Raw genomic sequence first — 57,671 nt, 5'->3', positions numbered from 1 at the left:
ACAGATTGCAGAAAAATATCAATTAAGAGAAAAGGAATTAAGCCGTCTGGCATCGGCCTGGCACACCGATCTTGACCTGGGGAGACCAATTGAAGTAATGACTGATATGTCGAAAAGCAGAAAACTAGGTTTTACTATTTTTCAAGATACAGAGGAATCGTTTTTTGATCTGTTTAAAAAACTAAGTGCTGCACACTTAATCCCTTAAACTTTAACAGGCATGCTGCCGAAATTTTTGAGGACTGATTGGCATATGTAAAATTAACAAAAAAGGGCTTTCACCAAAGAAAGCCCTTGCTATATTCACTACAATTCTACACCGTAGTAAATTTCAATCTCCCGGTAAACCGATGCCTGGGCACGATCTATCGCTTCACTTGCCGAGTAGCCATACTTAAGGTACACATCAAGGTACACGTTAAATAATTGAACCCAGTAACCGGGGCCCCTCCTGTCCTGAACTCCGATTGTGTTACCAATAACCTGACCAGGTTCTATTTCTGAACCGAACGTATTTGCTACTGGTTTCTCCGAAACAGAATTCAGGGTTTTACTTTGAGCGCTGACTGAATTTGATGAAAATGTGGCTAACGATAAGGCCACAGTGCCTGCAAAAATTAATTTTTTAATTGTTTTCATGGGATGTATTATTTTATTTCACACTACTAAGATATATTTTTTTAAGTCTTTTTTCAAAAAAATATTTTTTTAGTCCCGCCGCTTTAAAAACAGCAATTTGCAATAGTCCGTTGTTGAAAGTTAAAATCATCAGTCAGATAGATGGATCTAACTCTACTCTCCACATAAATGGAGAAAATGTTAATACCAGTAGATAAATAAGCCAAACAAACCGTTTTGTTATGGGCTTGTTGTTATCTTTGCAAACAATTTCAGTACAGCTGTTATTGTAGTGAGGTTAAGGCAATCTAAAAGTTAATCCTACCTTTATTATCTTAAAGAAAAAACATTAAACTAATTAAATCACATATCTTATAATGTCTGACGAAAAAATAATCTTTTCAATGGCAGGTGTAAATAAAATTTACCCGCCACAAAAACAGGTTTTAAAAAATATTTACCTTTCTTTCTTTTACGGGGCCAAAATCGGGGTAATCGGTTTAAACGGTTCTGGTAAATCGTCCCTTTTAAAAATTATTGCCGGTTTAGACAAGTCTTATCAGGGCGAGGTGGTTTTCTCACCGGGTTACTCTGTTGGTTATCTGGCACAGGAACCGATTCTGGATCCTGAAAAAACCGTCCGTGAAGTAGTTGAAGAAGGTGTAGCCGAAGTAACTGCTATTTTAAAAGAATACGAAGAAGTGAATGAGGCTTTTGGTCTAGAAGAAAACTACTCTGATCCGGATGCCATGGATAAACTGATGGCCAGACAAGGCGAACTTCAGGATAAAATTGATGCATTAGGAGCCTGGGAAATCGATTCGAAATTAGAAAGAGCAATGGATGCCTTGCGTTGTCCTGATCCTGAAACCAAAATCGGAGTATTATCTGGTGGTGAGCGCCGCCGTGTGGCCATGTGCCGCTTATTGCTGCAACACCCTGATGTATTATTATTGGATGAGCCTACCAACCACCTTGATGCAGAAAGTATCGATTGGTTAGAACAATTCTTACAGAACTATGAAGGTACCGTAATTGCCGTTACCCACGACAGGTATTTCTTAGATAATGTTGCCGGATGGATTTTAGAGTTAGACCGCGGCGAAGGTATTCCATGGAAAGGAAATTACAGCAGCTGGTTAGATCAGAAAGCAAAACGCTTATCTCAGGAAGAGAAAACAGAAAACAAACGCCAGAAAACTTTAGAGCGTGAGTTGGAATGGGTACGCATGGCACCAAAAGCACGTCACGCAAAATCTAAGGCACGTTTGGCTAACTATGATAAACTGGCCTCAGAGGATGGCAGAGAAAGAGAAGATAAATTAGAACTTTTTATTCCTGCAGGTCCGCGTTTGGGTAATGTAGTCATCGAAGCCACAAACGTAACCAAGGCTTATGGTGATAAAGTATTATTCGATAATTTAAACTTCTCATTGCCTCCCGCAGGTATTGTGGGTATCATCGGTCCAAACGGTGCGGGAAAAACTACTTTGTTCCGTTTAATTACCGGACAGGAAGAAGCTGATGCCGGTACTTTCCGCGTAGGAGAAACGGTAGAACTGGGTTATGTAGATCAGATGCACAATGATCTGGATGCCGATAAAACGGTGTACGAAAATATTACCGATGGTTTAGATAATATCCAACTGGGTACTAAAGCGGTTAACGGACGTGCTTATGTATCGAAATTCAACTTCAATGGCGGCGATCAGCAGAAAAAAGTAGGCATTTTATCTGGTGGTGAACGTAATCGTGTACACCTGGCCATCACTTTGAAAAAAGGAGCAAACGTATTGCTACTGGATGAGCCTACCAACGATATAGACGTAAATACGTTACGAGCACTGGAAGAAGCTTTAGAAAACTTTGGCGGTTGCGCCGTGGTAATCAGTCACGATAGGTGGTTTTTAGATAGAATTTGTACGCATATCCTCGCTTTCGAAGGCAACTCTGAAGTTTATTTCTTCGAGGGTAACTACTCAGATTACGAAGAAAACCGTAAGAAACGTTTGGGTGATGTTACGCCGAAACGCATCAGGTACAAAAAACTAGATTAATACTAAGTCCCGATAAAAATCGGGACTTTTTTGTTTGAGAGCGCAATTGAAATGTTTTAAAACAATTCGGGATTGGAAAAAGATAACTTCAAAAGTAAGAGGCTATCTTAATTTAATTTTCTTTCAAAAATGTCACGTTGAGCTTGTAGAAACGCTTACGATAAATCTAAGTAGGCCCTTCGACAGGCTCAGGATGACAAATTTTTCTCATAATCTATGCAGGCTGAAAAGGCACAGGTCTTTGATTTTCTTTCGCTTTGCGTTTCCCCCTGAAAAAGAAATACAGGTTGATAAATAGCATAATCCCTAAGTAAATGGCAAAACCACCTATTTTAGAACTTAGCGCTTCAACTAAACTGCGGTAATCGTTTGCGCCAATCGTAATCTTCATAATCAACAGTGCGAAACCGATATTGAGCAGGTAAAAGCCTGTTTCGAAAAGTTTGTTAGTCGCATTCGCGATTTCTTCCCTCCCTTTAAAAATATCAAGCATATAGATTTTACTGTTTTTGAACAGCGTTTTTGAAACATAAAAAGTCAGAAAAAAAGCAATTGGTAAATAAACTGCATAGCCGATTAAAATTTTTGTCGTTTCCATGATGAAAAGTTTAAGGTGTTATTTTATTAATTTATGTATGGTATTGGTAAGCAAATAGATATTTAAATAATGAAGAACAGACAGGATACATACAATGGTGGCCACTTTTACCGCCATTACTTCTACCAACTGTTGCGAAGAACGGATCGTCTCCCAGCCTACCAATGTCATGGCACAATAGCCAATGTTTACCAGGTAGTAAGAGACTAACAGTGATTTGTTAATCTGCTGACAAAGGTCCAAATGATCGGGAATGAGTTCGGCTACAAAGATATTTCCGTTGCGGTAGCAGATCTTCCCTACCACTACGATAATGAACACGATAACCGTTATAAAGATGCCATATCCGAGTATATTATAATCCATAACCTACCACTTAAATTATTTAACTTTCAGTAAAAATTGAAAATAAAGATTAAAAAAATATGCCATTTTTACGGCGTTTTTAATCTTTTGTATGTTTCATTTCTCCCTCACGATGTAAAAGTAAATTAAATTTATTAAACTTTCAAATATTATTGAAAATTCATAAAAATAAATAAATTACAGGAAGTAGTTGGTCGCCAAGCTCATTTTTACTACCGTTATTTCGAGCGTAGTGCAACGAAGCGGGGAAATCCAGTGTAGATCTCTCCATTCCACTGCGTTCCAGTCGAGATGACGACCTATTAAATTAGAAGTAACTCTTGCGACTTGTCATCCTGAATGTAATGAAGGATCTTATTTACCATTGGCTTCTATTTTATTAAAAGATTCTTCACTCTGTTCTCTCACAATCCCGTCATTCGAGCGTAGTGCAACGAAACGGGGAAATCTAGTGTAGATCTCTCCATTCCACTGCGTTCCAGTCGAGATGACGACTTATTAAATTAGAAGTAACTCTTGCGACTTGTCATCCTGAATGTAATGAAGGATCTTATTTACCATTGACTTCTATTTTATTAAAAGATTCTTTACTCTGTTCTATCACAATCCCGTCATTTCGAGCGTAGTGCAACGAAGCCTGGAAATCTAGTGTAGATCTCTCCATTCCACTGCGTTCCAGTCGAGATGACGACTTATTAAATTAGAAGTAACTCTTGCGACTTGTCATCCTGAATGTAATGAATGATCTTATTTACCATTGGCTTCTATTTTATTAAAAGATTCTTCACTCTGTTCTCTCACAATCCCGTCATTTCGAGCTTAGTACAACGAAGCCGGGAAATCTAGTATAGATCTCTCCATTCCACTGCATTCCAGTCAAGATGACGATGCTTTGTTGTATTTTGTTAATGATAGCAGAGTCGAAAGGCCGTTAAACTGGTTTTTAATTTAAAGATTCTTCACTGCGTTCAGAATGACAATCAGTTTAATTTACAGGAATTAAGTTTCTGCATCGTGCTGACCAATCGAATTTATGACTAATGAACCAATGAATTTCCAGCCACAGATTCACGGAAAACACGGAATTTAATTTATCAAAAGATTCTTCACTGCGTTCAGAATGACAGCAAAGGAAAATTTAGTTTCTGTTTACAGTGGTTAAATTCCTGCATCAAGCTAACCAATAAACTACTGACTAGTGAACTAATGACTAATCAACCAATAAACTTAACTTAGTGCCTGTTTTTCAGCGCTTTTTTGATCGCCGCATCCGTTACACCTTCCATAATCTTATAGCCGGCAAGGTTGGGGTGTACACCATCAACCGTTAATTCAGGTCGTTGCCCCTTGCGTTCATCAACCAATGGGGTCCAATAATCCAGAAGGGTATAGTTTTTTTCTTTTGCGTAAGCAGCAATCATTTCGTTCAGGGAAACAATAATTTCAGCAGGTTCAATGCTTTTGTTCCATGGATATTGGTAAACAGGTAAATACTTACAAAGTATTACTTTAATGTGGTGTAAGCGAGCCAGTTCTGCCATCGATTTGATGTTGTTCAGAATTTTTTCGTTGGTTACATGCCCGGTATTGCCCGAAATATCATTGCTACCCGCTAAAATAATGACCACTTTTGGTTTAAGGTTAATTACATCCTGCCTGAAACGGATCAGCAACTGTGGCGAAATCTGTCCGCTTATGCCCCTGTCCACATAAGAATTATTGTTAAAATATTCAGGATCTTTTTGCTTCCAGAATTCGAAAATCGAGCTTCCCAAAAATATTACGCGTTTTTCTTTTCGGTTTGTTGGCGGCAAAAGTTCATTCTCTTTCTGGTATTTGGTAAGGGCTGCCCAGTCATCGGCAAAGTTTTCTTTCTTTGGCTTATTATTTAGTGAATCTGTTTTCTGATCCTGTGCAAATAAATTATTGGCAGAAATCAGCAAAAGAAAAAATAGAAATTTACTTTTCATGGGATATTTAACAGGTAAATGAGCGAAACGCTAAACTAAATAATTTGGGCTTAATTATTTTATTCGTCGCCATTAAAGTTACCATTCGTTTTACTTTTTCTATTTCCAAACTGGCTTAAATTATAGCTCAGGGTAGCTTGCACAAAGCGGCTGATAAACCTCGTTCTGTTTTCAGAAATTGAGTTATTGCTGATACTCGTGCTAAAAAGTGCGCCCTGATTAAATAAATCGTTGGCCTGAACAGAGAAAAGCAGTTTGTTCCCCTTAAGAAAAGAGGTATTTAATCCCATATTCACCAGCAAGGGATTTCCGGCATATAAACTATAACCAAAATTTAAACTTTTAGAGGCCGAGGCATTTACCCGAAAACGTTTGCCTGGAATCCAGCTGGCACTTCCGGTTAAAGCCAAAACCTGCACATTTTTAATGTTCTGGTTCATTACAGAATAGGTATTGGAGCTGAAACTGTATGATGCACTGGTATTAAAAGAATATTTTTTCTCATTCAGGTTAAACCTGAAGGCATTTGAAACGTTAATACCGCTACTCCTGTTCAATACATTATCGGTATAAAAAACATTGTGGCTGTAAGCGATATTACCATTTACAGATAACGACAGTTTATTATCAAGCATCCTTTTATTAAACGAATAATTTCCACCTACGTTATAAATACCATTTACATTTTCGTAAGTGGTTTGCTGTTTTAAACTGTTCAACGTATCTCTGAGAAAAACCGTATTGCTTACCACACTGTTAATGGCAAAAGTACCCGATAAACCAGCCATAATACTTAATCCGGATTTTAACCCAAATCTGTTATAACTCAGATCGGCGGTGTGGCTCGATGTTGCTTTCAGATCGGGGTTACCAATAATCAGGTTTTGCACATCATTATTGTTCCTAACTGGCTGCAGCTTGTTAAAATCGGGTGAGTTGGTGTAACCATTGTATCCAAAGCTTAAATTTCCATTGTCTTTAATCTGATAGCTTAAATTAGCCGATGGCGAAAAGTTTAATTGATAATTTTTAAGTTCCTGTCCGGTATTCTGATATTTACCGGTGATGATGCTGGGTGAAAAATTAAGCCCAAAATTATAACTGATCCGGTTACTGTTGGTGTTATAACCAATACTGATGTTCTGGTTAATAAAATTGGAAACATAATCCTGCCCAAGCGAATCGACTACAAAACGGTTCCCAAACGGGTTGGTAACGGTGGTGGTTTGCAGGTTCTGGCTCCTGCTTACCGAAAAACGGTAAGATAAATTGATAAAACTGTAGCCGGTACTGTCGTTTGCTTTTTTCAAAGAATTTGAAAACTGGATGTTCCCGCCAAAATTAGCGCTTGAAGTATTATTTTCTACCAAACGATTTAAGAGCGAATCTTTAACCAGTATATTGGTGGTTTCGTTGTAATAGCGGATAATATCATTAATGGTACTATTGGTATTTCCGCCGCTGGTTCCAAAATTAAAACCCATGGAAAGTGAGCGCTTGTTATTGGCCAGCCTCCGCGACCAGTTGATACTGCCATTAAGGTTTGGATTGCTGTTACGCGAACCTGAATTAGAGCTCAAATCCTGTTTAATATATCCGGTTTTATTGGAGGTAGAAAAAGCATCATTCCGGGTATCGGCCAAAGAGCCGGCCAACGAAGCATTGAAATAATTCTTTTTGGTAGCCCCGTTTAAACCAAGGTTAATGTTATTATTCAGAGATTTTGAATTACTGGCACTCTCCCTTAAATCATAAATGGTACCCTGTGGATTAAAGGTTTCGAGGTAATTGCTCTGAATGGATTTGTTGGTACCATTACTAAAATTATAACTCCCGTTTACGCTAAATTCTTTCGAAATTTTATCCCTGATGTTACCGCTTAAACCTCCGTTATTCATTTGGTTAAACTCATTATTGGTAATACCATAACGACCTCCAAAACCGATCTGCTTTGTTTTTTTCCAGATATTTCCACTAACACCCAAATTATGCGCATTATTGGTAGCCGAATTTAGGTTCATTCCACCAAAAACGCCTTTATCCATGCCCGGTTTAGTAACCAGATTCAGCATTTTTTGTGGTGTACCCGTTTTTATCCCTGTAAAATTAGCTTCATCGCCATAATCGTCTATTACCTGAAGTTTGGCAATAATATCTGCCGGCAACTGCCTGATGTAATCTTCTACGTTACTGGTAAAAAAATCTTCACCATTAACCCGCAGCTTTGTCATTTTTTTGCCCATTGCTGTTACAGCACCTTTTTCATCAACCTCGATGCCCTGCAATTGCTTTAACAGGTCTTCTACCTTATCATTTTCCCTAATGGTATAGGCCCCGGCATTGTACTCGATGGTATCTTTTTTGATTTTAATTGGATCTACTTTTACTTTCACCTCTACATCTTCCAATTTGATGCTTTCAGATTTGAGCATAATCGGATCCAGCTCAACGCCTTTTTTCGAAGGTTCGATTTCGTAAACAGAGGCATAAGGTTGATAACCCAATGCTGTAATGCTAAGGTAGAATTTGTTGTGGTTTACTTTCAGGAATGTAAAATTGCCTTTCGAATCAGCATTTGAACGAAGGGTATCTTTATCGGTAATCAATCGGATACTTACGCCCTCAACGGGCTTTTTTAAAGAATCGATTACTTTGCCGCTTATTTTAAACTGAGACTGAGCGAGAGCGTTAAAGGAGAAAGTGATCAGTATAAAAAATAATAAAAAGCATAAATTATTGCTTTTTCTCATCCCTCGGACCTCTTTTATAAATTACCAGACCATTTAAGAAATTACGGAGGATCTGATCGCCGCAAGGTTTAAAATTCTCATGATCTTCATTCCTGAAAATGTCGCCCAGTTCTGCCTTGGTTACCTTAAAGCCCACCAAATCACAAATGGTAATAATATCTTCTGTTTTTAATGATAAGGCTACTCTTAGTTTTTTTAATATATCGTTGTTGCTCATGCTTATTTAAGTGATTGAATGACAGAATGATTGAGTGAGTGAATGACAGAGTGAATGAGTGAATGAGTGAATGTTGTAAAGTTTAATTGTTAAAGGTTTTAAGGTTGCAAAGCGCAGATTCAACTCCCAACTCCAAACGCTCAACTCCAAACTCTTCTTTAACTTGCTATTTCTAATTTAAGTTTTTTCCCTTTAATTTTTTCGCCGCTTAAATCTTTTAACAATTTTTCTACTTTGCCTCTTTTAATGGCCACATAACTGGTGGTATCTTTAACTTCAATCAATCCGAGATCTTCTTTTGCCAGGTTACCTTTTTGCAAAAATAAACCCACAATATCAATCTTGTTAATTTTATCTTTTTTGCCATGGGCCAGGTATAAAGTTACCCAATCGCTAGCCTCAGGCAGTTTATATTTGTCTGATAAAACTTCTTCTTCAATATCTTCCGGCAAATATTTATAATTCTCTTCTGTAGTTAAAATGGCATAAGCCGTTCCTTTGGCGTGCATCCGTGCGGTACGGCCATTACGGTGAATATAGGCATCTTCGGTATAAGGTAACTGATAATGCACAATATGCTCTACCTCAGGAATATCCAAACCACGGGCGGCAAGATCGGTTGTAATTAAAATCCTGTGACTACCGTTCCTAAATTTTAACAAAGCCTTTTCGCGGTCGAACTGTTCCATGCCGCCATGAAAAACATCATGCCCTAAACCATTTTCAAAAAGAAGATCGCTAATGCGGTCGACGGTTTCCCTGTGGTTACAGAAAACCAATGTATTTTTATCGCCGATTTTACTTAGCAGCCTGAAAAGATAATCAAGCTTTTCATCTGCAGGAGCCGTTATTTTTTTTAGTTTTAAATCTGGCTTAGCCTTAATATTTTTTGAAAAATCGACTTCAACCGGATTATTGATTTTCACAAATGCAGGAATCTCTTCCATTTTGGTTGCCGAAGTAAGAATGCGTTGTTTTAGCGAAAGCAATGAACCGATGATATAAGACATATCACTTTCAAAACCAAACTCTAACGACTTATCAAATTCATCTAAAACCAATGTTTCAATAAAAGATTCATCAAAATTCTGATGTTCCAAATGATAGGCGATTCTACCCGGTGTACCAATCAGCACAGCAGGCGGATGAGCAAGGTTATTTTTTTCTATCCTTACGGCATGACCGCCATAACAGCAATTTACCTTAAAAGAAGTACCCATTTGTTTAAAAACCTGCTCAATTTGCAGGGCAAGCTCTCTGGAAGGCACCAAAACCAAAGCCTGAACACCCTTAACCCCATTTTTTAAATTGGAAAGTAAAGGCAATAAAAAGGCCAACGTTTTCCCCGAACCCGTTGGCGCAATCAATATTAAATCTTTACCGGTTTTAGCTGCTTGTAAAGAAGCTTCCTGCATTTCGTTAAGTGCAGAAATATTTAATTTTTTTAAGGCATTTTCTATCATTCCGCCATAAAGGTAATCATTTCTCTCTATGGCAAAAACCAGGCTCTGCGTTAAGGTCTGAAAAACCTGTTTCTAAGTTTGCGTATTGTAGAAAAATTTAATGTCTTATCTAACAGCATCAGCATATTGCCGCGTTTAGACATAGAAGATTGCACTTTTTCATTAACGGCATCAACTGATGATAAAATCCTGTCAGCCAGTTCATCCGCAAATTTATTGGCTCTGCTATTTTGTAATAATTGAAGTTCTTGAATTAATTCTGCTCTCATAATTAAGAATTTTTAATGAATGTACTAATATTTAACGACCCGATAAATGATTTGTTTCAATAATTTATAAACTGATCCGAACTATTATCACTAACTTGTTGATAACTAACTTTTTGTTAGCAAATAAACAACCTGCACTTAACACATATTTAATTTATAGCGCTTATTTTTATAAAAACCTGATTACCATTTATTAACCTCAAAAACACATAATGTATGACGTGGAAAAAATTTAGTGGTGAAATTATTCAGTCTTCCATCCTCGAAGAAGTAGAAAAAGCAATTATCAGAGAAAGTGAAAAGGGATTTAAACTTAAAGTTTGTATCGGTACCGACTCGCAGGTTAAAGGAGCGATAACCGATTTTGCAACAGTAATCGTATTATTAAGAGAGCATCATGGTGGTTTTATGTACATCCACCAGGAAAAAAGCACGCAACAGGTAAGCATTAAGGAAAGAATGTTGATGGAAGTACAAAAATCGATTGAAACTGCTTATTCTATCTGCGATTTGCTTGATATTTATGATGTTGCGCTCGAGGTACATGCCGATATCAACACCAACCCGTCATTTAAATCGAACAAAGCACTGAACGACGCCATGGGATATATTTTAAGCATGGGTTTTATTTTTAAGGCAAAACCGGAAGCATTTGCAAGCTCAACCTGTGCGGATAAGATGGTGCATTAGGATGGAAGATGTGGGATGGAAAAGGGATGACGGGATTAGTCCGGAAATAAGGGGGTCGGAGGTCCGAAGCTTAGTGCCGTAATTGCCAAGCGTAGTGAAACGCAGTCGAGAAATCTGTGAATTAGGTTGATAATCGATGTGCTTGATAGATCGTTTTAGGTCAGTTTTGTTCTACACAATAGAATCCGTCATTGCGAGGCACGAAGCAATCCTAATGCTTTCGTTATATTTTAATGTTTGTTGGCATAGTCATAGTTGTAAGATTGCTTCGTAGGCTGAAAAAGCCTTCAGCAATGACGAATAAAATTTACTCTTTATCTTTGTGAACTTTGTGGTGAAAAACAAGAATTCCAATTTTTCTCAACAAAAACTTCATCTTTGCTGTTATCTTTTTAAAACAAGAGCTTGAAAACATACAGATTAGAGTTTACCCAAAAACTCCCGATTGATTTAGATACCGCATGGGATTTTTTTTCTTCGCCCTTAAACCTGGCAGAAATTACCCCAAAAGATATGACTTTTGATGTGACTTCGCCAAATATGGCCAATACCAAAATGTATCCCGGTTTAATTATTACTTATAAAGTTTCTCCCCTTTTTGGCATTAAGTTAGGTTGGGTAACCGAAATAACCCATGTTAAGGATCAAGAGTATTTTATAGACGAACAGCGCTTTGGCCCTTTTGCTTTTTGGCACCATCAGCACCATTTCGAGAAAATAGACGGAGGTGTTTTAATGCACGATACCTTACATTACAGCATTGGCTGGGGACCAATTGGCCCAATTGCAAACGCCCTGATCGTTAAAAATAAGATCAATGAAATTTTTAAATTCCGGTATCAGAAAGTTGAAGAATTATTTGGCAAGTTTAAATGAGTTGGTTACCATTTTTTAGTAGAAATGGTTTCTGTCTTTTTTTTAGCTTTCTCTACCCTATTGGTTGCTAAATACTTTTTAAAGTCTTCCCCAAATTTGTCGATCTTATTATAGGCACTGTTGACAACATCTTTCCAGGCACCAGCATTAAGTTTACCCGGATTTCGTTCTAAAGGAGTACCAATCCTGGTTGTGGCAACAAAATTGCCATAACGGTCGCGCTGGTATGGAATGTATAAAAAGTCGGTTAGCCAAAACCTGTATTTTCCATTACGGGCTTCGAACACAAAATTGTAGCTGATTTCTCCGCTTGGGTGCCCGGCAACCAAAATGGTTTTATCAATCACCATGGTTCCTTTAGCCAAAATAGAAGTATCGGTAATACTTTCTGCCTTCATCGATTTTTTATAAACCACATTAACAAAAGATTTAGCCCTTTGCAATAAAGTATCTTTACTTAACAATTGAGAATCGACAACTTTATAATAAATAAATTTACCGTTATCATCTTTAGAAAACTGTTTTTGTTGTGCCGAAAGATCAATGGAAAATGCAACTAAAAGAAAAAGAATAATGTATTTCATCAGAATGGATTAATGTACTTGCCAAATATTTAAAGATACTAAAAAGCCGTTCCGATTTTACACCGGAACGGCTTAATATTTGAAAATTTCTTCCTTAAAAAGCGTAAACAGCGGCTAAAGAAAACTGACCGGCGTTTGGTGCTATCGCACCGCTTTTGTTAAAGAAAGGTTTATCACTGTTATGATCTAACCTTACCTCAGGGATAAAAGTTAAGCCACCCGATTTCACATTTGCAGTAAGCGTAACCGCTGTAGTTGAAGTGGCGGCGGTAGTGCCATAAGCTTTGGCTTTAAAATACTCTCCCCTTAAACCAATGGTAACCGCATCAGCCACCGCATACTGAGGATATAACGCGGCCCCTGCATAACTTCCCTGCACCGAACTATCTTTAATATCATAATTAGCGGCATTTAAACCTAGTTTAAATTTCTCTGTAATCTGATAAGAAGTAGTTAAATCAATAATGGTTCCGTAACCGCCATAACCGGCACCTGATAAGGCATTGATATAAGCCGTCCAGCCTTCTACAGGCGCAACCATTAACTGACCGCCGATTGCCGATACACCACGCGTTGCACTGTAAACATTCCAATCGTTAAATAAACCAGCCATTAAGCTTACTTTATCGCTGAATTTATAAGTAGCTTTAATACCTGCATTTTGGAACGGACCATTTGTAAATAAATACGAAGTTGAATAATTGAAATTTCCAACCGGAGAAATAACTTCATATCCGACAAAAGTACCCATGTAACCAGCGGTCATGCTAAACTGATCAGTAAAATCGTAATTAACATATAAATTCTGGATATTGAACGATGAGCCGCCAGCCGCAGCATCAGGAATAGATTGCGATTGTCCCCGTGGACCAAAAGACAACTCTCCTACAAATGAGGCTTTGCCTGTTTTTTTCTTCAAGGCAATATCAATCATACCCAACGAAACCGAATTATGGTCAGTTACAAAAGACGTTTTTCCGTTCAATGGATTTTTCGCAAAATCATATTTAAAGTACGTATCAACCGACCCTGAAATTTCAAGTGGTGATGTGGTGGTTTCTTGCGCCAGGGCACAGCTTGCGCTGGCCATTGCGCAAATAGCAGTTAAAAATTTCTTCATGTTTGAGCTTGATTTGAGTTTAGATATTATAAAATCCTTAAGAAATTGGTTCTGTTAAGGGACTGTTTCTTTCGATATAGATCGCTCTTTCTTCAACTAATAAGGTACCTTGTGAGTATTTCTCGTCGTGTTGAGAAGCATCTAATCCTAATTCTTCTTCTTCTTCAGAAACCCTGATCGGATTAATAAGGTTGACCAGTTTAAAGATAATGAACGATACCACAAAGCTGAAAGCAATTACGATTACCGCACCTTTTAACTGCGTAATAAAGAAAGCAGGGTTACCATAAAATAATCCGTCAGCACCAGCAGCATTAACCGTTTTTGTAGCAAAAACACCTGTTAATAACATCCCAACAATACCGCCCACACCATGGCAAGGAAAAACATCTAAAGTATCATCTAAGCTGGTTTTTTGTTTCCATGAAACCACAAGGTTAGAAATAACAGCGGCAATGGCACCGATAAATATACTTGATGAAATACTTACAAAACCAGCACCTGGCGTAATGGCAACCAAACCTACCACTGCACCGATACAAAAACCTAAAACAGAAGGTTTTTTACCTCTTGCAACATCGAAGAACATCCACGATAAACCAGCAGCACCCGCAGCAGTATTAGTAGTTAAAAATGCAGAAACAGCTAAACTACCGGCACTTAATGCAGAACCTGCGTTAAAACCGAACCAACCGAACCATAATAAACCTGTACCGATTAATACGTAAGGAATATTTGCAGGCGGAACTTCTTTATGCTCTAAGTGAGATTTTCTGCGTTTTAAAACCAGTGCACCAGCCAAAGCGGCCATACCTGCAGAGATATGCACTACAGTACCACCGGCAAAATCCAAAACACCCATTTTAAACAGGAAACCTTGTGGATGCCAGGTCCAGTGTGCTAATGGAGAGTAAACGAAAATGGCGAATAAAACGATAAATAAGATATAAGAAGTAAAACGGATACGTTCTGCAACAGCACCTACCACTAAACCTGGGGTAATAATGGCAAACATTAACTGAAATACAGCAAATAAAGAAAGTGGAATGGTTAAATCAGCACCGCCCTGAAGATGTGGTGCACCAGAATTTACACCTTTAAAAAATAGAAATGTTGATGGGTTTCCGATAAAACCGCCTATGGTATCACCAAAAGCTAAACTAAAACCGACAACTGTCCATAAAACGGTAATTACTCCTGCTGCTACCACACTTTTAATCATGGTAGACAGTACGTTTTTACGGTGAACCATACCGCCATAAAAGAAAGCAAGACCTGGAGTCATTAAAAATACAAGCGCTGCAGCGATTAAAATAAATGCAATATCAGGCGCACTGTATTTACCCTCGTCGAAATTTGGAAGAAGTGGAATAAATAGAGCGAAAATCGCGACGATCATTAAAATCGCGAAGGGCGCAAACTGTTTAAAGGAAAATTTACTCATAGTTTTTAGTTTAATTTGTTAATATTATTTAAATAATGTGATTTTTGGTTATTTATTTTTATAAAAATACGACATAATGTATTTTTTACACTATTAAATTGAAATATTTTAACAAAAAACAGTGATTTTTATAAAACAAAGCAAAAATTAACCTCAAAAATAAAAATAACAAAAAAAACAGCCGATTTTAATGCAAGTTTTTAATAAAAACAAAACACACCATTAATTGTATTTTATATCATTTTACCTAAAATTTATAATAAATTAGCTTAAAAAACTATCTTAAAATAGAAAAACCAGTGAAATTTCACTGGTTTTTCAAAAAATCATATTAAAATTTGATATTTCATTAAAAATACTCAGAGCCCTGCACCACCCCTCTTTTTTCTATTTCTTTATCCATATAGGTCTGAATTGCCGATTTATTAAGCCCCCAATTTGGTGCAATTAGTAAATCCCAGTCGGAAATTCCAAAAAGACGCTGTATCACAATATCCGGACGCAAAAGCGGAATCAGTTCGCAGAGCAGATCTGTATATTCTTCTAACGAAAACAGTTTAAATGGTTCTTTTTTATATTTCGCCCCCATAATCGATCCTTCTACCACATGTAAATGGTGAAATTTCACAAATTTGATCTGCGGGAAGCGGTTAATTTCGTGAATATAGCCGCGCATCTGCTCTCGGGTTTCCCAGGGGAAGCCAAAAATGGTATGTACGCAAAGATCGAGTTTGCTGTCTTTTAAAAGTTCTACGGCAGCCACGAACTCTCCATGACTACAGCCCCGGTTAATCTGATCGAGGGTTTCATCATAAATAGATTCCATCCCCATCTCCAGGTCTACGTCAAAACGATCGGTATAACTTTCCAGCAAAGCCACTTTTTCGGCATCAATACAATCTGGACGGGTACCCACAGCAAAACCCACAATATCTTCGGTATTTACAGATAAAGCCTCATCATACATCATTTTTAAATAATGCGCAGGGGCATAAGTATTGGTATTGGGCTGGAAATACACAATATACTTATCGGCTTTGTAAGAAGTTTTGGCACGAAGCATGCCCTCTTCGAGCTGATCTTTAATATTCGGGTTTTTACGTGATGGCTCAGGCGTAAAAGAATCTACATTGCAATAAGTGCAGCCGCCATAACCTTTGCTTCCATCGCGGTTGGGGCAGGTAAAACCTCCATCTACAATTACTTTAAACACGCGCTGCCCTTTATATTTTTCGCGCAGGTGCGTCCCATAATTTTTATAACCTTTTATACCTGAATCTACTAGTGTTCCCATTTGCTGCAAAAATACGCTTTTTGTTTGAGAGGTAAGATGGGTTGTAAGATATTAGGCATGAGATGTGAGATTGGGCAAACAATTAGCGGTAGCTGGAAATGGCTATTGTTTTCCAAAACGCTTTTTAAATTCGTCTTTTGGCATGATGTAGGTTAAATAGGTTAGAACATTGTGTTTATATTGTTCATTGGTGGGCTCTAAACTTTCATATCCATTAACTGACCCCTCACTTTCAGAAGTAATTCGGATTGGCTCACCCATTCCTTTAAAATTAAAAACAGGAATCGGCTTTTCTTTAGTACCATAGCTAGGATCTTTTAAATCGTCCTGATTTACCCATGCAGTTATTTCTTTACCATACATCGATTCCGATAGAGGAAAATACAATTGATCATTGACATCATAAACACTTACTATAAAGTATTTTTTAATAGTCGGCTCACGAAATCTAACCGAAATAATATTTCCATTTAGACTTTTAAACCCGATTGCGCTGGCTCCTGCCCGATAACTATCAAACCCAACATTATCTTCTGACAGATAGTATGGATCCTCTTTAGGTATCGACAACTTCATGGGAGCTATACCATTAAAAAAAATATTGTAATATTTTTTACCATCATTTTTCCTTACGGTAATCTTATTATATAAAAACACGAATAAAGGAAATAATATAAAAACGCCAATTATCCATCCTAGAAATTGCTTACTCATTTGTTTTTTCAAAACGCTTTTTAAATTCGTCTTTTGGCATAATGTAGGTTAAATAGGTTAGAACATTGTGTTTATATTGCTCATTGGTGGGCTCTAAACTTTCATATCCATTAACTGATCCCTCGCTTTCAGAAGTAATTCGGATTGGCTCACCTATTCCTTTAAAATTAAAAACAGGAATAGGCTTTTCTTTAGTACCGTAGCTAGGATCTTTTAAATCGTCCTGATTTACCCATGCAGTTATTCCCTGACCTTCCAATACATCTGACAGAATATGATATTTTTGGTTGTCAATATCATACATTCTTATTTTATAAAATTTATGTTGATTCAAATCCAAAAACGGGACACCAATTATATTGCCACTTAAACCTTTATATCCTATTGGACTTGCCCCAACCCTGTAATGATCAAATTCAACATTTAAAGTATCAGAATATCCGCCTCTCAATTTTGGGACACTTAATTGAACGGGAATTATTTTTTTGTAATATGCTGAAAAGAATTTTGCGCCATTATTCTTTCTTACCGTAATTTTATTATACAAAACCACAAATAAGGGAAACAATACAAATACACCGATTATCCATCCTAAAGTTTGCTTACTCATTTGTTTTTTCAAAACGCTTTTTAAATTCGTCTTTTGGCATAATGTAGGTTAAATAGGTTAGAACATTGTGTTTGTATTGTTCATTGGTGGGCTCAAGATTTTGATAGACTACTTTAGAACCAGTTTTGTCTCCTCCCCACGTTCTAATTGGCTCACCTATCCCTTTAAAATTAAAAACAGGAATAGGCTTTTCTTTAGTACCGTAGCTAGGATCTTTTAAATCATCCTGATTTACCCATGCAGTTATTTCTTTACCATACATCGATTCAGATAGAGGAAAATACAATTGATCATTGACATCATAAACACTTACTATAAAGTATTTTTTAATAGTCGGCTCACGAAATCTAACCGAAATAATATTTCCATTTAGACTTTTAAACCCGATTGCGCTCGCTCCTGCCCGATAACTATCAAACCCAACATTATCTTCTGACAGATAGTATGGATCCTCTTTAGGTATCGACAACTTCATGGGAGCTATGCCATTAAAAAAAATATTGTAATATTTTTTACCATCATTTTTCCTTACTGTAATCTTATTATATAAAAAACACGAATAAAGGAAATAATATAAAAACGCCAATTATCCATCCTAGAAATTGCTTACTCATTTGTTTTTTCAAAACGCTTTTTAAATTCGTCTTTTGGCATAATGTAGGTTAAATACTGCTCTACATTATATCTAAATTGTTTATCAGTAATATCGACATTCCAACCATCTTCATAGCCTCTGTTTTTACTAACCGAATCTGGCAGATTTTCCCTTACCTTAAAAACAGGTATTGGATTTTCTTTTGTTCCATAGTGAGGATTTTTTAAATCATCTTTATTGATAGAAATAATTATTTTTTTGTTATGCAATACTGTGGTAAACTTAGACGCTTCAAAGTCAGGATAATTAAAGAACATAATCTGGCAATGCTTATTCAGTATACTATCAAAAAAAGATATTTTATATATACTACCCGCAGGACTTGTTAATGAAGTAGAATATTGAGAATATGACAATTTTAGATCTTTATATTTAGGGAAACTGGTACTAATAGGTACAAATTCCTCCAAATATTCATCAATATGTTCTTTTGCCTCATTCGCTTTGGATTTGAACAAAATGTTAACGCCATAAATTATTAAAGGGAATACAACTAATACTCCTAAAGCCCAGCCAATTGCTTGTGATATTTGCTTATTCATTTATTTGGGATTATTTGCTATTACACTAATATTATTATCTATGTCTTGATTATTAGCATTATCAGAAGCTAATAATGAAGATTTTGCTTTCGCCAATTCATAACTATCCGATCCTCTATCAATCAAATAGTTTGCAATAGCACCAGCAATCCCTTTCGCTAAGCCTTTAAAAAAATCTTTCCCCACTAGCGCCGAACGTGTTGAAGGATAAGACCTTGATGCAATATCAGCAGCCAATCTGGAATTAGCAGCACCAGCCGCATCACCGGCAGCCTCTCTCATGGCCGCTTGTGTATTAAATTCCATCATTTCACGTGTAATTTGTTGATTGGTACGAGTAAGGTTTATTCCATTTTCAACAACAGCCCCAACAGCGCCCGCAGGCTGATTGACTAGCCCTTCTGTTTTTGCACTTTCCCCAACATCACTCCATCTCCATATGGGAAGATTTTTTTTTGCTGCTTCTTCCTTACTATTTTCGCCATCAATATAACCATAAACCGCAATAGGAGCTGCCACCAATAAACCTATAGGTGTAAAAGCTGTAGCAGCAGTAATTACACCAATTATTGCCTGAGAAGTTAAATGGGCTGCAATTTCAGCATTATTATTACTAGTGATTTCTTTTGCGGCAGCCATTGCAATAACCGGATCGATGATAATAGAAACAACCCCACCTTTTGGGCAGTTCATCAATGATTGACTAAGTAAAGCTTGTTTTTTATCAATTTTGACCCCTCCATGCGGCAACATCCACGTACCATTTAGCGTTGCATCACAATCGTGCCCTATCTTGTATAAACCGGTTACACCTGCTACAATACTGGTTCCCGCAGCCGCAAGCATTACCCCTGCTGCCACCAATGCTAACCCGCCGGTTGCTACAGTTGCAACAGCCAATGCAGCTACCGCAATTACTGCAGTTAAAATCTGTAATCCTCCCCAAAATTTACTTGCAACCTTACACGAAAAAGTATCACTGATTTTTCTATCATCAATATTTAGCAAAGGGGCTTTTTTACTTGCTAAGATTACCGTGGAAACCCTACTGATACCAATTTGAAGCGGTTTTCCATTAGTCATATTGGTACAAATAACATTAGCACCCTCATGTACATAAGAATAACTCATTCTATCCTCCTTAATTTATAGTCTACAACTACTTCAACATTATTTTTAACTTCTTCAGCAAGAAAAAGATCAGTTTCTTCAATTAATGACAAATCCGTATTAACAACTTGCCTAACCTGATATTGAAAATCGTAATTTGAAAATTTATAGCCTACAATAGGCTGAAATTTTTGATCATACTGTTTTTTGATTGCATTAATATCAATCACTTTTATGTCCATCTTACCCTGTTTTTTAAGCTCAACAGTTGATGGTTTTTCAAAAATAATTTCTGATGAAACATGCAAGGGCACTGCAATTCCTTCAAAAAGCTGGGAATGGTAATTCAAAGTATAAGGTTTATATAGGTCTGAAAGCTTAACAAGATACCTATCAAAAAAAAGATCAAAGAACAACTTAGTATGTATATCCTCAATGAGGAGTTTTTCATCCTTAATCTGCGCTTCTGCCAAATAAATAAATTTTTGGAGTTCAATTTCGGCATTACTTGATCTCAAAAAAGAATACCGCTCTTTTATATTGCCTTTAAAACTTTCCCAATTTTTTAGCACCTCACCGTAGTTCAATATCTTGTTTATTTTCCCTGTCTCTCTGTCAACCTGTACGGTTATATTACATTTAATCAGATCCAGGGATGAAAACAAGTCCATTGCTTCTGAGAGATTAGAAGGATTTATCTGAATAATATTATCGAAAAGCAAAACTTCTACAATAAGATTCCCATTATCAATTCTGTTTTTAACATGAAACTCTCGCTTTGTGGTAGCGTGATTGGTAATTACATTATTTAATTTGGTAGCAACCGTTTGTTCACAACGATATTTTAAGAGTACAGGATCAGTCTTTTCAATATCAACTACCTTATCATACTGTGTATCTGTTTTATTTTCGACATGAACTGGTTCTTCATCACTAAAAAATTTAAATCTACTCATAGCTAACTTAATTAATATCTACTTGACTACCATTTATCGTTTGTACCCCATCCGATTTTGAAAGAATTGTTGTTCCACTGGTTACTGAAATCCCCTCAGTTACAGATTCTTTCTTGGTTTTTCCATCAAAACTGTAATTGGTATAACCTGATTTACCTACAAATACACTAATCCCAGATTTATCGCCCCAATTGATGTTCACAGAGTTCTTCCCTTGAATATTAATGATTTCGCCGATAATATCAATCGTTCCATCTTTTTTCATCGTAATACTACTTAAACCCGTTTTAATTACGATCGTTTCAGCAGATTCTGCTGTAATCAGCCCCGGGCCATTTTCTATTTTTACAAAATTAGCTGCATTGGTACCCAGATTCAGTGCATGATTAAGATCATCAAAACTCAAACAGCTTCCCTTTCTCGATGTTAAGCCTTTGGTATTACTATTTTTAAAGCCACTGCTATCGCCGCTTTTGCCATGGTAAACACTACCCATTACAACGGGCCTGGCCACATTGCCTTCTTCAAAAGCAATCACCACCTGATCGCCTTTTTCGGGAATAACGTGGAACCCCCGATTTTTCCCGGTATCGCCGCTACCTGCATTGGGACTTACAACCCGCAGCCATTCTGTCGGGTCGTTGGTTTGGCATTCCCACTTAAATTTAACTTTAATCCGGCCCTGCCCCTGAGGATCATCATTATCTATCACATCCGCCAGCTGCATATCCGAGTGTGGCTTTTCGTAATTCCTAACCATGATACGCTCAGTGGTAGCCACCAAACCTTCGAAAGTATTGCTGTATTTACCTGTTCCATCTATCTGATGATTGATATTGGTAATCAGAAATTTACCGAGGCTTTCGGTTGCAAAAGCAAGCTCCTTTCTTACACTCATGGTAATTTCGGCAATGCTGCCAATGCTGAGAGAGGCATTATCGCCACCTGCATTTATCTTTAACAATTCGCTGATATGTGCTTTTTCTTCGTTTTCTACATGACTTTTTATGTCGCTGCCATTATCAACCCTGATTAAGGATGGCTGGTTAAAGGTTTTGCTGTACATTGTATTAGATGCCTTAATGGCATGCGCCAGATCTGGATTTCCATCTGCTTTGCCGGTACTTTCGCTATGCAGCATTTCATCCTGTTTAGGATTGTAGGCAAAACGCTTATATTTTATAGGCGAAACTTCCATGGCGTACTGCAGGTTATGTACATCACGACCGTAAAAAAGGGCTATTTCCTTTTGTTTATCGGGCTTTCCGAAATTAAGCTGTTTACCATCATAGTAGAACCATTCGTGATATTCGCCCGATAAGCGGTTAAGAAATGCGAAATCACTCTCACGGTATTGGATCAGATAATCGATTGCCGCTTTTCTGGAAGCATTGGTTACAATGGCCAAATCGTTAGCTGGGGTATCTTTTGTAGCCAATCTAACAATGGTATCCAGATCTTTATCTAAATATGACCCTAAATCTGGTCCGCGGTCTATTAAAATAGTAGGACTATATCCACTTACAATGAGTACGCCGTGATAGCCATGACTTTGTGAGAGTTCTACTTTTGTAACCAGTCCGGCAAAATGCTGCAGGTTTTCTGGCGAATGACCAAAAGAAGCGGTTAGGGTTTTGCCTACAAAATCGCGACTGTCATCCAAATTGATCAAACCGGGAGCACCCAACTGATCGTGGTTAAGATGTAGTTCGAAATAATGGTGCTGGTTAAAAGCCTGTAGCAGATTAAAAGATGCAAAGTGTGCAATTGCTGTATCTTCTATACTGATTTCTACGAGAAGTTTATTTTCCATAATGTATTCGTTAATTGTAGCCGTAGCGTTTTAAGCTACATAGTTTTATAAATGGCAATTTTATAAAGTCCCGGATAAAAATGCACTTCAAATGGCATACCAGCTGCATTTCTTTTGTGCGAAGCATCTATGGCTTTTTTAGTGTAGGGATGCACTTCTATGGTATTGCCTTTTTTCAGGTAGCCGTTGCCGATCATGGTATCGATATCGCCGGGCCGTACATGGATGCAACCATGCGATTCTGCCAGCTGGAAAATCCTTCCACTTGCAGTTGCAGCTTCATCAGGAGGTGTGGTATGGATAAAATCGCCCATTACCTGTTCCTTTCCATTCATTTTCCGATCATTGTTCAGGTCTTTGAAGTATTTAACCGAAACATGTCCAAAATCGTTAAACAGCCATTTGGTTGGTATAGGAGAATTAGGATAAAGGTTACGCTGATAGTTAAGTACAGCTTGGGTAACTTTTTTCTGATCGTTTTTATAAGCTCCCCACTGCGCATTTACATCTGTTAATTTTTTCCAGCTTCCCAGCTGTTTAATCATCACAATATTTCCGCTTATTTTTACTTCAGTTCCCCATGCTATACCCGACCATATGGCATAACGACCATAACTTACATGCTTTTCGATACTTTTAATTACAAACCTGCCGGTAGTTGTAGAAGTTTGCGCATGACCATCGCCCCCCATTTTTTCATTCGAAGGTCCGCCATGTGCATCATATTCTTTAATTTTTACAAGCGTATTCATTGATTATTATTTGTACTTTAAAACCTCAACCATAATCACGTGGGCGAGTTCTAGTTTTTCACCAGGGTTAAAAGTTAATTTCATAGCAGTATTGGCATCAACGTTTATCTTTACAGGTAGTGGCTGCTCTGTTGTGCCTATCGTTTGCTTTTCTTCCTCTATATTTCCAAAATGGTGGGTAAAATCATCAATAAGCAAAGAATCTGTGAGGAATTTTGGCACCAGTAATATTACTCCTGCTTTTACCATATTTTCTGTACCGTTATTCTGATAAGGCTGTACAATAACATTCTGATTATTATGCTGTTGTTCACCATTATAAATGGCCAGCGGCAGTTTACCTGTAAATTTCCTGTTTAATGATATTATGCCAGCCTCATTCAGCTTTGCCAAAGGGAGTTTAGTTACCGAATCTGTATAATTAAGGAATAACCGGGTAGTACTTTCACTCTTTTTATTTGCCAGGAGGACATTTTTATTTTTTGTACGATCTTCATTACAGCTTAAACAACAAATCAATATTAACGCACCAGTAATAGCAGGCAACAGCTTAAAACAAGAAGGTAAACGCATCTTTTCCATGTACAATAAAAATTAACCTAAAAACATCTCTGTTACCATTTAATACGCCAACTTACTGGCAACATGATGGTAAGTTTTATCATGACTCAAATCAATTGCCTTTTTGAGTAAAAAGGAACATTAATTTATACTTTACGGGAGATTTGAGACTTAACAGACGAATGTTTAGAACTCATCTAACTTTCGTCTGTTAAATAATAATTAAGCTTTTGGCCAGTCGTTTTCGTGTTCTGCATTGCCCAGCTTTAGTTTACGGGCAGATACTACGAAACTTAAAGTCATTGGTGTATTATCGTTTACCGCAATACCCTCGTTATACTGGATGATGTAACCATCTTCGAAAGACAGTTCTTTCATTTTTGAATCTTCTTCGCCTTTTTTGAAAACAATTGTTCCGGAAAGCGGCTTGTACTGGTTATTAACCATTGATTCGATTACTGAAGTATCTTCAGTTGATTCGATTTCGATGTGGATGGTACCACCATAAACACCTGACGATGGACGGCCTTTTGCGTCAACATCTCTATTTAATGAAAAGCTGCACTGTAGTACATCAAATTCTTTTGATCCTAAGTTTAAGCGGGTTTTGAATGCCATTGTAGTAAAGTTTTAATGTGGAAGATGAATTGCGGTGAGTGGTTGGCGATAAGCGCATAGAATGTGGCGTTTTATTGCCCTAAACCTTATGCCTTAAACCCCTCTTTAGGCTTTTGGCCAATCGTTAATGTGCTCGGCGTTGCCTAATTTAAGCTTGCGTGCTGAAATCTGGAATTTGAGCGTCATCGGGTGATCGCCAACAATGTTAATCCCTTCGGAATATTTAACAATGTAGCCGTCTTCGAAGTTAACTTCTTTCATTTTGGCATCTTCCTCCGATTTTTTAATCAGCAGGGTTCCTGTAATGGGTTTGTACTGGTTGTTTACCATCGCCTCGATAATTGAGGTATCTTCGGTTGATTCGATCTCAATGTCGATGGTACCGCCGTAAACTCCGGAAGAGGGTCTTCCTTTAGCATCTACATCACGGTTTAATGCATAGGCACAATGAAGTACATCGTACTCCTTGCCTGAAAAGTTTAATCTAGCTTTGAAAGCCATAGTTTTAAAATTTAAAGGTTATAAATTTGGTTAAGGCAGGCTAGCTACCGCCATTATCAAACCAAATATTAAGCCAATTATGCGATATACTATTCATTAACAAGTAGTAACGTTGGTGGAAAAAGAAAAAAATTGGCTGATTAATTGGCTCAGGATACATTAAAACTAACTTTATAGGTTTAATATATTGTTAATAATTTTTTAGGCTGCAAAATTAAACAGCTACAACTTTGAAAGGTTATGACTAAAAAATGATACGTTTAATACGTTTTATTCACTCAATTTCAGCACCCGCCGGTGTACGCTAAACCCGGTAGCAGCGGGCACGATCCCGATTTTTTCTATCGGGTGAGTAAAGCGGATAACGGGGCTTTCGGAACCGATTGAAACCAGACCTTGCTTTTCAAAAAAATTTTAAATTATTCTGGCATAAAAAAACCTCGCAGATTTAGAAACTTGCGAGGTTTAATATTAAACTAAAGTAACCTAAGGCTGCTGCTCTTTTTTATTGATGAAAAAATAAACAGGAAGCCCCAATAAAACAATAACCAGCCCCGGCCAGGTATATTGTTGCTTGTATATTAATAACAGAATGCAAAACGCTGCACCAATTAATAAGTAAATAACCGGTGTTATCGGATATAACCATGTTTTATAAGGTCTTTCCAAACCAGGCTGTTTTATCCTTAAATAAATAACGCCAAAAACCGTAATCATATAAAAGAGTACAATAACAAAAGAGATCATATCTAATAGGTTACCATACTGTCCGCTTAAACATAAAGCAGAAGCCCAGATGCCCTGCATCCAAAGTGATTTTTCCGGCACTCCGTTTTTATTGTTTTTAAGCGCTGCTTTAAAAAACATGCCGTCTTCTGCCATGCTCTGAAAAACCCTGGCACCAGCTAACACGATTCCGTTAACACAACCAAAGGTAGAAATCATCACCAGTACAGCAATTACAATGGTACCGATCCCGCTTCCAAAAATCTGCTCTGAAGCAACAACAGCTACCCGATCATTTAATGCAAAAGCAATACTATCACGGTTTAAGGTGTTGAGATATACAAAATTGACCAATAAATACAGAATCATTACTGCGGTGGTGCCCAAAACCATGGAACGCACTACATTTTTCCTGGGATTTTCGATTTCTCCTGAAACAAAAGTTACGTTTTCCCAGGCTACACTCGAAAATACCGAACCTACCATTGCAGCTGCAATGCCACCCATAATAGTTACTCCGGAAATAGATTCCCAGCCTGATTTCAGGAAATTCCCGCTAAAATCTGTTTTGAGGTTATTGAAAGCTTTCCACCCCAGCCCCATATTATCGTTCCAAAAATTGTTTTTCACAAGCAAAAAGCCTAAAATGATTAAGCCAATTAGAGCAACAATTTTAGATCCTGTAAAAATATTCTGCAGTATTTTACCACTTTCAACACCTTTTGTATTGATATAGGTAAGCAGCAGAATAACGCCAATGGCTAAAATCTGGATCCAGGTAATTTTATACCCGCCACTTTGAAAAATCGGCGCGGCATCGTTTAAGGCAGGTATTAAATAGGCAGTAAATTTACCAAAAGCAACGGCAACGGCAGCAATAGTACCTGTTTGAATCACTGTAAACAGCCCCCAACCATACAGGAATCCCATCATTTTGCCGAAAATTTCTTTCAGGTAAGTATATTGCCCACCCGCTTTAGGAAACATAGAAGAAAGTTCTCCGTAAGAAATTGCGGCAGCAACTGTCATTACGCCAGTGATTACCCAAACCACAATCAACCAGTAACCAGAACCTAAATTTCTCATGATATCGGCACTTACGATAAAAATACCGCTACCAATCATTGAGCCCATCACCAGCATTGTAGCATCGAAAAGGCTTAATTTTCTTTTAGAAGGTTCTCCTTCTTTTTGAATTTTCATTTTAGTTCTGTTTAGTTTGGGGCTAATTTATTTAAAAAAAAGAAATTGTAGGATATTATTTTACGATGACAAAATTTTATTCATACACCTTGTAAAATTTTAACCACAAGAATATTTTGTTATCTTGCTAGAGCGTTGCTAGCGAAGAGTTTGGAGCGATGAGCTTAGCGCCGGGCATTTGGCGACCAGCGCCGATTAACCGATTTAAACAATTAACCAGTTAACCAAATGACCAATGAATCAATGACCAATGACTATTGAACCAATAAACAACTAACCAAATATAAAACCAATTATTAACTATGGATTTTTTACAAAACAATTTAATTTACTGTATCCCGACTTTGGGCCTTGTCGGGATTATAGTTATGCTAATTAAAAGCGCCTGGGTAAATAAGCAGGATGCAGGCGATAAAAACATGCAGGAGCTTGCCGGCTATATTGCCGATGGTGCTATGGCCTTTTTAAAAGCTGAATGGAGGGTATTGAGCATTTTTGCTGTCTTTACAGCAGCGTTATTGGCTTATTCGGGAACAATTACAGAAATTAAAGGTATTCCGATGCATTCAAGCTGGATTATTTCCCTATCTTTTATTATCGGAGCAGTATTTTCTGCAACTGCAGGTTATATCGGTATGAAATCGGCCACTAAAGCCAATGTAAGAACTACACAGGCAGCCAGAACCAGCTTAAAACAAGCCTTAAAAGTTTCATTTACCGGAGGTACGGTAATGGGCTTAGGCGTGGCCGGATTGGCTGTTTTAGGTTTAGGTGGATTATTTATTGTGTTTTTACAGCTTTTCCATGTAACCAATGCCAATAGTGTAGAAATGAGAACTGCTATTGAGGTTTTAACCGGATTTTCTCTGGGAGCCGAATCAATCGCACTTTTTGCACGTGTTGGCGGTGGTATTTATACCAAAGCTGCCGATGTTGGTGCCGATTTAGTGGGTAAAGTAGAAGCCGGTATCCCCGAAGATGATGTACGTAACCCTGCAACTATTGCCGATAATGTTGGCGATAACGTAGGTGATGTGGCCGGTATGGGCGCCGATTTATTCGGTTCGTATGTGGCAACCATATTGGCTACGATGGTTTTAGGACAAGAAATTACGGTAACAGATAAATTCGGAGGCATGTCGCCTATACTTCTTCCAATGGTAATTTGTGGATTGGGGATTATATTTTCGATTATCGGAACCTGGTTCGTTACCATTAAGGATGAAAAATCGAGCGTGCAGAATGCATTGAACCTGGGTAACTGGTCGTCAATTGTGATCACAGCGGTAGCTTCATTTTTTATTGTGAAATGGATGTTACCGGAAACACTTAATCTTCGCGGTTATGAGTTCTCTAGTATAAATGTATTTTATGCCATTATTGTGGGTTTAGTGGTGGGGACCATGATGAGTATTGTTACCGAATATTTTACTGCAATGGGTAAAGGACCGGTAAATTCTATCATCCAGCAATCCTCAACCGGGCACGCCACCAATATTATTGCAGGTTTGGCAGTGGGTATGAAATCGACAGTGATCCCGATTTTGGTTCTGGCCGGAGGGATTATGGCCTCTTACCACTTTGCAGGTTTATATGGTGTGGCTATTGCCGCAGCTGGTATGATGGCCACCACGGCGATGCAGTTGGCAATTGATGCCTTTGGACCAATTGCCGATAACGCAGGCGGTATTGCAGAAATGAGCCAGTTACCGCCAGAAGTTCGCGAACGTACCGATAATTTAGATGCGGTTGGGAATACAACTGCTGCTACAGGTAAAGGTTTTGCCATTGCATCTGCTGCATTAACTTCGCTGGCTTTATTTGCTGCCTTCGTAGGAATTGCAGGCATTACAGCTATTGATATCTACAAGGCCCCTGTGCTTGCAGGCTTATTTGTGGGTGGAATGATTCCATTTATTTTCTCTGCTTTATGTATCCAGGCGGTTGGTAAAGCTGCTATGGACATGGTACAGGAAGTTCGCCGCCAGTTTAGGGAAATTCCGGGGATAATGGAATATAAGGCCAAACCGGAATACGAAAAATGTGTGGCCATTTCTACCAAAGCATCTATCCGCGAAATGATGATGCCGGGAGCCATTGCCTTAATTACGCCGATTATTGTAGGCTTTATCTTTGGCCCTGAGGTTTTAGGTGGTTTATTGGCCGGAGTAACCGTAACCGGCGTGTTGATGGGGATTTTTCAAAGCAATGCGGGCGGTGCCTGGGATAATGCCAAAAAATCTTTTGAGCAAGGTGTAATGATTAATGGCGAAATGCACTATAAAAAATCAGAACCACACAAGGCTTCTGTAACCGGCGATACGGTTGGCGATCCTTTTAAAGATACTTCCGGCCCTTCAATGAACATTTTGATTAAATTAATGTCTATTGTTTCACTGGTTATTGCTCCATACATCGCAGTTAAGGCAATTGCGGGCGAACACAAACAAGAAGTTAGGAAAGAAATCAGAATTGAACAAAAAACCGATGCTTCGGGCAGCATAAAAACCGATACTTTAATCAATACAACCGATACTTTAAGTCGTTAGTTGTAAAATCGCAGATATAATACAACTGAAAGGGGGATTTTAACAGAATCCCTTTTTCTTTTTGGTAATTTTTATTTAGGTTTACCGCTTATTATCATAAAATCAACAAACATAAAAGACTAAACAACTTATGAATCTAAAAAAGCCTATTGATGTGCTTATAGCAGAATCTGCTGAAAGCGGTGAAGGCACGCTGAAACGGACACTGAGTAGTACAAGCCTTGTTGCATTGGGCATTGGAGCTATTATTGGTGCAGGCTTATTCTCTTTAACCGGTATTGCTGCAGCTGATCACGCAGGACCTGCTGTAACTTTATCATTTGTACTGGCGGCTGTAGGCTGTGCTTTTGCAGGATTGTGTTATGCAGAATTTGCATCAATGATTCCTGTTGCAGGAAGTGCCTATACCTATTCTTATGCAACCATGGGTGAGTTCATGGCATGGGTAATTGGTTGGGATCTGGTTTTGGAATACGCTTTAGGGGCCGCAACCGTTGGCGTTTCATGGTCTGGATATTTTAATAAATTATTGCATGAGTTTGGCCTCGAAATGCCGCTCTACTTAACCAAATCATTTGCAGAAGTAGATGGTGGCGGAATCAATTTACCGGCTGTGGTGATTGTTTCTCTACTTTCATTGATGTTAATCCGCGGTACAAAAGAATCTGCAAGCCTTAACAACATTTTAGTAATTGTAAAAGTGGCTGTAGTAATTATTTTCATTGCACTGGGATGGAAATTTATTAATCCGGCTAACCACACGCCTTATATCCCTGCAAATACAGGTGTTAAAGGAGAATTTGGTATTTCGGGTATTGCAGCGGGCGCAGCATTGGTTTTCTTTGCATTTATCGGTTTCGACGCCGTTTCTACTGCAGCTCAGGAAGCAAAAAATCCACAAAAAGGTATGCCAATCGGTATATTGGGCTCGCTGGTAGTTTGTACGATATTATATGTGCTTTTTGCTCACGTAATGACAGGTTTAGTACCTTACACTGTTTTTAAAGGTGATGCTTCTCCTGCCGCTACCGCTTTTAAAGTTACCGGATACGGCTGGTTGCAAATGGGTTTAATTATTGCCATTTTAGCGGGTTACACTTCAGTAATACTGGTGATGCTAATGGGACAATCGAGGGTATTCTATACCATGTCTAAAGACGGATTGTTACCAAAATTCTTCAGCAACATCCATTCTAAATACAGAACACCTTTCAAAACCAACATCTTCTTTATGCTTTTTGTAAGCATTTTTGCTGGCTTTGTTCCTGTAACCGACTTAGGCCACATGGTTTCTATCGGTACATTATTCGCATTTTCACTGGTATGTATTGGTGTAATGTTATTACGCAAAACAGATCCTGACAGGCCTCGTCCTTTCAAAACACCATTTGTACCATTTGTGCCAATTATGGGTATCATTGTTTGTGTGTACTTAATGTCTTCACTTCCAATTGAAGCCTGGATCAGGTTAGCCATCTGGATGGCCTTGGGTGTGGCTATTTACTTCTTCTATGGCAAAAAGAACTCGGTTCTTGGAAACAGTGGCAGAGTGGTAAAACCAGTAGATCCTCCTAAACCAGAATTGTAAACAATTTAAATATTTTTGAAGCCTCAACGCAAGTTGGGGCTTTTTTTGTGTTAAATAATTGTTAATAAAACTACCTTTGCAAAAAATCGATAACATGAACCGCCATTCTACCGGATATAAAAAGGTAAATTTTCTGATCATTGCCTTTTTCCTGCTGTTTTCTTCAATAAGTTATGCGCAAAGAACTATTAATGATGTAATGGACTCTACAACGGTTAATCATTTACTCATTATTTCCAAAAAATATGGTTCATTATCGTTTAGCGGATATTTACAGCCACAGTTTCAAATGGCGCAATCAAATGGTACGCAGGCAGAATACCAGGGCGGAAATTTCGGCGAATTTACCAATAACCGGTTCAGGTTGAGAAGAGGCCGATTAAGGGCCGATTATATGTTGTTAACAGACGATGGTGCTCCATCAACCTATTTTGTACTGCAGTTCGACGGTACAGAACAAGGCGTTGCCGTAAGAGATTTCTGGGGCCGTTATTATGAAAACAAATGGAAGATTTTAGCGGTTACTCTAGGGCTTTCCGGCCGTCCCTTCGGGAATGAACTTCAGTTATCATCTTCGGTAAGAGAGGCACCTGAACGTGGCCGGATGTCGCAGATTTTAATGAAAACTGAGCGCGACCTGGGGGTTACCTTTACCTTAAATCCCCGCTGGAAAGATGCCACACTTAAAAACATTGTGCTGGATTTTGGTATTTACAACGGTCAGGGTCTGGCTGGTCCTGCAGAATTTGATAACAGCAAGGATTTCATCTTCAGACTAAGCCATAAAACCTATGCTTTTAATAATTTTACCATTGCGGGCGGCATCAGCACCTTACAGGGTGGTTTAAATCATCGTTTGCCTGTAAGTTATAAAATGGACAAAATTAACGATCAATGGAACATGGTTAAAGATTCGTCGGCCGCCACCATTAATAAAGTTGCTCCACGCAGGTATTATGGTGCCGATATTCAGCTGGCTACCAAAACCAAAAGCTGGAAATCTGAACTTCGGGCAGAGGTTGTTTCAGGACTGCAAACCGGAACTTCTACCAATTCTACCACCCCGGGCTCCTACCCTGTTGATAATAAATCGATCGCCCTTCCTTATTATACCCGAACATTTAACGGTGCCTACCTCACCTTTGTACAAACCCTGAACAGTACCGATAACCAGATTATTTTAAAATATGATTGGTACGATCCAAATTCGAAAGTGAAGGGAATGGATATTAGCAGCGCTAAAGGACTTTCACCGGCAGATGTCCGTTTTGATACTTTTGGCTTTGGTTTTTTACATCACTTTAATACACATTTTAAAGCTGTATTGTATTACGATATTATCAGAAATGAGGCTACCCAGATTCAGGATTATACGGCTGACCGGAAAGATAATGTGCTCACTTTAAGAACACAATTCTATTTCTAATAAATAATTTTACAATTGAGGATTTGATACAAATTCCGCTACCTTTGCTTAAAATTGTCCTGCTATGAAATTCGATTTTATGAAGTTCAACTTAAGCCAGATCCTGTCGACAACGATGGTGCTCTTTGCAATTATCGATATTTTGGGGGCCATTCCGGTGGTAATCGAGCTGCGTAGAAAAGCTGGCCATATCGAATCAGAAAAGGCATCTCTGGTGGCCACAGGTTTAATGATCCTCTTTTTATTTCTTGGAGAATCTTTACTTAAAGTAATTGGTTTGGACGTAGAATCTTTTGCTATTGCAGGTTCTTTTGTGATCTTTTTTATTGCCATGGAAATGGTTTTAGGACTCACTATTTTTAAAGAAGAAGCACCAGAAACCGTTTCTATCGTTCCGTTAGCTTTTCCCTTAATTGCCGGAGCGGGAACCATGACCACCCTGCTTTCGTTAAAAACAGAATACCATACACAAAATATTTTAGTGGGGATTATCCTCAATATGCTTTTTGTTTATTTCGTATTGAAAAACACCAACAGACTGGAAAAACTTTTCGGAAAATCGGGTTTAAATATCTTGCGTAAAGCTTTTGGGGTAATTTTACTCGCCATTGCCATTAAGCTGTTCAGAAATAATACAGGACTTTAGAAGATGGAAAATGTGAGATGGAAAATGGATGATGTATAATGTAAAATTAGCCAGTTCGTCATTTCGACTGTAGCGCAGCGGAATGGAGAAATCTAATTAATAACGTCGTTGTATTTTTCTCTCGCGGTAGCAATGACCATTTTACTATAAATGACAATCCACTCACCAAACTGTAACAATAAATCCGTATATTCATCTAAACATAAAAGCTCACCACATGAAAAGCTTTGAAGAATATACCTTAATTATTGGAGCCATCGCCGTTTTAATTGAAGCTGTGAAGTACCTAAAGAAGAATTTTAGGTCCTGGTTTGAACATACATAACGTCTCAAAGCGACTGTCATCTCGACTGTAGCAAAGCGGAACGGAGAGATCTACCCCGAGATAGATTTAGCTTCGCTGAGCACTTACGTGGTTCCCGATTACGTTGCACTGCACTCGAAATGACTTAAATTAATAAACGCCCCGATCTTAAAAATCCTACAATCCCTTAATCCTGATTAATCCTGGCTTTTCTTAATTAACCTTGCTACAAACATCGTATCGGCGTTATTTTCGTAGCCCTTTATTAATTCCATCTTTTCCAATTCTAAAGGAAGTGTGTTTAACATATGCTGCACAACTTCTTCATTTTCTTTAGCGAAAGCAGAGCAGGTAATATAAACCAGCGGTTTACCAGGCTTTAAATATTTCACTATATTCTGTACAATGCCTTTCTGAATAGTAACAAACTGATTGATCTTACGTTCCTCGAAAAAAGTAAGCATTTCGGGCGTTCTTCCCCATGTTCCTGAACCAGTACAGGGCGCATCCAGAATAATTCCGTCAAAGGCATAGTGATGCAGAATCTGATCGTTATTCTGTAAAAGATCGATTTCTTTTTTATGGTATTTTTTGATACCGGCCAGTCGGAAACGTTCATCAAGGTTTAACAGTACACTTTCGCGTAAATCAGAAACCAGAAGCTCGATAACGGGCTCTAAACTGTGCAAAAGCAAACTTTTTCCGCCTGATGCGGCACAGCAATCCCACCATTTATCCCATTTATTCGGCTTAAAATATTCACCGGTATGCTGCGAAGATAAATCCTGCACCTGATAACTACCCTCTTTTAAAATGGTTTCGAGTTTGGTACCGTTTGGTAAAGCCAATGCAGTATCAGAAATCGCTTTAACGGCTATATTCTCCTCCTCTAGTTTCGCAATAATTGCAGTAGAATCGTCAGCCACTACCCTGATAAACAGGTCAGGCTGTTTGAAAAAGGAAGCAAAAAAGGCTTCTTTATCGATATCGCCGGAAAGCGCAGTATGAAAAGGATATACGTCTTCCGCATTAAAATCAGGGTATTTAGCCTTAATCAGGTTTAATTTAGCTGCTAAGGGTAAATTAATACTATCCTTCAACTCAGGAAGGTTTTTCTCCACAATCTGGCTTAAAGTATCCTGACATAAGAAATCGGCAATGCTCAACCGTTCTTCATTTGGCAGAGCAGCTAAAGCCTTACCCAGCCTGAAAAAGCTATAAATATGTCGTGTGGCCCATCTTCTGTCGGATGAACCCATTTGCTTGTGCTGTTTAAAATAAGCAGGCAAAAATCGATGCAAAGGCAAACTTCCATCGTAACTGCTTAAAATCTGTTCAAAGGCTCTTAACTGGTGGTCTGCTCTCATGCAATAATTAAAATGGAAGGAATGATTGGTTATTCAACAATATTTAAGGCGAAGTTTTTATATTTCAATAGCATTAAACTAGTGTTAATATAACCTAATTTTTCATCATGAATAAATGAAAAGCTATTATGAAGTCCTCTATATTTATCCTTTACAAGATAATCTCTGTAATCTTCGCCATAATTTACCAATAGTTTACCGAAATAATAACCTATATCGAAGCCTTTAAAAGCATATTCTCCAGGCTCAAAACCATATTTATAGCGGTATTTTTTGATAAAAGTAATTACAGCACTGCTTTTATAATCTATTTTATAAGATGAACTGATGATGGTATTCAGGTCTTGTAATTTCTCGGCAGGATAATTCTGTTTTACCCAGTTGGGGTGACCAAAAAGGTTAATGGCGTATCCTCCGGTTGGCAAATTCTTTAATTTATAAAGCTTTTCTACGGTTGGCAATACAAAAGCACGATCGGATGAGGTTACCACTACTGCATATTGCTTTCCTTTAATCATTTTGGTTTCGAAAGTGTAAGCAGAAGCATATTCCTGTACAATAAATTTTCCGTTAGTCTGGAAATAGTTCCTGATTGGGGCTGCAAAAGCCTCATCTTCCGTTTTCTTTGGATTGATCAGCACCACAATGGTATTGGCTGGATTAAAGTTTTTGGCGATATAAGTACCGATCTTTTTTCCATGCAAACCAATATTATTGACCACAGAAACAAGATTAGGATTGTTAAACTCCCCCGGATCAGTAGCAGCCAGCGGCGAAACAACAGTAGCGTTGTTTTCTTTGGCATAATTCGCTATAAATTTCAAACCTTCGGGAAAAACAGGACCGATAATTAAATTGCTCTGTTTAAAGCGTTCGTTTTTGTAGAGGGTAGAGATGTGTGCATTATCATCCTGAGTATCAAAAACATTGAGTTTAAAGTTTAAACCCTGGGCAGCAGCAGAATCCAGACCTAATTTAAAACCCTGATAAAAATCGATGGGCATGGCATATTTTTCAATATCGGCCTTTGTAGCGGTTTTTAAGTTCAGCTCATCCAGTTTAAAAGGAACAAGTAATGAAACACTGGCCTGGGTAAACTTTTTGACGGGCTTTTTATCTGCCGGTTTTTCTTTCTCGGCCGGTTTACTCGTTTCTGGCTTAGGCGTTCTCACTTTTGGCGAACAAGCACCCAAAACCAACATCAATAAAACTGGCAAGCAGTAAACCTTTTTATAAATCATACCTATCGTTTTTAACAAAATATGCTAGCAAAGTTTATTCCACCTTGCTAGCATACTATATATTTTATGCCGTTTGAACTGAAAACTCCAAACTGAAAACTTGCAACTAAACTATTCCCACTCTATGGTTGCAGGCGGTTTAGAGCTGATATCGTACACTACCCTATTAATGCCTTTAACTTTATTGATGATTTCGTTAGAGATTTTAGCCAGTACCGGATAAGGCAAGTGGCACCAATCAGCCGTCATACCATCTAATGATTCAACTGCTCTTAAGGCGATTACATTTTCGTAAGTACGTTCATCGCCCATTACCCCAACAGATCTTACCGGCAAAAAGATTGCTCCTGCCTGCCACACCTGATCGTACAATCCGGCTTCTTTCAGGTTATCGATGTAAATTTTATCTGCATCCTGTAAAATCGCTACTTTTTCTGCAGTAACCTCGCCAATAATACGGATACCTAAACCTGGTCCTGGAAAAGGGTGGCGGCCTAAGATAAATGATTCTAATCCTAACGCAGTACCTACTCTCCTTACCTCATCCTTAAACAAAGTTTTAAGTGGCTCTACTACTTTAAGTTTCATAAAATCCGGCAAACCGCCAACGTTATGGTGCGATTTAATGGTTGCCGATGGGCCTTTAACTGAAACCGACTCGATAATATCGGGATAGATAGTACCTTGTGCCAGCCATTTCACATCCTGGATCAGATGCGATTCTTCATCGAAAACTTCGATAAAAACACGGCCTATAATTTTTCGTTTCTGCTCCGGATCTTCTACCCCGGCCAATTGACTTAAGAATTTATCTTTCGCATCAACGCCTTTAATGTTCAATCCGAAATCTTTGTACTGTTCTAAAACACTTTCATATTCGTTTTTACGCAATAAACCATTATCAACAAATATACAGTGCAGGTTGGTACCGATGGCTTTATGCAAAAGCACCGCAGCAACGCTACTGTCAACACCGCCTGAAAGGGCTAAAACAACTTTATCATTACCAACAGTAGCCTGAATATCGGCAATGGTGGTTTCTACAAATGCAGAAGAAGTCCAGTCCTGTTTACAGCCACAGATATCAACCAAGAAATTTTCTAAAAGAATTTTTCCATCAATACTATGCGTAACTTCCGGGTGGAACTGGATGGCGTAAGTATCAGAATCTTTAATGTGGTAAGCGGCAACTTTTACGCTATCGGTACTGGCAATCAGCTCGAAATTTTCAGGAATATCAGTAATGGTATCACCATGGCTCATCCAAACTTGTGAATTCAAATTAATGCCTTTAAATAATTGATTATCCTGGTTAACAAAGTTTAAATTGGCACGGCCATATTCGCGTGTTGAAGAAGGCTGAACCGAACCACCAGAATGTTGGGCAATATATTGTGCACCATAGCAAACAGCCAATAATGGGTATTTTAAATGGTATTTTGATAAATCAATCTGAGGAGCATCTTCCTGGCGGACAGAATAAGGACTACCTGAAAAGATAACACCTTTTACATCTTCGGTAATCTCAGGAAGATTGTTATATGGATATATTTCACAGTAAATATTTAGTTCGCGAACCCTACGGGCAATGAGTTGTGTAAATTGCGAACCAAAATCGACGATAATGATTTTTTCTAGCATCCGCAAAGGTACCAATTAGATATGAGATTTGAGAGCGGAGATTTGAGATTTTTAGTAGTGTGCGGAGAGTTTTGAGAGAGGGCATGGCGATAAGCGTTTAGCGCTAGGCGTTTGGAGTTGATTAACCGATTAACCAATAGCAGACTTGCAGGTACTAATGAACCAGTGAACAATAATTACCAAACAACCTTTAAACCTGCCGATTGATATTTATTAATGTCTTCCTCTTTGCTGATTAAAGTTATATTTTTTTGAATGGCTTGCCAAATAAGCATTCTATCAAAAGGATCTCTGTGCCAGGTGGCATTTAATTGATGATAATTAGCTACATCATCTGGTAAAAGAGGCAAAAGTTCGTAGCCAGCCTCGATTGCAAGTCCAGGTAAAGCATCCGGTACGATTCTTAAAATGTCAAGTTTATTCATCGAATGCTTTAAAGAAATTTCCCAAAAACTTATAGTACTTAAAAGAATTGTGTTTTTCTTATTCTTTAAGATTTCTAAAAAGACTTCTAAAAGCTTAGACGAATACATTAACGACCAAATTAGCACAGGGGTATCTAACAGGTAAATCATAGGCTTAAAAATTCTTCTTCTGTAATTTTGAAATTATCTTTAAATATAATTTCAGCTTTCCCATCCAACAGACCTATTTTACGTTGATTATTGCTTTCTTCTAAATCAGGAACAAAGTAACCAATAACTTCTTTTTTCCTCCCATAAGTTACTGCAATACCAATACCCGCTTTAACATCTTCAAGTACTTCAGAAAAATGAGCTTTAAATTCCCCAACTGACATTGTTTTCATAGTTAATAGTTTTATAATCAAAGACAAACAAAACTTGTCAAGTTGTCAAGATAGAATTTTATCGTGACTTAGTCGGAGTCAGGGACTCGAAAGACAAAGTCGGTTAATCTATTTGTTGACCATCAAGAAATTAAGAACATTACGTTTTTAAGCTAAAATGACTAATGACCAATTAACCAATGACTATTGACCATTAAACCTTACGATTCCATCAAATTCACTTCTACCCCAAACTTCCTTAAAAAATCTACGCCTTCATCACTTGGCAAACCTTTATAAGCGGCATACGATTTTGAATAATATACCAGTTTAATTCCTGATGATAAAATTAACCTTGCGCAGGCAATACAGGGCGATAAAGTGGTGTATAAGGTACAGCCTTCTATCTTCGATCCGTTTTTAGAAGCATAGAGGATGGCATTTTCTTCTGCATGTAAAGCTAATGAACAACTTCCTTTACTATCACGAGCGCAGCCATGTTCGGGCCATTCCTCATCACAGTTATGCGTTCCGGCCGGGGGACCATTATAACCGATGGAAATAATCCGGGTATCTTTGGTTAATACTGCACCAACGTGGGCACGCACGCAATGCGAACGGGCAGCCAGATCGGTGGCAAGGTTCATAAATATAGAATCGAAACTTGGTTTATCAGTCATGTATAAAATCAAAAAAGCCACAGAGCATTCATCCCTGTGGCTACAAAAATACTTTATTAAAATTAATGTCCGCCTTCGGCAGTAATATTTTCAACGTCGATACCTTGTTTCTTAAGTTCGCCACTCACTTTCCATGCAAAGAAAATTAAATAAGCAAACCCTAAAACAGGAATGATATAAGAATTGTGAATACCAGCACTATCAGCTAATTCTCCCTGAATTGGAGGAATGATCGACCCTCCTAAGATCATCATAATTAAGAATGAAGACCCCTGAGAAGTATATTTCCCTAATCCGGTAATGGCTAATGAGAATATTGATGGCCACATGATAGAACAACATAAACCACCACTAACGAAAGCAAAGATGGCAACATGACCAGTTGTTAGTAAACCAATAATAATGGCTATCGCACCTAAGGTTCCAAAAATAGCCAATGTTTTGGCGGGCTTTTCCTGACCAATAAAAACTGCTAAAATCATTACAGCAATACACAGTGCATAAACATATAAATTACCCACATCTGTACCGGTTGCATGGTTAACACCTAAAATAATACCGAAAGCCACAAAAGGCACAATAATAGTTAAAACATTTTTGGTCATTTTAGTTAGATTGAAAGCACTGACCGCACCTGCCCATCTGCCAATCATCATACTACCCCAGTATAAAGAAATGTAAGGTTTGATATCCGCATCTGCTAAACCTCCAAAATCTGGCAATTTAAGTAAAGCGCCCAAATTACTTTGAATAGTTACTTCTGTACCTACATACATAAAAATAGCTAACATACCCAAAACCAATTGAGGGTATTGCATTGCGCCCCAACTAGCAGCATTTTCTTTTTTTACGAAGTAACCGAATAATAATGCACCTAGAATGATTACAAACGAAGAGTAAACAAAGATAGATGCGCTAATTCCTGTCAAGTTTGCTAGAGGACTCGCAGCTGCAACCATTAAGAAACCTAAAATCATTACAACCAATGGTCCGGTAGGTTTGCTACTTGCTTCAATTTTTTCTGTACTTGTCACATCAGGGAGCTTGGATACACCAAAGAATATTGCAACGCCTAAAAATAGTCCAGCTAAAATATAGTACAAATTATTGATAGAAGAAATTTCCACCACCTTGGCAACAGCATCGTTTGCAGTTCCAAACAAAACAACACTTACAATAACCGGGCCCATCAAACCTCCAAAATTATTAATACCGCCAGCCAGGTTTAAGCGATGCGCACCACTTTCCGGCTCTCCTAAAGCCACTACAAATGGGTTTGCAGCTGTTTGTTGTAACGAAAAGCCTAAAGCAATAACAAAAAATGCAAATAGGATAAACAAAAACGAACCAGAATGCACTGCAGGAATCATAAGAAGGGCACCACCTGCAGAAATAATTAAGCCGGCAATAATTCCTTTTTTATATCCTATTTTGTTTAAAATATCAACTTTTGAGGCCTGTGAAGCAAAATATAAGATTAATGATCCTATAAAATACCCGCCATAAAAGGTAAAATCTATTAATTGAGATTCGAATTGAGTTAATTTAAAATGAGTTTTACAAAAAGGAATAAAGATGCCATTTGAAGCGGCAACGAATCCCCAAAAAAAGAATACAGTTATAATTGTATATAGAGCTGTACCATAATTTTTAGTTGTGTCTTTTGTCATCGTTTGTTATTTGGTAAATTGTTTTAGTGGCTCTAAACATAAATAAAAAAAATGAAAACCCGTAAATTTTATGCAACCTGTGCAACAAAAATAAAAGTTATATGTTTAGGTATAAAATTGCATATTCGCATATTATAAACAATACAATGCATGTTTGAAGCCATATTACTAGGAATAGGAGCAGGGATTATTTCGTCGTTTTTAACAGGGCCGGTATTTTTTGCAATGATCAAAACCAGCATAGAGAGAGGCTTCAAAGCTGGTTTTTCTTTAGCCATAGGAGTGATTATCAGTGATGTAATCTTAATTGGCCTGGTCCTTTTTGGCAGCCAGTTTTTCGATTATAAAGCAGAATTTGATAAATATGTAGGCTCCATCGGGGGCCTGTTTTTATTAGCAGTAGGTATCTATTACCTGGTTTCTAAAATAACCGTACATTACGATAGTTCAACATTACAAAAAGTGAGTAAACGGGGTTATGTAATAAAGGGATTTCTGATGTGCATCCTCACTCCTTCTACCCTCATGTTCTGGATTATTGTTAGCGGAATTATCTCTGTAAAGCTCAACAACATGTTAAACGAAAAGTTGGTCTGCTTTTTTATTGCCATGGCCACCCAATTGGCTATCGATGGCGCAAAGAGTTTTTACTCCAGCAAACTCCGTTATAAAATAAAAGAAGATGCGCTGAAAAAACTCAATAAAATTGCAGGAGTTGTCATCATATTCTTCGCCATTTGGCTCATCGTTAAAACTTATCTGAAATTTTACGCATAATACATTGCGTTCTTATCCTTGATGTCTCAGTCAATATTTTTTTTTTGAAAAGCAGGTGCAGTACAACTATTATTGTTAGTCCTGCCAATGCTGCAAGTCCTCGGCAAATGAAGAATTTGCCTCCGGGCTTTCCGCGAATGTCAGGTTTAAACAGGAGAAGCAAGCAAATTAAATAAAGATGAAAACCTGCTTTGTCTTTTGTAGTTAAAAATTAAAAATATAACTACTCGTTTGTCACCCTGAGCGTAGTTGAAGGGCATTCTTTTTTTGTATAAACTCACTGCACCGGTAGTAAAATGAGTGCAAAAAAATAGCCCATATTACTATGAGCTATTTATTATTCAAAATATTTTAGGGTCTAATAAGCCCTTTGATTATTTCCTTCTTTCCAGTTAACAAAAGCTTTGTTTACCACTTTGTTACCACCCGGGGTTGGATAATTTCCCGAAAAATACCAGTCACCTTTATTTTTCGGACAAGCCTCGTGCAAGTTCTCTAAACTCTGATAAATCACTTCAACCTCAGCAACAGTACCTTTTGGGGTAATAATCTGTGCAATTTTGGCCGAAATTTCTTCCGGGGTAAATGGTTTATAAATTTCTTTAACGTGGTTTACAATTTCCTCTTTCGGTAAAAGTAACGAAGCTTTACATTTGGTGTAAACATCTTCAATTACCTGCCACATGCCACGTTCCGTTAACAACTGAATAGCCGCATCGAAAGCCACAAATTGTCCCATTCTGCTCATATCAATACCATAACAATCAGGGTAACGGATCTGAGGTGCAGAAGAAACAATAATGATTTTTTTAGGGTGCAATCGATCTACAATTTTAATGATACTCTGCTTTAAAGTTGTACCACGAACAATTGAGTCATCCAATGCAACCAAAGTATCCTGGTGGTTGTTGATAATACCATAAGTGGTATCATAAACATGTGCCACCATCTCACTCCTATCGGCATCCTGGGTGATAAATGTTCTTAGTTTTACGTCTTTTACCGCAAGTTTCTCTACCCTTGGCGCAAGCGATAACAGTTCATCTAACTGCTCATCATTTAACTGTTCCTTTTTATGTAAAAGTGTTTCTTTCTGGTGGTTACGTACGTAACGCTGTACGCCATCAACCATCCCGAAAAATGCAACTTCAGCAGTATTTGGGATAAACGAGAATACAGTATTTTTAAGATCGTAATTAACCGCTTTCAAAATTTTATCGCTCAATAAACGGCCGAGCTGTTTACGTTCACGGTAAATCTCTACATCACTTCCTTTTGAGAAATAGATGCGTTCGAATGAGCAAGATAATCTTTCGGTAGGCTCGCGGAACTGCTCCATGCTTACCTCTCCGTTTTTCTTGATGATTAAAGCATGACCCGGATCGATCTCTTTAACATCTTTAAACTGGATATTAAATGCAGTTTGTAAAGCTGGTCTTTCGGAAGCAGCTACCACAATCTCATCATCGTAATAATAATAAGCCGGACGAATACCAGCCGGATCGCGCATAATAAACGAATCGCCGTTACCTACCATACCACAGATCGAGTAACCTCCATCCCAGGTTTTGGCCGAGCGGCGCAGAATGTTCGCGATATCCAGGTTATCAGATATTTTGTGCGTAATCGCAACGTTATCGTGTCCTTCTTTTTTATACTGATCGAAAAGCTCCTGGTTCTCATCGTCCAAAAAGTGGCCGATTTTTTCCAGTACCGTAACGGTATCTGCTTTTTCTTTTGGATGCTGGCCCAGCTCGTATAATTGCTCCAATAACTCGTCAACATTCGTCATGTTAAAGTTACCAGCAATCACCAGGTTACGGGTCATCCAGTTGTTCTGCCTTAAAAAAGGGTGGCAATTTTCGATGCTGTTTTTACCATGTGTACCATAACGCAAATGGCCCATTAACACCTCGCCGATAAAGCTTACGTTGTTTTTGAGCCATTCTGTATCCTGCATTAATTCAGGTGTATTTTCCTGGATATCAACAAATTTGTTCTGTACATATTCGAAGATATCCGCTACCGCATTTGATGCCATGCTCCGGTATCGGCTGATGTACCTACTGCCCGGTTTCATATCCAGCTTAATGGTGGCAATACCTGCGCCATCCTGGCCCCGGTTATGCTGTTTTTCCATTAAAAGGTATAATTTGTTAAGGCCGTAAAGTGCTGTACCGTACTTTTGCTGGTAGTAAGAAAGTGGTTTTAACAGGCGAATAAAAGCGATTCCGCATTCGTGTTTTATCTGATCACTCATTGTGTGGATTTGAAGCCGCAAAGTTATCCTTTTAAACCATTAGAACCTAAACAAAAGTGTTTTCTTTTGTCACATCGACGTTAATTTGGAAATCATACAGTTTAAGCATTTATTTAGAATTATTCAAAATAACTTGTGATTAACTACTAAAATAGTTAATATTGTCATTGATATATTAATTTATAAAAAAAAAAACTATGAAAAGAAACTCTACTATTTTATTATTATTGATTTGCCTAATAACATTTACGATTGGCTGCAAGAAAAATTCTCCCAATGAAGAAACTCAAATTGAATCCTTATCTCGACGAGGTTTTAAACTTCAAAGTAAAGGAAATTATTCAGCGAATATAGAAAAGGAGATAGTGTAACATTGTTAAAAAGAGGTACGGAAAATGCTATTATATCCACATCATTTCATAGTTACACTAAATATTCCATTGATCCAAGCCGATGTATAATGTCAGCTCAGATGGCTCAAGCATCGAACGATTATGTAGATGATTATGGAACTGCTTCCCATGCAGGTGATTTAGCTATAAAATTAAATTTACCTGGTATTCAAAGTGCTAGCTACACGGCAGATGAATCAGTTCATCAGTATCCATCAACCGGTTATTATAGTTTCAAAGGCAACGTTACATTTTATTGGGATGATTCTTTCGATGCAATAAATTCACAATGGTTTCTTGCAGCAGCAGCCGACGTTTCACCGGATCAATCGTTTAAAATAATTCTATAAAACCACAAATTAATATTCAGAGGCTAACCTAAGCGTTAGCCTCTTTTTTAATGTCCAGTTTTAAGAGTAAAAATAATCAATTAGATATTCGTTAAAAGGAAATTTAATGATCGCTATTTTGAATTCTTAAAAATATAATAGGTGCATTGTTATTTATGATGATAAAGATTCAACAATCTTTACAAATCGCTGGATGTTTTTTACACAAATTCAACTAATACAACCCACAATTGTAAGAATTAGGCTACAAATGTTAAATTATCTAGAATTAGTCTAAATAATTTTGTTAAAAACCGTTAAAATTCCATCTTTGCAGAATCATTAGAATAAGTCTAATTAAGAATACAGGGTTTGGGAAAGTTTTTGAAATTTTTTATTGTTTTTATTATCTGCGGATGTGCATCGGTTGCATTGGCGCAAAATGTTGTTTTAAGGGGGAAGGTTGTGGATCTGGCGTTACATCCAATTTCACCTGCAAATATTAAAATTGTTGAAACAAACCAATACGCAGTTACCGATAAAGATGGAGACTTTTATATCCCACTGTATAAGATAGGCAATGTTAATTTAACGCTTGAATTCACTTTTATCGGGTACCAAAAACTCGTAAAAGTTGTTGAAACCAAGGGAGAAACAATTGAACTGGGGAATATCATCTTAAAAGATTTAAACCTGGCCCTCGAAACGATTGATATTAATGCAAAACGCAATTATGAGGGATCTTCCAATTCATCATTAATCATCAGCCGCGACATTATAGAACAAACTTCTGCCCTCAGTTTGAACGATTTACTGAACCAGCTTCCTAACAGAAAGGTTGTTGCCCCTTCTTTACAAACTGTACAGAACATTACTCTAAGATCAACCTTTGCAAGTACAACCAATGGTCGTGGTGCTTACGAGATGAATAATTCTTTCGGAGTTGCTATCATTTTAGATGGAAATACCATAAGTAATAACATGAATATGCAGAGTTTTAATCCTGGCATACTGGGAGTTGGAAATTCGTTAATTACTTCTGGCAATTCGTATGGATTAAATGGTAGCCCAACAACTTCATATTCAGGTGATTTTGCTTTTAGCGGCACAGATTTAAGACAAATTCCGGTTGACAATATTGAGAATATTGAGGTGATATCAGGTGTTGCACCTGCAAAATATGGCGATTTGAGCGAAGGAGCCGTAATTGTAGAGAGGCAAGCCGGTGTAGCCCCTGCTTTTTTAAGAATGCAATTGCGCGATAACGCCACTTCATACGGATATTCTCAAGGCTTTAAATTACCAGGGAAGGCAGGAGCACTTAATATCGGATTGAACTATGTTAATTCGTTTGCCGATAACCGCGACAAGTTGAAAGCATATAAAAGAATTAATGGTTCATTAATGCATACCAATGTATTTGGAAAAGAGAAACGTTTGAAAAATACACTTAGCCTTGATTATGGAAAAAATTTAGATGGAATAAAAACTGATCCTGATGACATTACCGATCGTGTAGTGAGGTTTGACAGCTGGAATTTTAGTGTCGCCAACAGAAGTTCTTACCGTGTTAATTCCAGCTTTTTAAAAAACATAGCTTTAAATCTAAGATACTCAGAAGGGCATCAGGTTAGTTACACTGAAGAATTCAGAAACGTGCCTTACGTAATTATGTCTGATGCAACCACCACAGGCATACATGAAGGATATTATTATGCGGGTATATATACTGCCCAATCTTTAATTGATGGCCGCCCCATTAATGCTTCAGCAAAGCTTGATTTTAATTCTGACTTTAAAACAGGGTCGACAACACATTTTTTAGGATTTGGAATCAGTTATGATTATGGTGCAAATAAAGGTTTAGGACAGGTTTTGGATCCAGGCAGACCGAGATCGAACACTGCAGTAGCCTCTTCGGGAAATGCATCAAAACGATCTGAAAGATATTACGATTTTAACCTGGCGGTTGCCCAACAGAATATTGGATTATATGCGGAAGATATGTTTAAACTCGATGTGTTTGGTAAACCCCTTAATGTTAGGGCAGGTATAAGATACGATCTTCAGAATTCATTGCCGTCTTTTTCGCCCAGGATTAATGTAAATTATGAGCTGAACAAAAACATAAAATTTGGATTTGCTTATGGTTTATCGTATAAATCGCCTTCTCTTGGCCAACGGTATCCCGGACCAACCTATTATGAAATCCCGGTAATCAATGCTTATAATGGTAATGCCGCCGAGAGTATCTATCTGGTTTATGTTAACCGGTATGATTACGATTCAAGTAATTTAAAATCCCCCAAGAGCGAAACCTTTGAATTTACCTCTCAAATTAAAATAAAGGAATTCAACCTTTCACTTTCTCTTTTCAACAAAAATTCGAGAAATGGTATTAACACGGTTTCTCAACAAAACTATGTAACGTTACCTGTTTATGCTGCAACGTCAAGACCAGGTCAACAGCCAATACTTACTCAAACAGGAATCCGAACGGTTGCTTTTTCATTCAGCAATTTCGAAAACGATCTGAAATCAGATAACCAGGGCATTGAACTAATCTTAAACACGCCAAAGATCAAATCCATCGAAACATCATTTAACTTAAGCGGTGGTTTATTCAGAACCAATTACCAAACAAACAGCAACAGAGTACAATCTTTTGATGACTTAGGACCAACCTTGCCAGATTACGCTGTTGTGGCCTATTATCCCTCAACAAAAAGGATATCGTATTTAAGCAATGCCAGGGTAACTTCATCTACCCATATCCCTAAAATTAGTTTAATAGTAAGTTTTGTAGCCGATTTTTCTCTCCTCCAAAAAACAGTGCAACGTGCAGATGCAGGCAGTCCGCTTGCCTATTACACACGTGATGGAAGGTATATTACCCTAAGCAATATTGATAAAACAAATATCAACTATGCGCATACCATCCAAACTAATGCAGAAATCAATGAAAATAACGTACCGCATATTATACCAAACTTCCATTTGAGTTTAGCGAAAGAAATCAAAAAACGCCTCAGGTTTTCTTTTAATGTGTACAATGTATTTAACTATCAACCATATTATATCACCAGTACCGGAACATACACATATCCCAATGCAGCACCATCGTTTGGTGCCGAAATATCTTTAAAACTATAATTAATTTAGAATGAAAAAGTACCTTTACTTAGTTATTACTGCAATGCTGTTTGCTGCATGTAAAAAAAACAATACAACTGATATTGAGCCGGTTAACCTGAACATCAGCGTTGCATACAACCTGCAAACCAGTACTTATAAACTGCCACTAACTAGTGTTAAAGTTAAAATCACAAACCTCGACACCAAAAATATGCAGGAATTTACGGTATCTGATAAGGGTACTGTAATTGTGCCAAAATTATCGCCGGGCGCTTATGATATTGATGCATCGGCCACCATCCTTGCTGCCGATTACACTACCATTACAGGTATTGCAACCACTAAAGATGTAACGTATAATGCCTCGGTTAAAGGCAAACAGATTACAGTGGGTTTTTCTGATGTAATTAATTTAAGCCTTGTATCCGGTACTGTAAACGATTGGGTAATTAAACAAATTTATTATGCTGGTTCTGACACTAAAAACGGTGCTATCCAACGCGATCAGTTTATCGAATTCTATAACAACAGCGATAAGGTATTGTATGCCGATAGTCTTTATTTTGTTGAAACAACTGGCTTAATAACAAAATCTAGCGCAACGAGTTATAATTTACAAACAAACGGGCAGTTAGATTGGAGTAAATCGGTAAATATGCCTGCAAATATTGATGCAAACAATGATTATATCTATGCCAGGGCATTTTTAATGATTCCGGGTACCGGAAAACAATATCCTGTACAACCAGGAAAAAGTATTGTGGTGGCACAAACAGCGGTTAACCATAAAAGTCCTTTTACGGGTACAGATGGTAAAGTGGTATCAGTTTTAGATCCTTCTTTAACTGTAGATTTAAGCACAGCTGACTTTGAAGCCTATTATGCTTCTTTCCTTTCTAACCCTTTTGCTTCTGATATCGATAATCCATCAGTACCAAACCTTGAGGTGATTTCTTATTTTGGAAGAGATATGGTTTTCGATAATCCAGGCAGATATTCGTATGCTTTAATTAAAGTTGATGGTACACAAAAACCTAAAGAATGGCCTCAGTATTACTATCCAACCAAAGCTGCACCTACATCAACAGCTACAAAATACTATCAAATTCCTAACAAATGGGTAATTGATGCAGTTGAGATTCAACCTAACGAGATATCTGATCGTATTCCAAAAAAATACAATGCAAATTTAGATGCGGGCTTCGCTTTTGTACCACTAGGATCTTACACTTCTCAATCGGTTATCAGAAAAACTGATAAATCGGTTAATGGTAGAATCATACTGAAAGACACCAACAATAGCACCGAAGATTTCGACTATTTCACAATTGCTACCCCTAGGGGATTTAAATAACTTTCAGCCAGGTAAGGCAAATAATAGATGAAAATCAATTTAAAAATAGCTATACTTTTTCTCTTGTTCCCGTTTTCATTAATGGGGCAAGAGAAAATTATTGCAAAAAATACGAAACAAACACTTTTATCAACTTCATTCTACACAGATTCTGTCAATCAGGAGATTTATAATTTTGCTAAAGGGAGCAGTTATTACCTTATAAATTTAATGCCAGATCATGTAAGTAAAGCATCGCTCCGATATACATTTGAGCAGGGAAATTTTATTCCTTCGCAAGGCTCAACAAGTATCAATGCAGGCAATGCATCTACCGAAGGTACTGCAAAACTAGGTACAGTTAAACTTTTCGGGGCTTTTTCATATCAAAAAACATTTGAAGATAGTACAAGGTTTGCCCACCAGACACGAAGTAACGTTTCTACCCCATATTATTTTGGTTCGCCTGCTTATGTTCATTACGAAAGAAGTGTATATACATTTAATGCAATGGCAGGCAAAAATTTTTTAGGAGACAAACTAAATCTTGGGCTTGGAACAGATTACAAAGTCGGCGATCATTATTCAACAAATGATCCGAGAGGTTCAGTTGGTGAATACCAGTTTAACCTATTATTTTCGCTCGGATATAAGGTGAATAAAGCATTCGGTTTTGGTGCTGCATACCGTACAGGTTACGGACAGGAGCGTGTTACAATAGGCTATAAAAACCCACGTTACTATGAGAGTTCATTTTACCCGATGTATTACAACCATTTGATTAATGGTTATGGAGAAGGGCGACCGGCGTTGAGTGCAGCGAACCGAAGATATACCGATAATCAAAAACGGAACGGTGCCGATCTGTATATGGATTTGAACAGCGAAAATTTAGGCCGTTTTCACTTAAAAACAACCTATACCAAAGAAACACAACGCTACTTTTACAGCACCAGCAGTGGTTTTGATGATTTTGCGCAATATAATCTGGCCAACACTGATGTAAATTTTTTATGGTATATGACATCAGGCATATTAAGTTTCGGAACAGCTATAAACTATAGTAACAATGCCGGGAAAGACTTTAATCTTCAATATCAGGCCAACAATTACAGGTATAATGATGAAACTTCATCTATAAAAATCTTTTTATCAAAAAAAGGCACCAAAAATACCTATAATCATTTTGTACGGGCAAGCATGTACAATGAAGAACGTGTGGATGGCACAAAAGCAAATGATATTTATTTTAGCAACTTATACCTCAACATTGGTTCAGGCTTTACCCGTTTTCAGGATAAGCAGCGCTTTTTAAGTGTAAATTTATCCGCGGAGTATAAAATTGCATTAAATGATCAATTTCAGGTAACGCAGGCAAATGAAGGATATTTTACCCGATATGTAATTTATCACGATTATCTTTATAATACTGCATCCTCTATCGGTGGGAAGATCACTGCAGAGTATGGATTTCCATTCCTTAAAACCATGCAGGCCGGTTTCAAAGTAGAAGCTCGTTATAATGATAAACTTGATCAAAAAACACTCGATCGCAATGTAGTAAGCTCCCCCGGCAACGATCGTTTTTCTTCCAATATCAGCTTAAACCTGTATTTTTAACCCATGAATAAAATTTTTGCCCTTCTTGCTCTTGCCCTTACCGGATTAATCCTGTTTTCTTTTCAATCGGCAGATTTTAATAACGACGATGAACTGAGCATAGATAGCCTGCGCAAAGTTTATTCTAAACCTACCGATCAGTGGCCAAAACCAATGGTAGATAAAGATGCCGTTTTTCAGGAACTGGGCGAACTTCCACCCTCTCCTGTTGATCTTAAAAATGATTCGGTAAAGAATGTAGTAGAGCTGGGTAAAATTTTGTTTTTTGATCCGCGTTTATCGGGTTCCAATCAGATTTCGTGCTCCAGTTGCCATGCACCGGATTTACACTGGACGGATGGCCGACAAGTTTCCATCGGGCACGATCATTTGGCCAATATCCGCAATGCGCCGTCATTAGAGAATGTTTGGTTTTACAAACGCCTGTTCTGGGATGGCCGTGCAACCAATCTGGAAGAGCAGGCCGGAAGTCCTGTAGCTGCGCACAATGAGATGCACCAGGACATGAAAGTCCTGTCAAAAAAGCTCAGCAAGATTAAAGGTTATCAGCCTTATTTCAAGTCTGCCTTTGGTTCAAAAGAAATTACCAATAAAAGAATCTTCGAAAGCCTGGCCACTTTTCAACGCAGTATTGTAAGCAGAAGAACACCTTTTGATCGTTTCCTGGCGAAAGATAAAAAAGCCTTGACCGATCAACAGCTCATGGGGCTGCATTTATTCCGCACCAAGGCACGCTGTATTAATTGCCACAACGGACCATTTTTTACGGATAACGAATTTCATAACGATGGCTTAACCTATTTTGGCCGTAAATATGAGGATTTAGGTTTGTATAATGTTACCAAGAAACCTGAAGATGTGGGCAAGTTTAAAACGCCTGGACTAAGAAATGTAATGAAAACCGCTCCATGGTTTCACAATGGTTTATTCCCTGATATGGATGGTGTGATGAATATGTACAATGTGGGCATGCCGGTACAACGCGTAAAACCGGAGCAGGTTAATGATCCTTTATTGCCAAAGAACGATAAATTACTAAAAGGCCTTAAATTGAGTATTGCAGAAAAAGATGCTGTTGTTGCATTTTTAGAGGCCTTGTCTTCGCCCACCGTTCTTGTTCGTGTAGAGAAATTGCCGGAGTAAATAGTCTGGAGTTTGGCGTTGAGCGTTTGGAGTAGCTTTAGCCGATTTTAAGGCACAATGACTTAGAAACCTTCTCACCATAGGCGGCTGTAAAATCATAAGCTGGCAGTAACAATTCAGCAATTTTAATCATTCGTTTCAATGAACAGTTAACCGATTAACTGTGCTCAGCAATTAACCACATCTACATTTTACCCGATTTCAGCGCTTCACCGAAAAATATCGAGGCGTGCTCGTCGAAAGCAATTGGATCACCGCTGGTATAGAAATGCCTTTCGCCGTTTGTGGCCAGTTTTTCTTCTATCTCCGGATGTCTTGCCAAATAATCGATCAAGCTATCAGCAACAATTTCCCCTTGCGTTAGCACGTTGATATGATCTGGAAATACCTTTTTCAGTTTGGGCATTAACAGCGGATAATGGGTACAGGCCAGCAGAACACAATCGATATCTTTGGATTGACTCAATAACTGATCGCAATACTCATTGATAAAAAAATCTGCTCCTGATTGTAAATGTTCATTATTCTCGATCAGCGGTACCCACATCGGGCAGCTTTGTTGATACACCTTAATTTCAGGAAAAAATTTATTGATCTCTAACAGATAAGATTGCGAATTAACCGTTCCCCGGGTGCCCATTACACCAACCTGTTTACTATGGGTATAGCTATCGATTACTTCGGCTGTAGGCCTGATTACGCCCAGCACCCTCCTATCTGGATATTTGCATGGAAGATCTTTCTGCTGGATCGTCCTTAAAGCCTTTGCAGAAGCTGTATTGCAGGCAAGGATGACCAACCGACATCCTTTTGCAAAGAGCCATTCCACGCATTCTAAAGTATATTTATAAATGGTATCGAAAGAATGATCGCCATAGGGCGAACGCGCATTATCACCTAAGTAGATATAATTATAACCGGGCAATTTATCGGCTATCGAACGGAATACCGTTAAACCACCATAACCGGAATCGAAAATACCTATAGGAGAAGTGTTTTGCATGGGTTGATGTTAAAAAGTTGGAATGTTGTAAAGTTAGGTTGAAAAGTTGAAATGTTGGTGTTGTTGGAAAGTTGAAATGTTGGTGTTGCTGGAAAGTTTAAACGTTGGTATAGTTGAAATGTTTTAATGGCATTATGAACAAAACTTTTAAACCTTTCAACCTTAAAACATCTTTCGGACAAAACCTTCCAACCTTTAAACTTTTCAACCTTAAACACCCTGAATGAAACCTCTCAACCTTTAACCCCTCTATAATAAAAAAGCGGAACTAAGATAAACTTAATTCCGCTTTATATCTTGAATTGGTAAGGAGACTGATGACTCCAAACTCACTACTCACGACTACTTTTTAGGTGCAGCTGGTTTTGCAGCAGTAGCAGTGATTCCTAATTTAGTTTTAACTGAACCAGTGATATCATCACCACCTTCCCAGAAAACCAAATTGTTGCCACCTTGTCCGTTTGCGATATCGAAAACGTAAGCTAAACCTTTTTCTTTAGCTACAGCAGAAATTGCAGTTGCAACTTTAGCCTGGATTGGCTGGAACAACTCACCTTGTTTTGTACCTATATCCTGTGAAGCTTTGGTACGTGCATCAGTGATGCGTTTTTCTAAATCCTGTAATTCCTGTCCGGCAACCTGTAACTCTTTTCCTACAGTTTCTTTGTTAGCTTCGCTCAAAGTTTTTTCTTTAGCCTGAGCAGCTGACAATTTAGTCTGATATTCTTTGATCATTGCATCAATATCAGCTTGTTTTTGTTTACCTAAGGTTTCTAAAGTTGTTTGAGCTGCTTTAGCCTCTGGTAAATTTGCGAATACCTCTTCAGAATTAATGTGACCCAATTTTTGTTGTGCACTTGCCATATTCGCTGTAAACATTAAACCTGCTGCTACAAAGAATACGTTAATTAACTTTCTCATCGTTCTATTTTACTTTTTTATTTTTTTCTAATTGTTTTTTCTAAAAATCAGGGGCGAATATACTAATTATTTACAGTCCCTGGCTTGTAACCTAATTTTACAATTACATCATTACTAACGTCGTAACTGCTGCTTGCATAAATCATCATGGTAGCTTCACTACTCTTGTCGAAAATGAAATCTAAGTATTTGGATTTTGCAATTTGTTTAATGGCTTCAGCCACTTTGTCCTGAATGGGCTTAATTAATTTGGCTCTGCTTTGAAAAAGATCACCATCAGGGCCAAATTTAGAACGTTGAAATTCTTTAGCCTGTTTTTCCTTTTCGATGATCTCGTTCTCACGGCGTTTACGCATATCATCTGTTAATAAAACCTGATCTGCCTGGTAGGCTTTGTACATCCTGTCGATTTCAGAAAAATTCTGATCAACCTGTTGCTGCCATTGTTTAGAGGCAACATCTAACTGACTTAATGCCGATTTATATTCTGGCAAATGTTTTAAAATATACTCGGTGTCTACATAAGCAAACTTCTGTGCAAAGGCACCGATAGAAGTGCAAAGCAGCAATGCGATAAAAAGATATTTCTTCATTTTTGTGTGTGTTAATGATAATTAATAACCTAAGCTTTCTTTAAACTCATCTTGCAACGATTTATTGCATAATTAGTTATTTTTTTGTTCTTTATCAATTAAAATCCACCTAATTGTTGTGCGATACTAAAAGTAAAGTTTTGCTTTCCTCCATCTGCAACTCCAGGGATCCTGTCAAATGCATGTCCGTAATCGATACCCAATAAACCAAATATTGGTAAGAAAATACGGGCACCTACACCAACTGATCTCCTAACGTTAAAAGGATTAAAATCACCAAATCTGTTCCAGGTGTTACCCGCCTCAGCAAAGGCTAAAACAAATGCGGTAGCCTGCTGACTTGCAATTACCGGATAACGCGCCTCTAATACATATTTGGTGTAAATCGGGCTACCAGACTGCTGCGCGATACTTGGATCAGAACCATTTGGAATAACGGTGTTGTTTGCATAACCACGCATAGCGATCAGCTCAGAACCCTGTAAGAAATCGAATCCCTGCATACCATCACCACCCAGTTTGAAACGCTCGAATGCTGACTGGCCCACTGCTTTGTTGTATTGACCTAAGAAACCAAATTGCGCCTGTGCTTTTACCACTAAGTTACCAGCAACACGTTGGTACCACTGCGAATCGAATTTCCATTTGTGGTATTCGGTAAAGCGGTATTTTTCCCTGTCGGATGCCGTAGCGTAATTCACTTTGTTAAACAATGAATATGGTGGCGTAGCCTGAATAGTAAAACGTAAGAACGATCCTGATTTAGGAAAGATTGGCGAATCCCTTGAATCGCGGCTGATTTCTTGTGATAAACTTAAGTTATAAGAAGTACCGGTATTAAATAAATAACCAGTATAGTTATTTAAGATATATTGTTGCAAACTCACCGCGTGGGTTAACTGGAAATAGTTATCCGGCCAGTTTAACCTTCTGCCTAAACTAACGGTTACACCATTTAAACGGATTTTTTGAAAAGCTGCATCACCATTACTTAAACCGTTTGATTGTAATGAGGTAAATGCACTTACACCAAAGCTAACCGGTTTCTCGCCACCAAACCAGGGTTGTGAGAAGGAGAAACTGTACGATTGGTAATATTTACCGTTGGTTTGTCCACGTAAACTTAATTTCTGTCCGTCGCCTTTTGGCAAAGGTTTGTAAGCTTTTAAGTTAAACAGGTTACGTAATGAGAAGTTGTTAAAGGTTAAGCCCAATGTACCAATGATACGGCCACCACCAAAACCACCTGATAACTCAATCTGATCTGAAGGTTTTTCTTCTACTGCATATTCGATATCTACAGTACCATCTGCCGGATTAGGGCGAGGCGTAGGAACAGTTTTAGATTCATCAAAGTTACCCAACTGACCAATCTCACGGATGGTACGGATCAAATCACTTTTGTTAAATTTTTGTCCCGGTTTAGTACGGATCTCACGCAAAACCACTTTATCATTGGTAATGGTGTTACCTTTTAAAGTAATGCGGTTGTTGGTGTACTGCGGACCTTCATACATGCGTAACTCCACATCAACGGTGTCACCGTAAATTTTGGTCTGTACCGGATCGATGTTAAAAGTTAAGTATCCGTTATCGGTGTACATACTGTTAATGTCGCCACCGTTTTCGCCACCACCGTTTAATTTTTTGTTTAATCTTTCTTCACTAAAAACATCACCTTTTTCGATGGTTAATACTTTCTGTAAAATACTATCCGGGTAAATGGCATTACCAGCCCAGGTGATGTTACCGAAATAATATTTTTTACCTTCATAAAGGTCCATCCTGATGTTAACCTTCTTTTTATTGTACTGGTAGATAGTATCTTTTAATAATTCAGCATCGCGGTAACCTTTTTCATGCATTTTAGCAATCATTTTTACCTTATTCTCTTCATATTTCTCTTTTGAGAATTTTCCGGAACCATAAAAACGCCACCAGGCAAACTGTTTAGGGTTTTTAAGGTATTTTCTAAGTTTTGTTGCTTTAAAATCTTTGTTTCCGGTAAAATCGATATGCTGAACTTTAACACGATGACCTTTATCAATATAGGCTTCTAACACCACACTGTTTTCGGCATTTGGATCTTTACGGGTTTTATAATCAATTTTGGTAAAGAAAAAGCCTTTATCCAACAGGTACTTTTTAACAATGGCTGAAGTTGTGTTGTATAAGTTATCGTTTACGATTTTACCGGTTTTATCATTCAGTTTTTCCTGAATGGCGGTTTTTTCAGATTTACGAACACCTTTTAAATCGATGGAGCTTAAACGCGGACGTTCTACTACTTCGATTTCGAAGTAAACAGAATCCTGAACAAATTTTTGGATATTAAGTTTAACATCATCAAACAATCCCTGCGCCCAAAGCGTTTTAATTGCATCGGAAGTTGCTTCGCCAGGAAGAACGATTTTATCGCCCTTGGTTAATTTAGATAGTGTAATTAACACTTCTTTATCTAAATATTGGGTTCCTGTTACCGTGGTACCACCGATGATATATTCTTTTGGACTAAAATAATCGAGATCTAAGCCACCAACCTTTAAAGAAGGGGTTGCCGGTGCCTGACCTTGTGGACGTACTTGAGCGAAGGCCGGAGCGGCTAAAACTAGTAGAATTAAAACTTGAAATATTCTTTTCATTAAAATAATTTGTTCAGTAATGGCCACGAAGGTAACAATGTTTTATAAAGCAAAATTTTCTTTATTGTGTTTCCCTTATTATGGTTTCATTTATCGTATAAAAGTGGTGCTAAGTTAGTTTAAACGCTTGTTAAAAAGTGTTAAAAGAAAAATTAGTTTAATTGTTCACTAATTTTGCCAAAACGGCGTTCGCGTTTTTGATAGTCTACAATAGCCTCGAAAAGATCTTCGCGCCTGAAATCCGGCCATAAAACATCGGTAAAATAAAACTCTGTATAAGCCATTTGCCAAAGCAAATAATTGCTGATGCGATGCTCTCCGCTGGTCCTGATCATCAACTCCGGATCGGGTATATTTACGGTGGTGAGTTTAGACGAAAACAGGTTTTCATCAATATCATCTAACGATATCGCATTATCTTTTACAGCTGATGCTATTTTTTTGGCCGCCTCTATAATTTCCCATTTTGCACTATAACTTAATGCCAGTGTTAGTGTACATTTCTCGTTATGAGCCGTTTTTTCCATGGCTTCTTTCAAATCATCAA

General features: G+C 37.8%; 51 protein-coding genes (2 of these 51 running past the window's edge). 14 read left to right on the top strand and 37 right to left on the bottom strand.

The window, feature by feature from the left end:
- On the top strand, nt 1-208 hold the 3' portion of the coding sequence (locus tag ABD769_RS19880) for an SDR family oxidoreductase (RefSeq protein ID WP_344853106.1). The gene continues 860 nt to the left of window position 1, outside the view; 208 of the gene's 1,068 nt are visible here — the last part of the coding sequence; the start codon falls outside the window, past its left edge; it ends in the stop codon at nt 206-208.
- A 98-nt stretch (nt 209-306) separates the two neighbouring features.
- Here ABD769_RS19880 and ABD769_RS19875 read toward each other — a convergent pair whose 3' ends face one another.
- Complete coding sequence (locus ABD769_RS19875; protein ID WP_344853105.1) at nt 307-639, bottom strand: hypothetical protein; 333 nt, start codon at nt 637-639, stop codon at nt 307-309.
- Between the two features lie 356 nt (nt 640-995).
- Between ABD769_RS19875 and ettA the strand changes: the two genes are divergently transcribed.
- Nucleotides 996-2,675, top strand: coding sequence for an energy-dependent translational throttle protein EttA (gene ettA / locus ABD769_RS19870; protein ID WP_344853104.1), 1,680 nt, complete (start codon nt 996-998; stop codon nt 2,673-2,675).
- A 214-nt stretch (nt 2,676-2,889) separates the two neighbouring features.
- Here the strand turns inward: ettA and ABD769_RS19865 are convergent, their stop codons facing one another.
- The 7 genes from ABD769_RS19865 to ABD769_RS19835 all read right to left on the bottom strand — a co-directional run bounded on the left by ABD769_RS19865 (nt 2,890) and on the right by ABD769_RS19835 (nt 10,308).
- Nucleotides 2,890-3,273, bottom strand: a complete 384-nt coding sequence (locus tag ABD769_RS19865) for a hypothetical protein (RefSeq protein WP_344853103.1) — start codon at nt 3,271-3,273, stop codon at nt 2,890-2,892.
- 18 nt (nt 3,274-3,291) lie between these two features.
- The gene (locus ABD769_RS19860; RefSeq protein WP_344853102.1) at nt 3,292-3,639 is read right to left on the bottom strand and encodes a hypothetical protein; all 348 of its coding nucleotides are present in this window, start codon (nt 3,637-3,639) and stop codon (nt 3,292-3,294) included.
- A gap of 1,232 nt (nt 3,640-4,871) precedes the next feature.
- A complete protein-coding gene (locus ABD769_RS19855) occupies nt 4,872-5,609 on the bottom strand; it encodes a GDSL-type esterase/lipase family protein (protein WP_344853101.1) in 738 nt (245 codons plus the stop codon).
- Nucleotides 5,610-5,668: 59 nt separating this feature from the next.
- Nucleotides 5,669-8,359 carry an outer membrane beta-barrel protein gene (locus tag ABD769_RS19850; RefSeq protein WP_344853100.1) on the bottom strand — a complete coding sequence of 897 codons (2,691 nt, stop codon included), beginning with the start codon at nt 8,357-8,359 and terminating at the stop codon, nt 5,669-5,671.
- Nucleotides 8,343-8,576 (bottom strand): DUF1456 family protein, encoded by a 234-nt coding sequence (locus ABD769_RS19845; RefSeq protein WP_029274124.1) that lies wholly within the window; start codon nt 8,574-8,576, stop codon nt 8,343-8,345. Before ABD769_RS19845 ends, ABD769_RS19850 begins: the two co-directional genes overlap by 17 nt.
- Nucleotides 8,577-8,734: 158 nt before the next feature.
- On the bottom strand, nt 8,735-10,039 hold the full coding sequence (locus ABD769_RS19840) for a DEAD/DEAH box helicase (RefSeq protein WP_344853098.1): 1,305 nt from the start codon (nt 10,037-10,039) through the stop codon (nt 8,735-8,737).
- 50 nt (nt 10,040-10,089) lie between these two features.
- Nucleotides 10,090-10,308 (bottom strand): hypothetical protein, encoded by a 219-nt coding sequence (locus tag ABD769_RS19835; RefSeq protein WP_344853097.1) that lies wholly within the window; start codon nt 10,306-10,308, stop codon nt 10,090-10,092.
- Nucleotides 10,309-10,524: 216 nt separating this feature from the next.
- Here ABD769_RS19835 and ABD769_RS19830 point away from each other — a divergent pair, with 216 nt between their 5' ends.
- Together ABD769_RS19830 and ABD769_RS19825 are read left to right on the top strand one after the other, a co-directional pair.
- Nucleotides 10,525-10,998: a ribonuclease H-like YkuK family protein gene (locus ABD769_RS19830; RefSeq protein ID WP_344853096.1), complete on the top strand. Its 474-nt coding sequence runs from the start codon at nt 10,525-10,527 to the stop codon at nt 10,996-10,998.
- 405 nt (nt 10,999-11,403) lie between these two features.
- On the top strand, nt 11,404-11,874 hold the full coding sequence (locus ABD769_RS19825; protein WP_344853095.1) for an SRPBCC family protein: 471 nt from the start codon (nt 11,404-11,406) through the stop codon (nt 11,872-11,874).
- Nucleotides 11,875-11,879: 5 nt separating this feature from the next.
- Here the strand turns inward: ABD769_RS19825 and ABD769_RS19820 are convergent, their stop codons facing one another.
- The 16 genes from ABD769_RS19820 to ABD769_RS19745 all read right to left on the bottom strand — a co-directional run bounded on the left by ABD769_RS19820 (nt 11,880) and on the right by ABD769_RS19745 (nt 27,077).
- Complete coding sequence (locus tag ABD769_RS19820; protein ID WP_344853094.1) at nt 11,880-12,458, bottom strand: DUF4468 domain-containing protein; 579 nt, start codon at nt 12,456-12,458, stop codon at nt 11,880-11,882.
- Nucleotides 12,459-12,552: 94 nt separating this feature from the next.
- Nucleotides 12,553-13,578: a porin gene (locus ABD769_RS19815; RefSeq protein ID WP_344853093.1), complete on the bottom strand. Its 1,026-nt coding sequence runs from the start codon at nt 13,576-13,578 to the stop codon at nt 12,553-12,555.
- A gap of 37 nt (nt 13,579-13,615) precedes the next feature.
- Nucleotides 13,616-15,022 (bottom strand): ammonium transporter, encoded by a 1,407-nt coding sequence (locus ABD769_RS19810; protein ID WP_344853092.1) that lies wholly within the window; start codon nt 15,020-15,022, stop codon nt 13,616-13,618.
- Between the two features lie 349 nt (nt 15,023-15,371).
- Nucleotides 15,372-16,316 carry a tRNA modification radical SAM protein MnmL/YtqA gene (mnmL, locus tag ABD769_RS19805; protein WP_344853091.1) on the bottom strand — a complete coding sequence of 315 codons (945 nt, stop codon included), beginning with the start codon at nt 16,314-16,316 and terminating at the stop codon, nt 15,372-15,374.
- Nucleotides 16,317-16,418: 102 nt separating this feature from the next.
- Nucleotides 16,419-17,030, bottom strand: coding sequence for a DUF8188 family protein (locus ABD769_RS19800; protein WP_344853090.1), 612 nt, complete (start codon nt 17,028-17,030; stop codon nt 16,419-16,421).
- Entirely contained in the window at nt 17,023-17,640 is a 618-nt protein-coding gene (locus ABD769_RS19795; protein ID WP_344853089.1) for a DUF8188 family protein, read from the bottom strand. Before ABD769_RS19795 ends, ABD769_RS19800 begins: the two co-directional genes overlap by 8 nt.
- A complete protein-coding gene (locus ABD769_RS19790) occupies nt 17,633-18,226 on the bottom strand; it encodes a DUF8188 family protein (protein WP_486357901.1) in 594 nt (197 codons plus the stop codon). Before ABD769_RS19790 ends, ABD769_RS19795 begins: the two co-directional genes overlap by 8 nt.
- A gap of 20 nt (nt 18,227-18,246) precedes the next feature.
- Entirely contained in the window at nt 18,247-18,837 is a 591-nt protein-coding gene (locus ABD769_RS19785) for a DUF8188 family protein (RefSeq protein ID WP_344853087.1), read from the bottom strand.
- On the bottom strand, nt 18,838-19,968 hold the full coding sequence (locus ABD769_RS19780) for a hypothetical protein (protein WP_344853086.1): 1,131 nt from the start codon (nt 19,966-19,968) through the stop codon (nt 18,838-18,840).
- On the bottom strand, nt 19,965-20,903 hold the full coding sequence (locus ABD769_RS19775) for a hypothetical protein (RefSeq protein ID WP_344853085.1): 939 nt from the start codon (nt 20,901-20,903) through the stop codon (nt 19,965-19,967). The genes ABD769_RS19780 and ABD769_RS19775 overlap by 4 nt, the downstream gene beginning before the upstream one ends.
- Before the next feature lie 7 nt (nt 20,904-20,910).
- A complete protein-coding gene (locus ABD769_RS19770) occupies nt 20,911-22,716 on the bottom strand; it encodes a type VI secretion system Vgr family protein (protein ID WP_344853084.1) in 1,806 nt (601 codons plus the stop codon).
- Nucleotides 22,717-22,751: 35 nt separating this feature from the next.
- Nucleotides 22,752-23,468: a hypothetical protein gene (locus ABD769_RS19765; RefSeq protein WP_344853083.1), complete on the bottom strand. Its 717-nt coding sequence runs from the start codon at nt 23,466-23,468 to the stop codon at nt 22,752-22,754.
- A gap of 6 nt (nt 23,469-23,474) precedes the next feature.
- On the bottom strand, nt 23,475-24,050 hold the full coding sequence (locus ABD769_RS19760) for a hypothetical protein (RefSeq protein ID WP_344853082.1): 576 nt from the start codon (nt 24,048-24,050) through the stop codon (nt 23,475-23,477).
- A 201-nt stretch (nt 24,051-24,251) separates the two neighbouring features.
- A complete protein-coding gene (gene tssD / locus ABD769_RS19755; RefSeq protein ID WP_344853081.1) occupies nt 24,252-24,647 on the bottom strand; it encodes a type VI secretion system tube protein TssD in 396 nt (131 codons plus the stop codon).
- A gap of 105 nt (nt 24,648-24,752) precedes the next feature.
- On the bottom strand, nt 24,753-25,148 hold the full coding sequence (gene tssD / locus ABD769_RS19750; protein ID WP_344852382.1) for a type VI secretion system tube protein TssD: 396 nt from the start codon (nt 25,146-25,148) through the stop codon (nt 24,753-24,755).
- Between the two features lie 486 nt (nt 25,149-25,634).
- Nucleotides 25,635-27,077, bottom strand: a complete 1,443-nt coding sequence (locus ABD769_RS19745) for an APC family permease (RefSeq protein WP_344853080.1) — start codon at nt 27,075-27,077, stop codon at nt 25,635-25,637.
- A gap of 302 nt (nt 27,078-27,379) precedes the next feature.
- Here ABD769_RS19745 and ABD769_RS19740 point away from each other — a divergent pair, with 302 nt between their 5' ends.
- The 4 genes from ABD769_RS19740 (at nt 27,380) to ABD769_RS19725 (ending at nt 33,286) form a co-directional block, all read left to right on the top strand.
- Nucleotides 27,380-29,626 (top strand): sodium-translocating pyrophosphatase, encoded by a 2,247-nt coding sequence (locus tag ABD769_RS19740; protein ID WP_344853079.1) that lies wholly within the window; start codon nt 27,380-27,382, stop codon nt 29,624-29,626.
- A 130-nt stretch (nt 29,627-29,756) separates the two neighbouring features.
- Nucleotides 29,757-31,214: an amino acid permease gene (locus tag ABD769_RS19735; protein WP_344853078.1), complete on the top strand. Its 1,458-nt coding sequence runs from the start codon at nt 29,757-29,759 to the stop codon at nt 31,212-31,214.
- Nucleotides 31,215-31,290: 76 nt separating this feature from the next.
- Nucleotides 31,291-32,640, top strand: coding sequence for a porin (locus tag ABD769_RS19730; RefSeq protein ID WP_344853077.1), 1,350 nt, complete (start codon nt 31,291-31,293; stop codon nt 32,638-32,640).
- A gap of 79 nt (nt 32,641-32,719) precedes the next feature.
- Entirely contained in the window at nt 32,720-33,286 is a 567-nt protein-coding gene (locus tag ABD769_RS19725) for a MarC family protein (RefSeq protein WP_025145664.1), read from the top strand.
- A gap of 501 nt (nt 33,287-33,787) precedes the next feature.
- Here ABD769_RS19725 and ABD769_RS19720 read toward each other — a convergent pair.
- The 7 genes from ABD769_RS19720 to ABD769_RS19690 form a co-directional block, all read right to left on the bottom strand.
- Nucleotides 33,788-34,957: an RsmB/NOP family class I SAM-dependent RNA methyltransferase gene (locus ABD769_RS19720; protein ID WP_344853076.1), complete on the bottom strand. Its 1,170-nt coding sequence runs from the start codon at nt 34,955-34,957 to the stop codon at nt 33,788-33,790.
- A gap of 29 nt (nt 34,958-34,986) precedes the next feature.
- Complete coding sequence (locus ABD769_RS19715; protein ID WP_344853075.1) at nt 34,987-36,198, bottom strand: ABC transporter substrate-binding protein; 1,212 nt, start codon at nt 36,196-36,198, stop codon at nt 34,987-34,989.
- A gap of 111 nt (nt 36,199-36,309) precedes the next feature.
- Nucleotides 36,310-37,839, bottom strand: coding sequence for a glutamine-hydrolyzing GMP synthase (gene guaA / locus ABD769_RS19710; RefSeq protein WP_344853074.1), 1,530 nt, complete (start codon nt 37,837-37,839; stop codon nt 36,310-36,312).
- 176 nt (nt 37,840-38,015) lie between these two features.
- A complete protein-coding gene (locus ABD769_RS19705) occupies nt 38,016-38,414 on the bottom strand; it encodes a type II toxin-antitoxin system VapC family toxin (protein ID WP_344853073.1) in 399 nt (132 codons plus the stop codon).
- A complete protein-coding gene (locus ABD769_RS19700) occupies nt 38,411-38,647 on the bottom strand; it encodes a type II toxin-antitoxin system Phd/YefM family antitoxin (RefSeq protein ID WP_344853072.1) in 237 nt (78 codons plus the stop codon). Before ABD769_RS19700 ends, ABD769_RS19705 begins: the two co-directional genes overlap by 4 nt.
- 200 nt (nt 38,648-38,847) lie before the next feature.
- Nucleotides 38,848-39,306 (bottom strand): deoxycytidylate deaminase, encoded by a 459-nt coding sequence (locus ABD769_RS19695; RefSeq protein WP_344853071.1) that lies wholly within the window; start codon nt 39,304-39,306, stop codon nt 38,848-38,850.
- 62 nt (nt 39,307-39,368) lie between these two features.
- Nucleotides 39,369-40,976 (bottom strand): MFS transporter, encoded by a 1,608-nt coding sequence (locus ABD769_RS19690; RefSeq protein WP_344853070.1) that lies wholly within the window; start codon nt 40,974-40,976, stop codon nt 39,369-39,371.
- Nucleotides 40,977-41,126: 150 nt separating this feature from the next.
- On the opposite strand from ABD769_RS19690, the gene ABD769_RS19685 reads away from it, so the two are divergent.
- On the top strand, nt 41,127-41,753 hold the full coding sequence (locus ABD769_RS19685) for a LysE family translocator (protein ID WP_344853069.1): 627 nt from the start codon (nt 41,127-41,129) through the stop codon (nt 41,751-41,753).
- A 358-nt stretch (nt 41,754-42,111) separates the two neighbouring features.
- Here ABD769_RS19685 and ABD769_RS19680 read toward each other — a convergent pair whose 3' ends face one another.
- Nucleotides 42,112-44,013, bottom strand: a complete 1,902-nt coding sequence (locus ABD769_RS19680) for an amidophosphoribosyltransferase (RefSeq protein WP_344853067.1) — start codon at nt 44,011-44,013, stop codon at nt 42,112-42,114.
- A 472-nt stretch (nt 44,014-44,485) separates the two neighbouring features.
- Here ABD769_RS19680 and ABD769_RS19675 point away from each other — a divergent pair, with 472 nt between their 5' ends.
- The 5 genes from ABD769_RS19675 (at nt 44,486) to ABD769_RS19655 (ending at nt 51,965) form a co-directional block, all read left to right on the top strand.
- Nucleotides 44,486-44,755 carry a hypothetical protein gene (locus ABD769_RS19675; RefSeq protein ID WP_344853065.1) on the top strand — a complete coding sequence of 90 codons (270 nt, stop codon included), beginning with the start codon at nt 44,486-44,488 and terminating at the stop codon, nt 44,753-44,755.
- A gap of 351 nt (nt 44,756-45,106) precedes the next feature.
- Complete coding sequence (locus ABD769_RS19670; RefSeq protein WP_344853064.1) at nt 45,107-47,887, top strand: TonB-dependent receptor domain-containing protein; 2,781 nt, start codon at nt 45,107-45,109, stop codon at nt 47,885-47,887.
- A gap of 10 nt (nt 47,888-47,897) precedes the next feature.
- Nucleotides 47,898-49,223, top strand: a complete 1,326-nt coding sequence (locus tag ABD769_RS19665) for a DUF4876 domain-containing protein (protein WP_344853063.1) — start codon at nt 47,898-47,900, stop codon at nt 49,221-49,223.
- Between the two features lie 27 nt (nt 49,224-49,250).
- Nucleotides 49,251-50,822 (top strand): DUF6850 family outer membrane beta-barrel protein, encoded by a 1,572-nt coding sequence (locus tag ABD769_RS19660; RefSeq protein ID WP_344853062.1) that lies wholly within the window; start codon nt 49,251-49,253, stop codon nt 50,820-50,822.
- Nucleotides 50,823-50,825: 3 nt separating this feature from the next.
- The gene (locus ABD769_RS19655) at nt 50,826-51,965 is read left to right on the top strand and encodes a cytochrome-c peroxidase (RefSeq protein WP_344853061.1); all 1,140 of its coding nucleotides are present in this window, start codon (nt 50,826-50,828) and stop codon (nt 51,963-51,965) included.
- Nucleotides 51,966-52,149: 184 nt separating this feature from the next.
- Here the strand turns inward: ABD769_RS19655 and murI are convergent, their stop codons facing one another.
- The 5 genes from murI to uppS all read right to left on the bottom strand — a co-directional run.
- The gene (murI, locus tag ABD769_RS19650) at nt 52,150-52,968 is read right to left on the bottom strand and encodes a glutamate racemase (RefSeq protein WP_344853060.1); all 819 of its coding nucleotides are present in this window, start codon (nt 52,966-52,968) and stop codon (nt 52,150-52,152) included.
- A gap of 342 nt (nt 52,969-53,310) precedes the next feature.
- Nucleotides 53,311-53,889 carry an OmpH/Skp family outer membrane protein gene (locus ABD769_RS19645; protein ID WP_344853059.1) on the bottom strand — a complete coding sequence of 193 codons (579 nt, stop codon included), beginning with the start codon at nt 53,887-53,889 and terminating at the stop codon, nt 53,311-53,313.
- Nucleotides 53,890-53,951: 62 nt separating this feature from the next.
- On the bottom strand, nt 53,952-54,482 hold the full coding sequence (locus tag ABD769_RS19640; protein ID WP_344853058.1) for an OmpH/Skp family outer membrane protein: 531 nt from the start codon (nt 54,480-54,482) through the stop codon (nt 53,952-53,954).
- Nucleotides 54,483-54,580: 98 nt separating this feature from the next.
- Nucleotides 54,581-57,124, bottom strand: a complete 2,544-nt coding sequence (gene bamA, locus ABD769_RS19635; RefSeq protein WP_344853057.1) for an outer membrane protein assembly factor BamA — start codon at nt 57,122-57,124, stop codon at nt 54,581-54,583.
- A gap of 152 nt (nt 57,125-57,276) precedes the next feature.
- Nucleotides 57,277-57,671, bottom strand: partial view of an undecaprenyl pyrophosphate synthase gene (gene uppS, locus ABD769_RS19630; RefSeq protein ID WP_344853056.1) — the 3' portion only. It continues 346 nt past the right edge of the window; only the last 395 of its 741 coding nucleotides appear in the window; its start codon lies off the right edge, out of view; it ends in the stop codon at nt 57,277-57,279.

It is taken from the genome of Pedobacter jeongneungensis, assembly GCF_039538295.1.
GTDB lineage: Bacteria > Bacteroidota > Bacteroidia > Sphingobacteriales > Sphingobacteriaceae > Pedobacter > Pedobacter jeongneungensis.
This window is presented reverse-complemented; position numbering and strand designations above follow the sequence as displayed.

Bases quoted from the DNA above. Each gene is read 5' to 3' on its own strand.
- ABD769_RS19865 (WP_344853103.1), bottom strand. From the start codon at position 3,273: ATGGAAACGACAAAAATTTTAATCGGCTATGCAGTTTATTTACCAATT.
- ABD769_RS19795 (WP_344853089.1), bottom strand. From the start codon at position 17,640: ATGAGTAAGCAAACTTTAGGATGGATAATCGGTGTATTTGTATTGTTT.
- ABD769_RS19775 (WP_344853085.1), bottom strand. From the start codon at position 20,903: ATGAGTAGATTTAAATTTTTTAGTGATGAAGAACCAGTTCATGTCGAA.
- ABD769_RS19735 (WP_344853078.1), top strand. From the start codon at position 29,757: ATGAATCTAAAAAAGCCTATTGATGTGCTTATAGCAGAATCTGCTGAA.
- ABD769_RS19770 (WP_344853084.1), bottom strand. From the start codon at position 22,716: ATGGAAAATAAACTTCTCGTAGAAATCAGTATAGAAGATACAGCAATT.
- ABD769_RS19675 (WP_344853065.1), top strand. From the start codon at position 44,486: ATGGCTCAAGCATCGAACGATTATGTAGATGATTATGGAACTGCTTCC.
- ettA (WP_344853104.1), top strand. From the start codon at position 996: ATGTCTGACGAAAAAATAATCTTTTCAATGGCAGGTGTAAATAAAATT.
- ABD769_RS19745 (WP_344853080.1), bottom strand. From the start codon at position 27,077: ATGAAAATTCAAAAAGAAGGAGAACCTTCTAAAAGAAAATTAAGCCTT.
- tssD (WP_344852382.1), bottom strand. From the start codon at position 25,148: ATGGCTTTCAAAGCTAGATTAAACTTTTCAGGCAAGGAGTACGATGTA.
- ABD769_RS19640 (WP_344853058.1), bottom strand. From the start codon at position 54,482: ATGAAGAAATATCTTTTTATCGCATTGCTGCTTTGCACTTCTATCGGT.
- ABD769_RS19830 (WP_344853096.1), top strand. From the start codon at position 10,525: ATGACGTGGAAAAAATTTAGTGGTGAAATTATTCAGTCTTCCATCCTC.
- ABD769_RS19815 (WP_344853093.1), bottom strand. From the start codon at position 13,578: ATGAAGAAATTTTTAACTGCTATTTGCGCAATGGCCAGCGCAAGCTGT.
- ABD769_RS19860 (WP_344853102.1), bottom strand. From the start codon at position 3,639: ATGGATTATAATATACTCGGATATGGCATCTTTATAACGGTTATCGTG.
- ABD769_RS19800 (WP_344853090.1), bottom strand. From the start codon at position 17,030: ATGAGTAAGCAATTTCTAGGATGGATAATTGGCGTTTTTATATTATTT.
- ABD769_RS19875 (WP_344853105.1), bottom strand. From the start codon at position 639: ATGAAAACAATTAAAAAATTAATTTTTGCAGGCACTGTGGCCTTATCG.
- ABD769_RS19725 (WP_025145664.1), top strand. From the start codon at position 32,720: ATGAAGTTCAACTTAAGCCAGATCCTGTCGACAACGATGGTGCTCTTT.
- ABD769_RS19720 (WP_344853076.1), bottom strand. From the start codon at position 34,957: ATGAGAGCAGACCACCAGTTAAGAGCCTTTGAACAGATTTTAAGCAGT.
- ABD769_RS19715 (WP_344853075.1), bottom strand. From the start codon at position 36,198: ATGATTTATAAAAAGGTTTACTGCTTGCCAGTTTTATTGATGTTGGTT.
- guaA (WP_344853074.1), bottom strand. From the start codon at position 37,839: ATGCTAGAAAAAATCATTATCGTCGATTTTGGTTCGCAATTTACACAA.
- tssD (WP_344853081.1), bottom strand. From the start codon at position 24,647: ATGGCATTCAAAACCCGCTTAAACTTAGGATCAAAAGAATTTGATGTA.
- ABD769_RS19835 (WP_344853097.1), bottom strand. From the start codon at position 10,308: ATGAGAGCAGAATTAATTCAAGAACTTCAATTATTACAAAATAGCAGA.
- ABD769_RS19820 (WP_344853094.1), bottom strand. From the start codon at position 12,458: ATGAAATACATTATTCTTTTTCTTTTAGTTGCATTTTCCATTGATCTT.
- ABD769_RS19665 (WP_344853063.1), top strand. From the start codon at position 47,898: ATGAAAAAGTACCTTTACTTAGTTATTACTGCAATGCTGTTTGCTGCA.
- ABD769_RS19780 (WP_344853086.1), bottom strand. From the start codon at position 19,968: ATGAGTTATTCTTATGTACATGAGGGTGCTAATGTTATTTGTACCAAT.
- ABD769_RS19705 (WP_344853073.1), bottom strand. From the start codon at position 38,414: ATGATTTACCTGTTAGATACCCCTGTGCTAATTTGGTCGTTAATGTAT.
- ABD769_RS19645 (WP_344853059.1), bottom strand. From the start codon at position 53,889: ATGAGAAAGTTAATTAACGTATTCTTTGTAGCAGCAGGTTTAATGTTT.
- ABD769_RS19660 (WP_344853062.1), top strand. From the start codon at position 49,251: ATGAAAATCAATTTAAAAATAGCTATACTTTTTCTCTTGTTCCCGTTT.
- mnmL (WP_344853091.1), bottom strand. From the start codon at position 16,316: ATGGGAACACTAGTAGATTCAGGTATAAAAGGTTATAAAAATTATGGG.
- ABD769_RS19655 (WP_344853061.1), top strand. From the start codon at position 50,826: ATGAATAAAATTTTTGCCCTTCTTGCTCTTGCCCTTACCGGATTAATC.
- ABD769_RS19740 (WP_344853079.1), top strand. From the start codon at position 27,380: ATGGATTTTTTACAAAACAATTTAATTTACTGTATCCCGACTTTGGGC.
- ABD769_RS19785 (WP_344853087.1), bottom strand. From the start codon at position 18,837: ATGAATAAGCAAATATCACAAGCAATTGGCTGGGCTTTAGGAGTATTA.
- ABD769_RS19700 (WP_344853072.1), bottom strand. From the start codon at position 38,647: ATGAAAACAATGTCAGTTGGGGAATTTAAAGCTCATTTTTCTGAAGTA.
- murI (WP_344853060.1), bottom strand. From the start codon at position 52,968: ATGCAAAACACTTCTCCTATAGGTATTTTCGATTCCGGTTATGGTGGT.
- ABD769_RS19685 (WP_344853069.1), top strand. From the start codon at position 41,127: ATGTTTGAAGCCATATTACTAGGAATAGGAGCAGGGATTATTTCGTCG.
- ABD769_RS19855 (WP_344853101.1), bottom strand. From the start codon at position 5,609: ATGAAAAGTAAATTTCTATTTTTTCTTTTGCTGATTTCTGCCAATAAT.
- ABD769_RS19845 (WP_029274124.1), bottom strand. From the start codon at position 8,576: ATGAGCAACAACGATATATTAAAAAAACTAAGAGTAGCCTTATCATTA.
- ABD769_RS19840 (WP_344853098.1), bottom strand. From the start codon at position 10,039: ATGATAGAAAATGCCTTAAAAAAATTAAATATTTCTGCACTTAACGAA.
- bamA (WP_344853057.1), bottom strand. From the start codon at position 57,124: ATGAAAAGAATATTTCAAGTTTTAATTCTACTAGTTTTAGCCGCTCCG.
- ABD769_RS19760 (WP_344853082.1), bottom strand. From the start codon at position 24,050: ATGGAAAAGATGCGTTTACCTTCTTGTTTTAAGCTGTTGCCTGCTATT.
- ABD769_RS19690 (WP_344853070.1), bottom strand. From the start codon at position 40,976: ATGACAAAAGACACAACTAAAAATTATGGTACAGCTCTATATACAATT.
- ABD769_RS19850 (WP_344853100.1), bottom strand. From the start codon at position 8,359: ATGAGAAAAAGCAATAATTTATGCTTTTTATTATTTTTTATACTGATC.
- ABD769_RS19765 (WP_344853083.1), bottom strand. From the start codon at position 23,468: ATGAATACGCTTGTAAAAATTAAAGAATATGATGCACATGGCGGACCT.
- ABD769_RS19680 (WP_344853067.1), bottom strand. From the start codon at position 44,013: ATGAGTGATCAGATAAAACACGAATGCGGAATCGCTTTTATTCGCCTG.
- ABD769_RS19695 (WP_344853071.1), bottom strand. From the start codon at position 39,306: ATGACTGATAAACCAAGTTTCGATTCTATATTTATGAACCTTGCCACC.
- ABD769_RS19810 (WP_344853092.1), bottom strand. From the start codon at position 15,022: ATGAGTAAATTTTCCTTTAAACAGTTTGCGCCCTTCGCGATTTTAATG.